Here is a 57,671-nt window from a genome sequence, read left to right as displayed (position 1 = left end):
CACCACTACCTGGGCTTTAATTTCTTTACTCATTATGAGACCTCGTTGTAAGTCTTTTATCCCTAACAGGTACGTGCAAGTTTTTGTTTCAGTTAAGCACTGATTTTACAGGGCTGTTAAAAAACTGAAAACTAAAATGCCATAGCCTGTGAGCTGCGCAACAATTCCATGCCTGCTGTTGCAGGCATGGCAATTACGCAATGAAACCTTAAAGCACTAAACGGCGGATGTCAGATAGACAGCCGTTTAGGTAAGTGATGAAACGTGCACCTTCAGCACCATCGATCACACGGTGATCGTAAGATAGTGATAGAGGAAGCATTAGGCGAGGTTCGAAGTCCTTGCCGTTCCATACTGGTTTCATTTCAGACTTAGATACACCTAGGATACCTACTTCTGGCGCGTTCACGATAGGTGTGAATGCTGTACCACCTAGACCACCAAGGCTAGAGATAGTGAAACAACCACCTTGCATGTCAGCTGCAGTTAGCTTACCAGCACGTGCTTTCTTAGAAACAGCCATTAGCTCTTCAGAAAGCTCGTAGATGCCTTTCTTGTTCACGTCTTTGAATACAGGAACAACTAGACCGTTTGGTGTATCTACTGCGATACCGATGTTCACGTACTTCTTAAGAATTAGGCTTTCACCGTCATCAGATAGAGAAGAGTTGAACGCTGGGAACGCTTCTAGTGCTTTAGCAGCCGCTTTCATGATGAACACTAGTGGAGTGATCTTCATGCCAGAGTCTTTCTTCGCTTCAATCGCGTTTTGCTCTTTACGGAATGCTTCTAGCGCAGTGATATCTGCGTTGTCCCACTGTGTAACGTGCGGGATCATTACCCAGTTACGGTGTAGGTTTGCACCAGAGATCTTCTTAATGCGAGATAGAGGCTTAGTCTCAGTCTCACCGAACTTGCTGAAGTCAACTTTTGGCCATGGTAGTAGACCAAGTGCTGCGCCGTCACCTTTGCCAGATGCTGCTGCACCAGACTCAAGACGCTTAAGTGCATCTTTAACGAAGTTCTGAACGTCTTCTTTCAGGATACGGTTCTTACGACCAGTACCTTTAACCTTAGATAGGTTAACGCCGAATTCGCGAGCTAGACGACGAACAACTGGAGACGCGTGAGCGTACTCGTTGTTTTCTTGGAAGTCGCCAGTTGAAGCCGGTGCTGCTGCCGCTGGAGCTGCAGGCGCAGCTGCCGGAGCAGGTGCTGCCGCTGCTGGAGCCGCTTGTGCTACTGGAGCTGCTGCAGGTGCTGCGCCAGCTACTTCGAATACCATGATTAGCGAGCCAGTAGACACTTTGTCGCCTGCTGCAATCTTGATTTCTTTAACGGTACCCGCGAATGGTGCAGGAACTTCCATCGAAGCTTTGTCACCTTCAACAGTGATTAGAGATTGCTCTTCTTCCACTGTGTCGCCAACAGCAACCATGATTTCAGTAACTTCTACTTCATCACCGCCGATGTCTGGAACGTTAACTTCTTTTGCTGCCGCCGCTGCAGGAGCCGCCGCTGGCACTTCTACTGCTGGAGCTGCTGCCGCAGGTGCTGAACCTGCAGTTTCGAAGATCATGATTAGAGAGCCAGTAGATACTTTATCGCCAGCTGCTACTTTGATCTCTTTTAGCGTACCTGCGAATGGTGCTGGTACTTCCATTGATGCTTTGTCGCCTTCAACAGTTAGAAGAGACTGCTCTTCTTCGATGCTGTCGCCAACTGCAACCATGATTTCAGTAACTTCTACTTCGTCACCACCGATATCTGGTACGTGAACTTCTTTAAGCTCAGCCGCTGCTGCTGGAGCTGGAGCAGCTGGTGCTGCTTCTGCCGCAGGAGCAGGTGCAGCTTGCGCTGCACCCTCAGCTTCGAAAATCATGATTAGAGAACCAGTAGAAACAGAGTCGCCTTCAGCTACTTTGATTTCTTTAACGATACCCGCCTGAGAAGCTGGTACTTCCATAGAAGCTTTATCGCCTTCTACAGTGATTAGAGATTGCTCTTCTTCAACCTTGTCGCCAACGCTAACAAGAATCTCAGTAACTTCAACCTCATCCGCACCGATGTCAGGTACATTAATTTCGATTGCCATGTTTAATTTGCCTCTTACGCGTATAGCGGGTTGATCTTGTCAGCGTCGATGTCGAATTTAGCAATTGCTTGAGCAACTACAGACTTCTCGATATCGCCACGGTTAGCCAGTTCAGTTAGAGCAGCAACAACTACGTAGCCTGCGTTAACTTCGAAGTGACGACGTAGGTTTGCACGGCTGTCAGAACGACCGAAGCCATCAGTACCAAGAACTTTGAAAGACTCAGACGGCATGAATGCACGTACTTGCTCAGCGTAGTTCTTCATGTAATCCGTCGCAGCGATTGCAGGTTCAGTACCCATCACTTGCGTGATGTAAGGAACTTTCTGCTCAGCTTCTGGGTGTAGCATGTTGTAACGCTCAACGTCTTGACCATCGCGAGTCAGTTCGTTGAAAGAAGTTACAGAGTAAACGTCAGATGCTACGCCGTATTCTTCGCTTAGGATTTGAGCCGCTTTACGTACTTCATTCATGATAGTACCAGAGCTCATAAGCTGAACTTTCTTCTCACCAGCGTGAGATTCTAGCTTGTAGATACCCTTACGAATGCCTTCTTCAGCGCCTTCTGGCATTGCTGGCATTGCGTAGTTTTCGTTCATTACTGTTAGGTAGTAGAACACGTTCTCTTGGTTCTCACCGTACATGCGACGGATACCGTCTTGCATGATTACAGCAACTTCGTAAGCGAACGTTGGGTCGTAAGAGATACAGTTAGGGATAGTGTTCGCTTGGATGTGCGAGTGACCATCTTCGTGCTGTAGACCTTCACCATTCAGTGTTGTACGACCAGCAGTAGCACCCAATAGGAAACCACGTGCTTGTTGGTCACCTGCTAGCCATGCCATGTCACCAATACGTTGGAAACCGAACATTGAGTAGTAGATGTAGAATGGGATCATTGGTAGATCGTTGGTGCTGTAAGATGTTGCAGCAGCAACCCAAGAAGCCATTGAGCCTAGCTCATTGATACCTTCTTGTAGAACCTGACCAGAAGTCGCTTCTTTGTAGTAAGACACTACGCCGCGGTCTTCAGGGGTGTATTCTTGACCGTGTGGGTTGTAGATACCAACCTGACGGAATAGACCTTCCATACCGAATGTACGCGCTTCATCACAGATGATAGGAACGATGTTTTTACCGATACCTTTATCTTTCAGAAGAATGTTTAGCGTACGTACGTAAGCCATAGTGGTTGAGATATCACGCTTTTGCTCACCTAGTAGAGGGGCAAATGCATCTAGCTCAGGCACTTTAAATTCTTGCGTGAACTTAGGAAGACGTGCAGGCGTGTAACCGTGAAGTGCGTTACGGCGAGCGTGCATGTATTCGTACTCAGGGGTACCCTCTTCCAGTTTCAGGTAAGGCAGTTCGCTTACTTTCTCATCTGAAAGGATGTCTTCTAGGCCTAGACGATCGCGTAGGTGAAGAACATGAGTCATGTCCATTTTCTTCACGCCGTGAGCGATGTTCTTACCTTCAGCTGCTTCACCCATGCCGTAACCTTTAACAGTTTTAGCTAGGATAACAGTTGGCTTGCCGCTTGTTTCTTTCGCGTTGTTGAACGCAGCGAACAGTTTAGAAGACTCGTGACCACCACGCTTAAGTGCGAAGATTTCGTCATCAGTCATGTCTGCAACTAGTGCAGCTGTTTCTGGGTACTTACCGAAGAAGTGCTCACGAACGTAAGCGCCGTCTTTCGATTTGAACGTTTGGTAATCACCATCGATAGTCTCGTTCATAAGCTGTAGAAGCTTACCAGTCGTATCTTTAGCTAGTAGTGAATCCCAGTTGTTACCCCAGATAACTTTAACCACGTTCCAGCCAGCACCTTTGAATAGGCCTTCTAGCTCTTGGATGATCTTGCCGTTACCCATAACTGGGCCGTCAAGACGCTGTAGGTTACAGTTGATTAGGAAACATAGGTTGTCCAGTTTTTCACGAGCAGCGAAAGAGATCGCACCGCGTGATTCTGGCTCATCCATCTCACCATCGCCTAGGAACGCGTATACGCGCTGTGCAGAGGTATCTTTAAGACCACGGCCTTCTAGGTACTTCAGGAAGCGAGCTTGGTAGATAGCTGAGATAGGGCCTAGACCCATAGATACAGTTGGGAACTGCCAGAATTCAGGCATTAGTTTAGGGTGCGGGTATGAAGGGATACCTTTACCATCAACTTCTTGACGGAAGTTGTCTAGCTGCTCTTCAGTTAGGCGGCCTTCAACAAATGCGCGAGAATAGATACCTGGAGAGATGTGACCCTGGTAGTAAACTAAATCGCCACCATCAACTTCGTTTGGTGCACGGAAGAAGTGGTTGAAACATACTTCGTAGAATGCAGACGCAGACTGGTAAGAAGCCATGTGGCCACCTAGGTCTAAGTCTTTCTTAGAAGCACGTAGAACGATCATGATTGCATTCCAACGGATAATGGAACGAATACGACGCTCAAGCGTTGTGTCACCAGGGTAAGCAGGCTCTTGTGCTGCTGGGATCGTATTGATGTAGTTAGTAGTTACGCCGGTAGCCATATCTACGCCATCTAAACGTGCTTTATCTAGTACTTGCTCTAGTAGGTACTGTGCACGTTCTACACCTTCTTCACGAACGACTGATTCAAGAGCTTCAAGCCACTCTTGAGTTTCCAGAGCGTCCACGTCATTTTTCATGACTTCAGACATGCGATCTATCCTTTCGTTGATAATCTACAAAACTTAACACCAACCGCCATAACTATCTGAATGTTGCCAAACCGATAGTTATGACGACTGGCATAGTGTCGCGACTGTTCACTACCCTACGTATTATATTGTTGAAGGTACTAATCCAGCCCGTCCTTGCGTTGTTGAATCCGACGAAGAGAGCGTTCACGTCTGCTATCTTCACGCGTTAAATCCAACAAAGTTTCCTCGATGTAAGCCAAATGTGCATGCGATGCTTCACGAGCTTTTAACGGCTCACCAGAAACTATCGCTTGCACAATATCGGCTCGGTGTTTGCTCACCTTATCAACCACCTCTTGGCGGCGATTTAGGAGTTCAAAGTTTTGTAATACGTTTTGCTCCAGCATAGGGGCAAGGCTACGGATGATATGAAGCAACACCACATTGTGCGCAGATTCGGTCACTGCGATCAGGTATTGCATTACCGCTGCCGCTTCAGCGTGTAAATCGCCTTGCTGCTGGGCTTCTTGAATTCGTGAATGGCAGTCACGGATCCGAGTAAAATCTTGGTCATTGCCACGTAACGCGGCGTAATACGCTGCTAAACCCTCAAGAGCGTGGCGGGCTTCCAATAAATCTAGTTGGGTTTCAGGGTGCGCGGCTAACAAATCCAATAACGGCTCAGAAAAGCTCTGCCATAGCTTCTCTGTGACAAAGGTACCGCCACCTTGGCGACGAGTGAGGAGGTGTTTAGCTTCTAAGCGCTGGATGGCTTCGCGGACGGAGGGGCGTGAAACATCAAACTGCTTCGCCAGCTCACGCTCAGGCGGCAATTGTTGTCCCGGAGAGAGAATACCCTCCAAGATCAATCGCTCGATTTCCTGCTCAATAGCGTCGGAGAGCTTTGGTTGACGAATGCGTTTGTAAGTCATTTTTTCTTTATCGTTCGTATGCTTAGGCGCGTTTCAGGCCAGCCCGTCATGCGGGCAATTGGTATTACCAATTAATCAATCGGTGGAAAGTTTACAGGAATATTTGAGGATGTCCACTGACAACTTGATTGAAATCATAGAACACGGGTCGATTTAACAAAAATTTCAACTTATGAAAACTTATTAAAACAATTGCAATTCATACACTCAACATCATAATTCTGAATAAGAATAGAATGTTGGAAAATGGTCAGACCAATCGTGTTCTATAAAACCATCAATCAATTAGCGTGAAGCTTTTGCTACCGCAGTTTTAAACGCTCGCCAATCAAAGGCTAAACCGGGATCGGTTTTTCGCCCTGGCGCAATAAACTCATGGCCAGTGATCCGCGAAACATCTATTTGTGGGTAGTTTTCCATAATCACCCGGGTCAACTCAGTGAGCACTTGGTACTGAGCTTGGGTATAAGGGAGGGTATCCGTGCCTTCCAATTCGATACCAATCGAAAAGTCATTACACTTATCACGACCAGCGAAATGGGATACGCCAGCATGCCAAGCACGACAATTAAGTGGTACAAACTGAATGATATCGCCATTTCGCCTAATTAAACAGTGAGCTGACACACGAAATTTTGAAATTAACTCAAAATAGGGATGCTCGTCAGGGTTTAATTTACCAGTAAATAACTGCTCAATGTACGGACCACCAAATTGCCCCGGTGGCAAACTGATATTATGTACCACCAGCAAAGAAACCCGCTCCCCTTCAGGGCGCTGATCAAAAAACGGTGAAGGCACCTGCTTCACCCCTATCAGCCAATGATTATTATCAATTGTTAATGGATTCATCATTACTACTCGTTATCTACATCTTCACGAACAGGCGAGCCATTCGTAATCACTTGTCTCACGCTATATCTTAAACCGAACCTAGCGCATTCTGACAACCTCGGCTGTCTTCTTCATTCATCCTGGCATCACCACTTTCCAATACAACCACCGCAACACAATCACAGCGAAAGAGCTGCAACTCTTAATCAGTCACGGTATGATCGCCTTTCAATCACGACTCTCCTCTCCAGAGCAGCAAACGGATACTGGATGTTAAAGATGGAAAAAAAACACGATAGCCAAGCGCGTTTAGCTTACCTAGAACAGCAACTACCTCAAGAAATCAGCCGAGCAGTCGCCGATACCTTACGCGAAGACTTAGGTGGCAGCATAGATCCTAGCCTTGATATTACAGCAAGCCTGATCCCAGCCGAGAGCAAAAGCATTGCCACCATTATTACGCGTGAACACGGGGTGTTTTGTGGCCAACTATGGGCTGAGGAAGTGTTCCTGCAACTTGGTGGGGAAGTCAGTATTGAATGGCACGTTAAAGATGGTGATACCGTCAAGCCAAACCAAACCTTATGTACTCTGACAGGTCCATCTCGCATTTTGCTTACTGGCGAGCGTAATGCGATGAACTTCATCCAAACCTTGTCTGGCTGCGCCACTATCGTGGCTGAATACGCAAAACAATTAGAAGGTACCAACACCCGCCTACTTGATACTCGTAAAACCATTCCGGGACTACGTAGCGCCTTGAAATATGCGGTGACCTGTGGCGGCGGTTACAACCACCGTATCGGGGTATTTGATGCCTACTTGATCAAAGAAAACCACATTATCGCCTGTGGTGGCATTCAACAAGCCATTACAACGGCCAAGCAACTTAACCCAGGTAAACCAGTAGAAGTAGAAACAGAAAGCTTAGCTGAACTCCAGCAGGCCATCGAAGCTGGGGCTGACATCATCATGCTCGATAACTTCACCACCGACATGATGCGTGAAGCAGTAAAGATCAATGCAGGCCGCGCTGCATTAGAGAACTCGGGTAACGTTACCCTAGAGACCATTCGCGAATACGCAAGTACAGGTGTAGATTACATTTCAGTCGGCGCCCTAACCAAACACCTAAAAGCAATGGATCTGTCGATGCGATTCCAAGATGCGGTGTAAAGACGTGCTTTAACGCTGAACTTAGTCAGGTGGTTATAAATCGGCTAAAGATGCCAAGTTGATCGCAAACATAACCGCACGCAAGCCTATAACCAACTGAATGTGTTAGCGGTATTCATAAAAGGAGAACTTAGGTTCTCCTTTGTTTTTATCAATCATTGATATTGTCAATATTCAGGTACAACCAATCCTTTCAAACCAGCTCGAAACACGCATTGCAACAAATGTAACCTGACCACAATTTATTCAAACTGACCCGAGCAAAAAAACCCTTTTGATTCCTACGCTTGCCACTTGCTTTTAATCTGCATTTACCCATTTAAAGCCCTCGGGCATTCCATTGTTACAAAGGTAAATACATGAAAAAAATGCAAAAAGGCTTCACGCTTATTGAATTGATGATTGTGGTGGCGATCATTGGTGTGTTATCAGCATTCGCAATTCCTGCTTATAAAGACTATGTTGCTAAATCTGCAGTATCTTCTGCCTCTGCAACTCTAAAATCTTTGCTAACCAATGCTGACTTGTACTCGCAAAATAATACAGGAACAACAACAGACCTAGGCAAAATTGGTGGTTCAGCGACCATGAATACACTAGGTACAATCGCAGCTTCACTTCAAGGTGCAGGCGCAGCATCAAAAGCAGAGTCTACTTTAACTTTTACATTTAAAGCAGATAAAGCTGCAGCTGGTAATATTAAATATGCTAGAACGCCATCTACTCCATGGTCTTGTACAAATAATACTAGCCCTAAAGTCGAAGTTGAAGGCTGTAATTAATAGTGCTAACTACTCTGCCCTCTGTACTGCATCAGGTTGAAATACTTAACCAAATGCAGCAACAAGAAGTCAGTAGTTACGCCCAAGCTGAGGGGATCTCTATCCCTTCGGCTTTGGTCGCTCTCAATTTACTGACTAGCCAAAACCTCGCTCGCCAACTGGAATCGATTTTCAGCATTCCTGTTATCGACATTCACCATTACGACTACCAAGCTTGTTGTGAAAGCTTACAGCAAAGAGATTTAATCCAACGTCACCGCGCGATACCACTTACAGTCACCGATAGCACCCTGCTACTCGGTATGAGTGACCCCACCAACATTGCCGCCCAAGACGAGTTTCGCTTTGCAACAGGCAAACAAGTTGAACCGCTGCTACTGGATAATAAACAACTAGAAAGCGCCATTCGCCGTCTATACGGCAGCGATGTCGGGGAAGCCAAGAACCAACGCAGCATCAATGAAGATGAATTAGAACAACTGGTTGATTTATCTGATGATGAACTAGTTGAAGAAAACGATCTCAGCCAAGATACCGCCCCAGTCACCCGCTACATCAACCAAGTGCTGCTTGATGCAGTGCGTAAGAAAGCCTCAGACATTCACTTTGAGCCTTACGAAAAATACTATCGTATTCGATTTCGCTGCGATGGCTTATTGCACCAATATTCGTCTCCTGCAGCGCACCTGTCACGCCGTTTATCGACTCGCTTAAAGGTAATGTCCAAGCTCAATATTGCCGAACGTCGCCAACCGCAAGATGGACGAATAAAACTCAAATTAAGCCCAAGCGTGACCGTTGATTTACGGGTCTCTACCCTACCGACACTGTGGGGTGAAAAAGTGGTACTGCGAATATTAGACAGCAGTAGCGCCAATCTAAATATTGATATTCTCGGTTATAACAAACAACAAAAAGCCGACTACCTTGCTGCACTGCAACAGCCGCAAGGCATGATCTTAATGACAGGACCAACTGGCAGCGGCAAAACAGTATCTCTGTATACCGGACTTAAGATCCTTAATACCGATGAACGTAATATTTCAACAGCAGAAGACCCTGTAGAGATTAACTTACCCGGTATCAACCAAGTTCACATAAACAATCAAGCAGGGTTAGGGTTTGCTGACGCGCTGCGCTCTTTCTTGCGCCAAGATCCCGATGTGGTCATGGTGGGGGAAATTCGCGATATAGAAACAGCAGCCATTGCAGTAAAAGCGGCCCAGACTGGTCACTTGGTGTTATCAACCCTCCATACCAACTCTGCGGCTGAAACTTTAACGCGCCTGACAAACATGGGGGTGGAAGATTTTAACCTTGCTTCATCGCTAAGCTTGATCATCGCCCAACGTTTAGGACGACGATTGTGCAAGCATTGTAAACAACCCCATGAGTTATCACAGTTACATCGCGAGAAACTCAACATCCCAGCCAGTGCCGAAATTTACCAATCCAACGAGCATGGCTGCGATGACTGTAACAAAGGCTATAGCGGCCGAGTCGGCATTTACGAGGTAATGACCTTTAGCCGCGAACTCGCTGAAGCACTAATGAGCAAAGCCACGACCCTTGAGCTAGAAGACATAGCACGTAAACAAGGAATGCAAACCCTACAAGATTCTGGTATCGAAAAGCTCTGCCAAGGCATTACTAGCCTTAGTGAACTACAGCGGGTTTTACACTTCTAGCGAACTTCTAACTTATCTAAAGTCAGCCTTAACCATAACTCGCTTAAACACCACACACTGACAAGGAAGCATAATGAAACCAAGCAATACATTACGTTATTACCACTGGCGAGGGGTAAACCAAGCAGGTCGTAAACTTTCAGGGGTCATTGTCGGTTATCAAGAACAAGAAGCGCGGGAAAAACTGCTCGAACAAAAAATACAAATCAAAAAAATCAAACGCCGCGCTCCGTCAGCTTTTACCAAAGCCAAAAACCAGATGAAAAGCGCTGACGTCACGGCAGTCACCCGTCAGTTAGCGACCATGATTCAATCTGGGGTTCCTGTGGTGCAGTCGATAAAACTCATCTCCGACAGTCACCAAAAAAGTGAAGTCCGCGCCATTCTCAGTCAGGTCAATAAACAGGTAGAAGCAGGAGCGTCGCTATCTAAGGCCTTGCGAACCAGTTCACCACTATTTGATAACTTCTACTGTGACTTAGTAGCAACGGGGGAAGAAACAGGTCACCTTGGTCAAGTTTTTGAGCGTCTCGCGAGCTACCGTGAAAAACACGAGGCAATGCGCAAAAAAGTTATCAAGGCGATGATCTATCCAGCAATGGTTACTCTCACCGCTATTGGGGTAACCGTACTCATGCTGGTATTCGTTATCCCTCAATTTGCCAATATTTTCAGCAGCTTTGGCGCACAACTTCCTTGGTTTACTCGACAAGTGATCAAACTTTCAAATTTGCTAATCAACAATGGTTTAATGGTGACACTGGCACTACTTAGTCTCATCGTTATCCATATTGCAACCTATCGCAAATCCCCCCGCTACCGACTTGCGCTCAGTCGGTACAGCTTAAAAATGCCTATCCTAGGTTCGGTATTTTTAAAAGCGACCATCGCTCGCTTTTCTCGCACCCTGGCAACCACCTTTACTGCTGGTATACCGCTACTAACCGGGCTGCAATCAGCAGGCAGAACCGCGGGGAACTTACATATCCAACAAGCAATCGAGCAAGCCCATATTGCCGCTGCAGCAGGGATGCCACTCTATTTATCACTTCGGCAATGCAATGAGTTCCCCGAGCTAATGCTACAAATGGTGATGATAGGCGAAGAGTCCGGTTCGCTCGATGATATGCTCAATAAAATCGCAAACCTATATGAAAACGATGTTGATAATACCGTCGATAACTTAGGGAAAATAATTGAGCCTCTGATCATCGTTTTCTTAGGGTTAGTGATCGGCGGTTTATTGGTCGCCATGTACATGCCAATCTTCACCTTGATGAGTGTTATGGGCTAATAGCGCTAAAAAATATCTGGGTGTGTTCAACAGAAGCGAACACACTCTAGATTTTGGGAACACTCACTATCATTTTCCGCTAACACCTTGAACATAAACTAGGAATAACCGCAGGAACACTCGCCTCTCTTGGTTGCATCCCTTACAATGGCACTAACGATTATTTAGAGACTTCATCATGGAATTGCTGACTCACTACCCTTGGCTCTACCCTACTTTGGCTGCTGTATTTGGTTTGCTTATTGGCAGCTTTTTAAATGTAGTGATCCATCGTCTTCCGATCATGATGGAACGAGAGTGGAAACGCGATTGCATCGATTGTTTCCCCGAGTTTAAAGTCAACGACCAAGCTAAAGAGCAATCTAGCGAGCAAAATGAAACCTTCAACTTAAGTGTGCCTCGCTCGCGTTGCCCGAAATGCAATCAGCTTATTTCCGCCAAAGATAATATTCCGGTGATCAGCTGGCTGTTACTCAAAGGTCGATGCCGACATTGCCAACACCCGATCAGTGCGCGCTACCCATTAGTTGAGCTACTAACCGCAGCCCTCACTGCAACAGCAGCCTATATGCTGCCTTTGTCAGAGTGGTCACTCGCGGTAATCGGCTTTACCTTTGCACTCGTCGCTCTGACTTTTATCGATATCGATAAAATGTTACTGCCAGATCAAATCACTCTGCCATTAATGTGGGCTGGCTTGTTTCTCGCTTTAGTTGGAATTAGCCCAGTATCGATCGAAGATGCCTTAATCGGTGCTATGTTTGGTTACCTTTCACTATGGAGCTTGTACTGGGTATTTAAGCTACTAACCAAAAAGGAAGGGATGGGGTATGGCGATTTCAAACTGCTTGCCGCATTAGGTGCCTGGCTTGGTTGGCAAGAATTACCCTTTGTGATCTTACTTTCCTCATTGATCGGTGCAATCTGTGGCATTATCCTGATGAAAGTACAACAATCAGATTCACAGACCCCATTTTCATTTGGTCCTTACCTCGCTTTTGCTGGCTGGATCAGCCTGCTATGGGGCAACCAAATCATTGATTGGTATCTCACCAGCTATTTAGGATTGTAATTATGACCATGGTTGTCGGATTAACAGGAGGCATCGGCAGTGGCAAAACCACCGTCGCTAACCTTTTTGCCGATTACGGCATCGACGTCATCGACGCCGATATCATTGCCCGTGAAGTTGTCGCGCCGGGCAGCGAAGGGCTAAATGCCATTGAACTAAAACTCGGTCATGACATCCTACTGACAGACGGACAGTTAAACCGTAGTAAATTGAGAGAGTTGATATTTTCTCAGCCAGAGCTAAAAAGCTGGTTGGATAGTTTGCTCCATCCACTGATCCGCCAACAGATGCAGCAGCAAATTGAACAAGCCCAATCGGCCTACTGCTTACTGGTGATCCCTTTAATGGTGGAAAACAATCTTCAAGCGATGACGGATCGCCTACTGGTTGTGGACGTTGAACAACAAGTACAAATTGCTCGCACCTTACAACGTGATCAAGTGAGCGAGCAGCAAGTAAAAAACATTTTGGCCGCACAAGCATCGCGTGAAACACGTAATGCCGCAGCCGATGACATAATTACCAACAACGGTGATAGCGACGAACTGCCTCAGAAAGTGGCAGCGCTACACCAGCAATACACCGAACTCAGCCAAGGCTACCACAGGGAGTCACGGTAGCTAGCCATAGAGTGATGCCCATGCAAATAACCAACTTTGAACATCCGCTAAATGAAAAAGTACGCATTTACCTGCGATTAGAATACCTGATCCGCCAAATGCAGTCGGCTTGCCAGAAGACGGATCAATGGCAGCACCAAATTTTCTTTCGCGCGTTATTCGACTTGCTTGAGATCCTCGAACAAATTCAGCTTAAAGCTGAACTTGCTAAAGATCTGACTCATCAAGCCAGCCAACTAAAACGCTGGCTCAACGTGCAAGGTGTGGATCAACAAGCCTTGCTCGATTTGCTAGACAAATTAGAGCTCAATCAACGTCAGTTAATGACAGCTTCCCGTTTAGGGCAGGAGCTTCGCAATGATCGCTTTCTAAATGGGATCAAACAGCGCTTCTCGATCCCCGGTGGTAGTTGTTGCTTCGATTTACCCGCTCTACACCACTGGCTGCATTTACCTTTAGCCCATAAGCAAAGTGATATGCTGAACTGGTTAGGAGAGCTCAACGAAGTCTCTACCGCCTTGCTGATGTGGCTACGCTTAACGCGAGAACAAGGACAATTCCTACCACAAGTAGCTCGTGGCGGATTTTTCCAGCATGAAGCCGAAGATGCCTGCTTATTACGCATTCAAATTTGCCCAAGCTATGGGGTCTACCCTATGATATCAGGGCATAGAGGTCGCTTTTCGATCCGTTTTATTCCCTTTGAGGAAGGCGCATCGATTGCCGAGACCATCGAATTTAAACTAGCCGTTTGCTGAGGTTTGCCGTGTCACAATCAAGTGCACCTACTATCGTAAAATGCCCAACCTGCCAAACCGAGGTTGTATGGAATGAAACCAGCGCTTTTCGCCCTTTTTGCTCTAAGCGCTGCCAGCTTATTGATTTAGGTGAATGGGCTGAAGAAGAGAAAGCGATCCCAGGCGCACCAGATATGTCGGACTCTGATGGCTGGTCTGAGGATATGGGTTACTAAGCCCAATCGCTTTGATCAAAATACAAATAATAACAAAGGCGCTCAATGCGCCTTTTCTTTTGCTTTGGATACGCTAATCGCTTCTTAGCGTAGTTTCAGTTTATCCAACACCACCGCATTCGCCTCAGGGAAGTCCGCATGCTCTAGCGCCGCAATATCCACCCACTTGCCCGGCTGACCTTCTTTACCAAAAGCTTCACCTTCGAAGTTAGTCACCAAGAAGAAATCAAACTTCAGTGATTTCTCTGGGTAGTCATGGGACAGTGACATAAAGTGCTCAAGCCCCGTCACATCAATCCCGACTTCTTCGTGAAGTTCACGAACGACCGCTTGCTCAGCGGTTTCATTGCGCTCGACTTTACCACCAGCAAATTCCCAAAAACCGCCTTTATGGGCTTTTGCCGCACGCTGCGTAATAAACACCTGATTTTGCTGAGCGTTCAAAATGATCCCTGCAGAGATCCAAAGTTGCTTCTTATCCATCTGACTTTTCTAACTTTAACTTGAGATTTTAGTTATAAAAAAGGCCGCGACTGCGACCTTTTATTTTTGATGTTACACAATAAGTCGATTAGTTAATCTTACCGTGACACTGTTTGTATTTCTTGCCAGAACCACAAGGACAAGGCTCATTACGACCAACCTTACGCTCTTCGCGCTGGAAGGTACCAGAAGCATGCTCTTCCTCTTCACCGTCGGCAAGTTGGTTTTCCGCATTTTGGTGCTGGTATTGCTGACGACGAGCTAGCGCTTCTGCTTGCTGGCGACGCTCTTCTTCAATGCGATCCACTTCTTCTTGCTGTTGAACACGTACACGGCTCAATACGGCAATCACATCTGATTTCAAGTTCTCAAGCATCTCTTCGAATAGCTCGAACGATTCACGCTTGTACTCTTGTTTCGGGTTCTTCTGTGCATAGCCACGTAGGTGGATACCTTGACGAAGGTGATCCATTGCCGCCAAGTGCTCTTTCCAAAGCATATCAAGGTTTTGCAACATAACCGTCTTCTCGAAGTTACGTAGCACTGGCGCGCCAACCACTTCTTCTTTCTGATGGTAAATGGCAACACCTTGCTCAATGATACGCTCAAGCAGTGCTTCTTCGTATAGCTTCTCTTCGCTGTCTAACCACTCTTGAATTGGTAGATCAAGATCGAAGTCTGCTTTTAAGCGCTCTTCAAGACCTTGAATATCCCACATCTCTTCCAGTGATTGAGGCGGCACGTATTGCTCGAATACTGCAGACAACACGTCACGGTGGTTTTGACCAATCATGTCACTGATGTCTTCAGCGTTCATTAGCTCATCACGAAGCTCGTAAACGACTTTACGTTGATCGTTCGCCACGTCATCGAATTCAAGTAGCTGCTTACGGATATCGAAGTTGCGGCCTTCCACTTTACGCTGAGCATTTTCAATCGCCTTGGTAACCCATGGATGCTCAATCGCTTCGCCTTCTTCCATACCCAGTTTCTTCATCATGTTAGAAACACGATCAGATGCAAAGATACGCATCAAACCATCTTCCATAGAGAGGTAGAAACGAGATGAACCAGCATCACCTTGACGACCAGAACGACCACGTAGCTGGTTATCGATACGGCGAGATTCGTGACGTTCTGTACCGATGATGTGTAGACCGCCCGCAGCTAGCACGGCGTCATGGCGCTCTTGCCATTTCGCTTTCAGATCAGCCAATTGTGCATCAGTTGGCTCTTCTAATTGAGCGGCTTCCATTTGCCAGTTACCACCCAGTACGATATCGGTACCACGACCAGCCATGTTAGTGGCGATAGTTACCGCACCAGCAAGACCCGCATTGGCAACGATATCTGCTTCTTTTTCGTGGAACTTCGCATTCAGAACTTGGTGTTTAATACCGTCTTTTTTCAGGGCTTTTGATAGTAGCTCTGATTTTTCAATCGATACGGTACCTACTAGTACTGGCTGACCTTTTTCAACACGTTCTTTGATGTCTTCAGCAATCGCATCAAACTTCTCACGCTCGGTCATGTAAACCAAGTCACCCATGTCATCACGTAACATTGGTTTGTTGGTTGGGATCACGACAGTTTCAAGGTTATAGATAGATTGGAATTCGAATGCTTCAGTATCTGCAGTACCTGTCATACCAGACAGTTTTTCATACAGACGGAAGTAGTTCTGGAAGGTAATCGATGCCAGCGTTTGGTTCTCATTCTGGATCTTCACACCTTCTTTCGCTTCAACCGCTTGGTGCAGACCTTCAGACCAACGACGACCAGGCATAGTACGACCTGTATGTTCGTCGACAATCACCACTTCATCGTCTTTCACGATGTAGTCTACGTTACGCTCAAACAGTACGTGAGCACGTAGAGCGGCATTCACATGGTGCAGCAAGCTGATGTTCGCAGGTGAATACAGGGTATCGCCTTCTTCCATCAAGCCATTTTGTTGTAGTAACTCTTCAACAAACTCTTGACCCGTTTCAGTCAGGTGCGCTTGCTTAGATTTTTCATCAACTGTGTAGTGGCCGTCACCACGGTACTCTTCACTGTCTTCTTGATCTTGTTTAACCAAGTTCGGGATCAGAGTGTTGATCTTAGTGTAAAGCTCTGAGCTGTCTTCAGCTGGGCCTGAAATAATAAGCGGAGTACGCGCTTCATCGATTAGGATGGAATCCACCTCATCGACTACAGCAAAGAAACGTTCACGTTGAACACGGTCTTCAGCACGGAATGCCATGTTGTCACGTAGGTAATCGAAACCAAATTCGTTGTTAGTTCCGTACAGTACGTCTGCTTGGTACGCTTCTTTCTTTGCTTGTGGCGGCATGTTTGGCACGTTTACGCCAACAGTCATACCTAGGAATTCAAATAGTGGACGGTTAGTTTCGGCATCACGCGACGCTAGGTAATCGTTCACTGTTACAATGTGAACACCTTTGCCTGATAGGGCATTAAGGTAAGCAGGAAGGGTCGCTGTTAGTGTTTTACCTTCACCTGTACGCATTTCCGCGATTTGGCAGTTGTTTAGAACCATACCACCAATCAACTGTACGTCGAAGTGACGCATGCCGTACACACGCTTAGACGCTTCACGCACGGTTGCGAATGCTTCTGGTAACAGTTGATCCAGTGTTTCACCTTGTTCTAAGCGCTCACGGAACTCGACCGTCTTCGCCTTTAGTTCTTCGTCCTGTAGGCTTTCAAATTGCGGTTCTAGTTTATTGATTTGGTCAACGATTTTGCGCAAACGACGCAGAGTGCGGTCGTTACGGCTACCGATAATTTTAGTCAGTAGTTTTGATAACATGGTGATGCCGTTTCTCTAAGTTAGATAGATCCAGTCGCCAAGCTGCTGAATCAATGAATCTGGGTTGCCACGGGGATATCCTATCCCAACTCAACACAGCCCGAGCACACAAACGTGCAAGCTAAATTAGGCAAAAATGATAATGCTTAATTAATGATATTGAGGCGCTTTTGTCAGTTTCAAGGGCTGCCCTGCAACAAAGTCATTCTATAGGTTAAACACCGAAGTCGGTATCCCTATCAAAAGAAAAATACACCGTTGTTTATGGTATATGAAGGGCAGATGATTCTACTCCCGAGAACCCGATAGGATGGTATCATAAGCGATATTACAGCGGTCGCCTATGGTTAAAGCTGGAGACTTGGTTTTCATATGCGAAAATTAGAGACATGACCACAATAATGATGCGTTTAAGCGCCAAAATGGGCGACACGAAAAGCAAAGCACAGGTAGTTAGACTATGAGAGATCATCGCCCACAAACCCCAGCTAGCTTGTTGGATGATTCAACGCTCGGCAATATTCAGCAACGTGCTATTGCCCTCGCCAAGCTCAATGATGCTGTTAAGCAGCACCTCAACTGTGCAGCCCACTGTCGCGTCAGTAACTACCGCCAGCAAACGCTGATCATCGAAGTTTCGTCGGCCAGTTGGTCAATGCGCTTAAACTTTGAAAGAAACAGCCTGATCATCAAGCTTAGGGAACAACTCCTACCTAAACTGCAAAATATCGAAGTGAAAGTGAATCCTGCATTAGCGGCGGATTTTGAGCGTCAACAGCATAAAGCCCCAGACATTGTTCGTAAGCCAATATCAAACCAAGCAGCAGGGTATCTTTTACACACAGCGCAACAAGCTCCAGATAAGATAAAAGCCCGTCTTGAGCGCATTGCGGCTCTTGCCGACAAACGCAAAAACGATTGAGCATAGCAGCAATATATTCTTATTTCTGTTTATCACAGATACAAAAACGCCAGGCTTAGCCTGGCGTTTTTTAATTCTGAGTATGAGATGGCTTTACGCCAACACCATGCCTGGCTGCGCCAGTGTCACTGGTGAATCTTTCTCATCTTGGTAAGTCGTCCACTCGAAAGCTTCTTGGTCAGCAAGTACTGCACGAAGCAGTTTATTATTCAGTGCATGGCCTGACTTATACGCCGCCATTTCACCGATAATATTGTGACCACACATGTATAGGTCACCGATGGCATCCAATACTTTGTGAGTCACTAACTCGTTATCAAAACGAAGACCATCTTCGTTTAGAATGCGGTACTCATCAAGCACAATAGCATTATCGAAACTACCGCCCAAACATAGGTTTTGAGACTGTAGGTATTCGATATCACGCATGAAACCGAAAGTACGCGCACGACTAATGTCTTTCACGAACGACTGGCTTGAGAAATCAAGCAATAAACGCTGGTGATCCGATTCAATCGCAGGGTGATTAAATTCGATAGCAAAATCTAAGCGGAAACCGTTATATGGACGCAGTTCCGCCCACTTATCGCCATCTTCGACGCGAACAGTTTTCTTAAGACGCAGAAAACGCTTAGGCGCATTCAGTGTCTCGATACCTGCAGATTGCAGCAAGTAAATAAATGGGCTTGCGCTACCATCCATAATTGGGATTTCAGGTGCGTCAACTTCGATAATCACGTTATCGATACCCATACCTGCTAGTGCCGCGTTTAAGTGCTCAACCGTTGAGATACGTACGCCTTCGTCATTCACAAGGGCAGTACATAGCATAGTATCGCGCACTGAATCTGCGTTAGCAGGGAAATCCACTGGTGGATTTAAGTCAGTACGACGGTAGATCACACCCGTATTCGCCGCTGCAGGGCGTAGAATAAGCGTGACTTTACGACCAGAGTGAAGACCCACACCAGTAGTTTGGACAATGCTTTTCAATGTACGTTGTCTGATCATCTATATTCTCTCAACTTTGAAAGCCTAAAAAACACCCATTACCCTGTCACATCATAGGCAATGGGGGCTCATCTTACCACTCATCTGGTTATATCCCAAACAATTTACGTCGACTAATCTGCTTGCTGACGTAAAAATGCTGGAATATCAAGATAATCGTGTTCAGTTTGCGATGACTGTTTTGGCGCAGTCGCAGCAGAAGAAGACGATGAAGCAGGCGACTCTACTGCACCACCTTGCGTAAGTGGTGCTGCTTTTGGCTGCTCTTCAATCGCAGAAACTGCTGGTTTCTCTTGCGCTGGAGTTACCGCAGCAGGCGCTGGTTTAGTCGAGCTAGTTACCAAAGTGATATCTGGCTTGCTTTCTTTACCAATACCTGTAGCAACAACTGTTACGCGTAGTTCGTCAGTCATTTCAGGGTCTAGCGACGTACCGATAACAACCGTAGCGTTATCAGATGCAAATGCTTTCACTGTGTTACCCACAGTTTCAAACTCGTCTAGACGCATGTCCATGCCTGCGGTGATGTTAACAAGTACACCACGTGCGCCAGCAAGGTCGATATCTTCTAGAAGTGGGCTTGAAATAGCCATTTCTGCCGCTTCTTCCGCACGATCATCACCGATAGCCACACCGCTACCCATCATTGCGTGACCCATTTCAGACATTACGGTACGTACGTCCGCGAAGTCGACGTTGATCATGCCAGGGCGAGTGATTAGCTCGGCAATACCTTGAACTGCGTTCTTAAGTACGTCATTTGCTTTTGCAAATGCGTCTAGCAGTGTGATACCACGGCCAAGTACTTTCAGCAGTTTTTCGTTTGGAATTGTGATTAGGGAGTCAACGTGCTTAGACAGCTCTTCGATACCCTGCTCAGCAAATGCCATACGCTTCTTACCTTCGAAGCTAAATGGTTTAGTCACCACAGCTACCGTAAGAATACCTAGTTCTTTTGCCACTTCCGCAATGATTGGAGCAGCACCGGTACCAGTACCGCCGCCCATACCCGCAGCGATAAAGATCATGTCAGAGCCTTGAAGCTCTGCTTTGATTGACTCACGATCTTCTAGGGCTGAATCACGACCTACTTGTGGGTTTGCACCCGCACCTAGACCTTTAGTGATATCGCCACCAATTTGAATCACAGTGCTCACACTCGATTTACGTAGTGCTTGAGCATCTGTATTAACGGTGATGAACTCAACACCTTCAATTGACTCACGAACCATGTGATCGACAGCATTACCGCCGCCGCCGCCAACGCCAATGACCTTAATTACCGCTTCGTCAGAGATTTCCATCATCGGTTCAAACATTTGTTCTCTCCGTTATTCCTGTTCGCATCAGGTTTTAAAATTCTTTTTTAAACCAACCGCTAACTTTAGATAATAGACCCGAAACTGAACGTTTTGGTTCTACATCGTTATCGTCAAACGATTGATTATCCTTACCGTAGTGCAGCAAACCCACTGCTGTCGCATAATGCGGTGCTTGCACATAATCTGTTAATCCACTCAGCTCCAGCGGCTGACCAATGCGGACTTGATTTTGGAACACACGTTCAGCGCATTCGTTCAAGCCTTCAATTTGAGCCGCGCCACCAGTTAAAACAATGCCTGCTGCTAAGTGGTGTTTTACGCCCGCATTACGCAATTGTTCTTGGATTTCGATTAGCCTTTGGTTCACCAAGCCCAGCAATTCGCTGTAACGAGGTTCAATGACTTCGGCTAATGTCTGGCTCTGCAAGCTGCGAGGTGGACGCCCACCCACGCTTGGAACATCAACTTTAGCGTCTTTGCTCACAAGCTCGCTCAATGCACAGCCATATTTAACTTTAATTTCTTCCGCATCACCCGGAGGGGTGCCGAAGGCGTAAGCAATGTCGCTGGTAACCACATTGCCCGCATAAGGGATCACTTCAGCATGGCGCAGCGCGCCACCAGTCCAGAAAGCGATATCCATGGTACCACCACCAATATCCACTACGCAGACACCCAATTCACGCTCATCGGCTGTAAGCACCGCGTGACTAGCTGCTAGACCAGAGAAAATAAGCTGATCCACTTTTAGACCACAACGTTCAACCGCCTTAACAATGTTACGCGCCATGTCGTTGTGACAAGTGATGAGATGAACACTTGCTTCCATGCGTACCCCTGATAAACCAACAGGGTTTTTAATTCCCTCCTGATAATCAATAGCAAATTCCTGAGGAATTACATGTAAAGTTCGGTGTTCGTCACTAATTTTTACAGATTTCGCCGTGTGAATAACACTATCGACGTCATCTTGCGTTACCTCTTTATCAGAAATTGGCACCATGCCTTTTTCTGTTTGGCAACGAATGTGCTTGCCTGATAGCGACAGGTAGACAGAATCAATCTCGCAATCTGCCATTAATGCCGCTTTATCGACAGCGCGCTGAACAGACTTCACCACGGACTCAAGATCATTGACTCCGCCTTTATCCATTCCGCGAGACGGGCTGCTCCCCACACCAATAACGTTAACGTTACTGTCAGGCAGCACTTCCCCAACCAAAGCACACACTTTGGAAGTACCGATATCAAGGCCAACTATGAGTTTTTTATCTGTCGCCTTCGTCATTCGCGCACGCTCTTATTCTTCAGGAACCGTTTTCCAGCCCACTGCTACACCGATATCGTACCGCAAATCGATGTATGCGATGGCTTTACCCTGAGCTTCTAACTCTGGGAATAAGTTGATGAATCGCTCTAAGCGCTCCATCCGCATCTTTCGTCCAATCTCTAATCGAATCCCGTTGGTCAATTCGACTCGCCAAGCTCGACGTTCGTTTAAAATCAACGTATCAATTTCAAATCCCGCAAGCTGTAACCTCGGTTGCATTTCATTCAATGCAGCGAATACACGAGGACTGCTACCTTCCGGACCCACCAGCTTCACTAGTGGCAAATCGGCTACTTGGCTCGCATCGGCATAAAACACATCGCCATGCTCGTTCACCAAATGGCTTTGATTCCAAATCGCCGCCGGCTGATGCTCAAGCAAGTAAACCTTTACTGTTTCAGGCCACTGCTTACGCACCGATGCGTGTGCCACCCAAGGTAACGACTCCAACGCACCTTGCAGCTCACCAATGTCTTGAGTCATAAAGGTACCCAAGTGGTCCAGCTGCAAAATCGCTTGTCTGACATCGTCGGTCGTTAAATGTTTTAACTCCCCTTGGATCACCAACTGGGATAACGGCATCCGATTGGTATCTGTCATCCAGCTTAAGGCGGCATTAAGCAACCATGCGATAAAAACAATAACGGCAATAAAAAAAGCGATGCCACCAAAATGCTTAGTCGGTGACGGCGTTATGAAAAGATCGCTTTTTTTGACTACATCCGTCATTTCGCCTCGAAACCTGATCTCATAGTGTATTGACCGATTAAAGCCACACTAATTCAACTTTAAAATACGATTTTTGAGCAAAGTTGACCGATTATACCGACCAACCCTTAACTCTCCAACATTTGTTGGTTAATTTCATGCTGTCTCTGAGTTCATATCTATTTCAGCAATGCAATTGCTGTAATCATAAACCCGCTAACGTTAGATTTTTACTAAGAAAAATCAGGCTTCACCCATAACAGCAATATTTAACTCCATTTCGGCGAGTTGACGGGCAACTTTACCAACATCCCCCGCTCCTTGCGTCAACACTAGGTCATCTTCGCCAATAATGTTCGCTAAAGCTGCAGGAAGAGCATCAATGGTTGGAACAAAAATTGGGTCGATCTTACCGCGACCACGGATCGTACGACATAGCGAACGACCATCCGCACCAACAATTGGAGTTTCACCCGCTGAGTACACGTCGAGCATCACTAACACGTCGACTTGTTCCAACACATTTGCAAAATCTTCATATAAGTCACGGGTACGACTGTAACGATGCGGCTGGAAGATCATCACTAGACGCTTATCTGGCCAACCAGCACGAGCCGCTTGAATAGTTACATCGACTTCGCTTGGGTGATGACCGTAATCGTCCACTAACATGACTTTACCGTTACCGCTCTCGAACTCACCTAGGTGATCGAAGCGACGCCCCGTGCCTTGGAACTCCGCTAAACCACGGATGATGGCTTCGTCTGCAATGCCTTCTTCGGTTGCGACGGCTGCCGCGGCAGTGGCATTCAATGCGTTGTGCTTACCCGGTACGTTAAGCGTAATTTCAAGATCCGGCTTGCCTTCACGCGCAATCACAAACTGACCTTGCGAGCCTTGCTGACGGTAGTTCAGTAGACGAACATCCGCATCTTCAGAGAAGCCGTACGTCGTCACTTGACGACCAATACGTGGTAATAATTCACGTACTACAGGATCATCAATACATACCACAGCTAAACCGTAGAATGGTAGGTTGTGCAAAAAGTCGATGAAGGTTTGCTTCAACACTTCAAAATCACCACCGTAAGTTTCCATGTGATCCGCTTCGATATTGGTCACAACACTCACCATCGGCTGAAGGTGCAAGAAGGACGCATCACTTTCATCCGCTTCGGCAATCAGATAACGGCTGCAGCCTAAACGCGCATTGGTGCCCGCACTTTTCACCAAACCGCCATTAACGAATGTGGGATCAAGACCTGCCTCAGAATAAATTTGAGTCACCAGCGCCGTTGTAGTGGTTTTACCGTGGGTACCCGCAATCGCGATACCATGGCGGTAGCGCATTAGCTCTGCCAGCATTTCAGCACGGCGAACAACAGGAATACGCAATTCACGCGCGGCAACAAGCTCAGGGTTCTGCTGTGAAATCGCGGTTGAGACAACCACCACGCTCGCACCTTCAACGTTTTCTTGTTGATGACCGAAAAAGATTTCAGCCCCTTTGCTTTGCAGGCTATTGGTCACGGCATTCGGTGCAATATCAGAGCCGCTGATACGGTAACCTTCGTTAACCAGCACTTCCGCGATACCACTCATGCCTGCACCACCGATGCCAACAAAGTGAATGCGTTCTACACGGCGCATTTCTGGCACCATAGTTCGAATTTTTGCTAGTTGCGGGTTGTCCAATTTGTTCATCACTTATTTCTCGTTCTTGTCTTTTGCCAGTGATTTAATGATGTCTGCGACTCTTACATCGGCATCAAGAATAGCGGCATCGCGTGCTGCTTGTGCCATCGACAGCAACGCAGGACGGTCAAGCTTTTGTAATTGTTGTGCCAGTTTAACGGCGGTCAGTTCTGGCTGTTCTATCATTAAAGCCGCTTGCGCTTGCACTAAATGATCAGCATTGAGGGCTTGTTGGCGATCTTTATGCATAAATGGAACGAAGATCGCAGCCAAACCAGCGGCTGACAGCTCAGAAACAGTTAATGCCCCCGAGCGACAAACCACCACATCAGCCCATGCATAGGCTGCGGCGACATCGTCGATAAACTCGGTCACTTTAAAATCAGGGTTCGCTTCGCTTTGTGCTGCATAGCGTTGCTCGGTATCTGCTTGTGCGCCTTTACCTGCTTGATGCCATACGGTGATGTTGTTACCCAATAAGGCCGCCACTTCTGGCATAGTGTGGTTCAAAATGCGTGCCCCTTGGCTACCGCCCATCACTAACACACGAATTGGACCATCACGCTCAGCCATACGCTCATCAGGCGCAGGCAATGCCGTCACATCTTGACGAACGGGGTTACCGACAACCTCTTGATTAGCAAAAGCCCCAGGAAAAGCTTGCAATACACGGCGCGCAATTTTCGACAACCACTGATTCGTCAGACCAGCAATGGCATTTTGCTCGTGTAACACCACAGGGATGCCGCTTAGCCAAGCCGCCACACCACCAGGACCACTCACATAACCGCCCATGCCTAATACCACATCCGGTTGCCATGCTTTGATATGCTGACGCGCTTGCTTTATAGCGCCTAAAATTTGGAAGGGAGCAGCCAACAGACGTTTCACGCCCTGACCGCGTAAGCCTTTCACTTTAATAAAATCGATCTCAATGCCATGCTGTGGCACCAAATCCGCTTCCATTCGATCCGCAGTACCTAACCAGCGGATCTCCCATCCCTGTTGTTGCAATTGCTTTGCTACCGCCAAGCCTGGGAACACGTGTCCACCAGTACCACCAGCCATAACAAGTAAACGCTTACTTTTCGTCATTATTTGTTTCTGTACTATTTTCAGATTCTTCTTGCTCGACCGGATGATATTTCACATGCAGTCGTTGCTCGTGATCAATCCTGATCAAGATGGCCACCGCCGTCGCCATAATAAATAAACTTGAGCCACCGTAACTGATCAGTGGCAAGGTTAAACCTTTGGTCGGCACGATCCCCGCCGCTGCCCCAACATTGACTAGGGTTTGGAAAGCAAACCAAATGCCAATACCAAACGCTAAAAAACCACCAAACAGTAATTCGCTTTGCAGTGATTTACGGCCAATATCGAGTGCTTTAAATACCAGGGCAAAAATCAACAGCAAGACAATGGCAACGCCCACAAGTCCCAGCTCTTCTGCCAGCACGGCAAACACAAAGTCGGTGTGGGCTTCTGGTAAGTATTCCAGCTTTTGGATCGAGTTACCCAAACCTTGACCAAACCAATCGCCTCGGCCAAAAGCCATTAGGGATTGTGTTAACTGGTAGCCGCTACCAAATGGGTCTTCCCACGGGTCAAGGAAGGAGGTTACTCGTCGCATCCGATAAGGCTCGAACACAATAAGAATAACAATGCCGAATACCGCCAAGGCGATCATAGCAAGGAACTGCCATAGCTGGGCACCCGCGATGAATAACATCCCTACCGTGGTCACAAACATTACCACGAAAGTCCCCAAATCAGGTTGCTGAAGCAGCAATGCCGCCAACAACACCAGCACGGCAAGTGGTTTCGCAAAGCCTAAAAAACTGGCTCGAACTTGCGAATACTGACGCACCAAATAACCCGATAGGAAGATAAACAATGACAGTTTTGCCACTTCCGCTGGCTGGAGGTTAAAAATACCTAATGGGATCCAACGAGACGCACCGTTAACCGAGCGACCTACGCCCAATACCACGAGCAGCAGCACAATGGAAAGTAACAGCATGGGTACACTGAATTGCTGCCACCGCGCCAGTGGCACTTGTACCACGACGCCAATGATCACCAACGAGCACACCAAGAAAAAGGCATGACGGGCTGCAAAATAGAAAGGCATCTCGGTAAGGCGAGTTGCAATCGGCATCGAAGCTGACGTTACGATCACCAAGCCGATCACCATCAATGCGAAGGCAATCCACACCAGCTGACGATCGTACAGGCAAGGTGTTGCAGGTTTAGTGAACCACTCCGATAGCGAAAACATCCCGTCCTTAGTTTGCCTTAGCATTCAGTCGCTCCTGCGACCTGATGTTGTAACGCTTGCGCCAAGGTGACAAAGGCATCACCTCGCGCCATAAAATTAGGGAACTGATCAAAACTGGCACAGGCTGGCGATAGCATGATCATATCACCCGCTTGCGCGGTACTTGCCGCTTGGCTCATCGCCTCGCTCATAGTCTCAACGCAGATAGGTTCGGCGACCAAAGGGGCAAAAAGATGACCATCACGACCATAACAGTACAGTTGAACATTCAAGTTTGCCAACACAGGAGCAAGCTCTGAGAAATCAGCACCTTTACCATCACCACCCACCAACAGGTGAAGTTTACCTTCAAGATCGAGCCCTTTGAGCGCAGCTAAGGTACTGGCGACATTGGTTGCCTTTGAATCATTCACCCACTTCACACCGTGTTGTTGCACCACCAATTGGCAGCGATGCACTAGACCTGTGTAACGGCGAAGCGCACGACAAGCGGCTACGTGTTCAATACCAACCGCATCCGCCAAAGCCAGCGCCGCCAAGCTATTGGCGACATTATGGCGACCAACCAACGCAATCTCATTGGCAGGCATAAGTGGCACTTGATTCACCGCTAGGAACTCTTGCCCCGCTTGCTCAACCAAACCATAGGCTTGATCATCAAAGCCAAAGCTGGTCATTGGCGATTGAGTTTCAGGTCGGGTAGCAAGATCATCACGGTTATAAACCGCTAATTCCGCATGGTGGAAAATACGCATTTTAGCTGCACTGTAATCTTCCAAACCTTGGTAGCGGTCCATGTGATCTTCAGACAAGTTAAGGTACACCGCCGCTTTTAGCTTCAGCGAGGAGGTGGTTTCAAGCTGAAAACTCGACAGCTCTAGCACATACAAATCGTGATCATTAGCCAGCATGTCTAAAGCAGCAAAGCCAATATTGCCGCCGACACCGACATTAATATTGGCTTCTTTCGCCATTTCACCAACAAGGCTAGTGACGGTGCTTTTACCGTTCGAGCCAGTAATGGCAATAACGGGTTTAGTTACCGCACGGGCAAATAGCTCGATATCACCGATGATTTCAATCCCAGCTTGAGCGGCTTGTTGAAGCTCAGGGGTTGCCAGCGCAATGCCTGGGCTAGCAACAATCAAGTCAGCCTCAAGCAACCAACTCATATTCCACTCACCGCTGCACAAGCTAACTTGTGGCGGAAGCTCTTCCTGACCCGGTGGTGAAACTCGGGTATCAATCACTTTAATATCTAGCGGTTGCGGCTGACGCAGCAAATGGCGCACCACAGACAACCCTGTCATGCCCAAACCAATAACGACGATACGGTTCACACCACCTAAGCCATTCATTTAGCGTACCTTCAACGTTGCTAAAGCAATAAGAACCAACATCAGGGTAATGATCCAGAAGCGCACGATCACGCGAGGTTCTGGCCAACCTTTCAATTCGTAGTGGTGATGGATAGGCGCCATGCGGAAAATACGTTGACCACGTAGCTTGTATGAGCCGACCTGAAGGATCACAGATACGGTTTCCATTACGAATACACCGCCCATGATCACCAATAGCAATTCTTGGCGAACCAATACTGCGATAGTACCCAGTGCGCCACCAAGAGCTAATGAGCCTACATCGCCCATGAATACTTGCGCTGGGTAGGTGTTAAACCACAAAAAGCCCAGACCAGCACCGACAATAGCAGTACAGACCACCACCAATTCGCTGGCGTTGCTAAGGTAAGGAATATGCAGGTAGTTCGCAAAGTTAACGTTACCCGTTGCCCATGCGATAAACGCCATACCCGATGCCACCATCACAGTTGGCATGATTGCCAAGCCATCAAGGCCATCGGTTAAGTTAACCGCGTTACTGGTACCTACAATCACAAAGTAAGTGAACACGATGTAGAACAGCCCTAACTGCGGCATTACGTCTTTAAAGAACGGCACCACAAGCTGAGTCGCTACGGTATCTTGACCATGAGCATACAGCGCAAACGCCACTCCAAGCGCAATCACAGACTGCCAGAAGTATTTCCAGCGGGCGATCAAGCCATCGGTATTTTTGCGTACCACTTTACGGTAATCATCCACAAAGCCCACCGCGCCGTAGCCAAGCATGACTACAAGTACAGCCCATACATAAGGATTCGAGAGATCCGCCCATAACAATACCGTGATCGTAATGGCCGCCAAAATCATGATGCCGCCCATCGTTGGGGTGCCACGTTTACTAAAGTGCGACTCAGGGCCTTCGTTACGAATAACCTGACCAATTTGAAGCATTTGCAGGCGGGCAATCAAACGCGGTCCCATCCACAGTGAAATCACTAACGCCGTCAGTACACTGATGATGGCGCGAAACGTCAAATATTCAAAAAGACGAAAAAATGGGAACGTAGACTGAAGTACGTCTGCTAACCAGTAAATCATTATTTATTTTCCTGAAGTGCTGCAATCACGTCTTCCATGCGGGAGCTACGCGCGCCTTTTGCTAACACTGTTACCTCTTGGTGTTGTTTAAGTACTTGCGCTACTTGAGCATTAATTGCCGCAAGTAACCCAGATTTTTCCGCAAAGTGTTGACCTTGATTGAGCTCACTCACTACGGCACTTGCTTTGCCGAAGGTGAAAACTGCATCAAACCCTTTATCCATAGCATATTCAGCCACTTCACGGTGTAATTGTTCGCTTTCTTCCCCAAGTTCAGCCATATCACCCAGCACGAACCAACGTAAGCCAGTAAACGATGCCAATAGGTCGATCGCCGCTTTTACCGATGCCACGCTGGCATTGTAGGTATCGTCGATCAAGCGCAAGCCTGGGTAAGGTTGAGTGATATCAACGCGACCTTTCACATTACTCACTTGACCAAGCCCTTGTGCTACATCGGCTAAACTTGCGCCCATCGCAAAGCTTAATGCCGCTGCCGCCAGTGCATTGGCGACATTGTGGCTACCAGCTAAGGTCAATTGGACAGGGATATCGCCCTTAGGGGTGCGCATTGTAAAACATGCGCGACCGTCTGAGTTAATATTTATATCACTTGCAGAGAAATCAGCTTCTGATTGCGGAGCAGAAAACGTCACCACTTGCTGCTCGGTCAATTGTGCTGACCAGCGCGATAAATCATGAGAGTCAAGATTCACCACCGCCATACCACCCGCTGGCAAACCTTCAAAAATTTCCCCTTTCGCTTTAGCAACCCCTTCTAGAGAGCCAAAACCTTCAAGGTGAGCCGCTGCTAAATTGTTGATCAGCGCCGCTTGCGGTTTAACAAGATTGGTGGTGTAAGCGATTTCGTTTTGGTGATTAGCACCAAGCTCGATCACCGCAAAATCATGCTCTGCCGTTAGGCGCAATAACGTCAGTGGGACACCGATGTCGTTATTAAAATTACCAGCAGTCGCCAGTACCTTGCCGCGCGCCTCTAGGATCGCAGCCACCATTTCTTTCACTGTCGTTTTGCCACAGCTACCAGTTAGCGCTACGGTTTTTAAGCCATGCGTCTCAGTGAGCGTTTTTGCCACCCAAGCGCCAATTTGGCCTAACGCGATACGGGTATCTGCCACCACCAACTGGGGTACAGCAAGGGGGAGTTGGCGACTAACGAGCAGTGCACGAGCGCCATTCTCTAACGCTTGGTCGCAAAAATCGTGGGCATCAAAACGTTCGCCTTTTAAGGCAATAAACAGCCCATCGTGTTCAATATGACGAGTGTCTGTTGATACGGTGCGGATGGTTACATCATCACCCACCAGAGTGGCATCGAGCACATCCGCAAGGTGAGACAATTGCACGTCGATCATGCTTGTGTCTCCAATAAGGTTTGAACCGTTTCACGATCCGAATAATGAATAGTTTGATCCGCTAGCACTTGGTAATCTTCGTGGCCTTTACCTGCAACCAGTACAATGTCTTGCGGGCCTGCATGGTCAAACGCGTACTGACATGCCGTAAAACGATCGTGTTGCACCGTTGCCAGTTCAGGCTGCTTTAACCCAGCAAGCATATCTTTGATGATCGCAGCTGGCGATTCGCTGCGAGGATTATCATCGGTCAAAATAATGCAATCGGCGTGTTGTTCGGCGATTTCAGCCATCATTGGGCGTTTACCCGCATCGCGATCGCCACCACAACCGAAAATACACCACAGCTTACCTTCACAATGTACGCGCAGGGCTTGCAAGGCTTTTTCTAGCGCATCTGGTGTATGAGCATAGTCGACCACCATCATAGGTTTGTCAGCCTTTTGAAAAACTTCCATCCGGCCAATCACCGCGTTTAGCTGCGGTGCAGTTGCAATCAATTGCTCACGGTCATGCCCTGTCGCCAGCAAGGTTGCCAGCGCCAGTAAAATATTCATCACATTGAAAGAACCAACCAACGGTGCAGTGAAATGACCCGCGCCCCAAGTCGAATCAAAACCAATGGTGACGCCTTGAGTACTATAGGCGACCTCAGTGAGCCACAACGCAGGCCCTTGATGGTTTGCCAACTTAGCAGACTCCGTGGTCACAGCAACCGCTTGAGGTAAGGTCATCAGCCACTTTTCGCCCACGGCATCATCGATGTTAATGACAGCCATGCCCGCGTGATGCTCAGTGAACAAGCTTTGTTTCGCAGCAGCGTAACTCACCATATCACCGTGGTAATCCAAATGGTCACGGCTCAAGTTGGTAAAAATGCTGGCTACAAAATGGAGCGCTTTTACGCGCCCTTGCACCAGACCATGCGATGACACTTCCATCGCGGCAAAAGTTGCACCTTGATGATGAAGATCCGCTAACACATGCTGGATTTCAATCGCACTTCCCGTGGTGTTAGCCGCTGGTTGTAGAGCTTCCAACAAGCCATTGCCCGTGGTGCCCATCACACCAGCACGATAACCCACTAACTCAGCCCACTGCGCTAACAGTTGGCTAATGGTGGTTTTACCATTGGTGCCTGTGACCGCCACCAGCTTAAGTTGCTCATCAGGCTTGGCGTAGAAGGCTTTAGCCATCGCGGATAAATGTAAGTTCAAATCCGCGATGTAAATGATCGGCACACCTTGCTGCATTGCAACGTCACCGTGACTGGCGATACCTTGTGCTTCCGCAACCACTGCAATCGCGCCTTGAGCGATCGCGTTATCAATAAAGCGACGCCCATCCACCACATGACCTTTCACGGCAGCAAACAAACAGCCAGCGGTCACGTCACGGCTATCAAGAGTAAATGAACTTGGCGTCAGCGTCGCTAACAACGCGTGATGCGTTGATGTTGAAGGCAGCCACGGCTGAAAGAGTTGTGCCAAAGTTTGAGTCTGATTAGGTATCGGCATTCGATGTGCCTCTATTTAAAACAACATTAAGCTTATCGCCGGAGCCAGCATCAGGCGGCACATTCAAAATGTGCAGCGCACTGCTCATGACATCGGAAAAAATTGGAGCGGCAATTGCACCACCGTAATACTGATCACCTTGGGGTTCGTTGACCACCACCACCATAGCTACACGCGGATTACTAATAGGGGCAAGGCCGGCGGTCATCGCAATATATTCATCGCTGTAGCCACCCGCAGCCGCTTTCTTCGCTGTACCTGTTTTGGCACCAACACGGTAGCCCGCAACAGCAGCGCGTTTCGCACTGCCTTCTTTATTCGTTACCAACTCAAGCATATTCAGTAGCTTGCGGGCATTTTCAACCGAGACAACTTGGCGCCCGGGCATAATTTCATCCGTTTTCAGGATCGAGAGTGGACGGTTCACCCCCATTGCTCCCAAAGTGGCATAAGCACGTACTAATTGGATAGGTGTCACCGAAATACCGTAACCAAACGATAGGGTAGCGCGCTCAAAGTCAGACCAACGACGACGATCAGGGAAGAAGCCTTGCGATTCACCGATCAGGTTAATGCCGGACGGATCACCCATGCCGACGCTGCTGTACATGCCTAACAGCGCTTCCACCGGCATTGCGAGCGAGAGCTTACTGACCCCGATGTTACTGGATTTTTGAAGGATACGAGCCAAGTTCGCCTTGCCCACTTTCGAGACATCACGAACTCGGCTACCGCCCACCTGCATAATACCGTTACCGGTATCAATAATGGTGTTTTCATCAGCGATGCCATTTTCGAGCGCACTCAACACCACAAATGGCTTGATGGTTGAGCCCGGCTCCATTGCATCGGTGATCACGCGGTTACGCATCCGAAAACTTTGTAAATTATCACGGTTGTTCGGGTTGTAAGAGGGCGCGTTGACCATCGCGAGAATTTCCCCGGTGCGCACATCGACCATCACAATACTGGCTGACGTCGCACGGTAGTCAACAACCGCTTGTTTCACTGCACGGTAAGCCACCGCTTGCAAACGCTGATCAATACTCAATTGCAGCGGTTTACCGGGCTCACGTTTTTTCAGCGAGATATTTTCAACCACACGACCATAGCGGTCTTTACGCACGGTTTTACGCCCCGGCTCGCCGGTTAACCAACCGTCGTAAGTGCGCTCAACCCCTTCCAAACCGTGGCTATCGATCCCTGTCATCCCCACTAAATGGGCACTGACTTCACCGGTTGGGTAAAAGCGACGGGACTCATCTTTAAGCCCGACACCAGGAAGTTTCAATTTCCCCACGTAAGCGGCCATCGCAGGGCTAACCTGACGTGCTAAATAAATAAAACGACGTGATTTGTTTTTTTCGATCCGCGCAACTAACTTGCTACGGTCCAAGCCCAATACGTCAGCCAACGCATGCCAACGGTCACGCTCAATCATGCCGCCATTTTTGTAGATTTGTACCGGATCCGCCCACACCGCCTGCACAGGTACACTGACCGCCAGCTGTTCGCCATTACGATCAGAAATAATACCGCGAGCAGAAGGCAATGCTTTGACCCTTAGCGAGCGCATATCACCTTCTTGGATCAATTTACCCGGCTCCAACACTTGGATATATGCTGCCCGACCAATGAGCAGCACCAGCGCTAAGGCAACAAAGAAGCAAATAACACGAAAACGCCACGGGATGAATGCCGGTGGCGCTTTAACACGTCGTTGATTGGATGGCTTGGTGCGTTTGAAGAGCTTCATCATCATGGGACAACCACTTCACTGGCGGAAGTCGGACGCTTCATATCAAGCTGGGTCTCGGCTAAACGCTCGACTCGGCTGTGCTCAGCCAACGAGCTTTCTTCCAAAATCTGATTTCGCCATTCGATATCGAGCTGATCACGCTCGATCAATAGCTGTTCTTGCTGAACAATCAATTGCCGCGTCTGGTGGGTGATATACACCACAGCCAAGGCTGATGCCAAAATCAGCACCAGCAATAACAACGGCAATCGCCCGATCGTAAGGAGATCCTTACCGATCAGGCGAAACAGGTTCATTGAAGGTTCAGCACTTGGCTTCATAATTTCTCAGCTAAACGCAGTACCGAGCTACGAGCGCGGGTGTTATAGCCAAGTTCATCTTTCGATGGCTTGATCGCTTTACTCGCCAGTTTCAAATCAGCACTACCTAGCGCTTTAATTTGTTCTTCGGTCAATGGTAGACCCGCTGGCACTTCTGGGCCTTTACTGTGTTTACGCATAAAACGTTTTACCATGCGATCTTCCAGCGAGTGGAAACTGATCACAGACAAACGACCTTGCGGTGCTAGCACTTTTAGTGCGCCGTTTAGCGCCGTCTCGATCTCATCAAGCTCACTGTTGATGTAAATGCGGATCGCCTGGAAGCTACGCGTTGCTGGATGCTTGTGCTTGTCACGGAACGGAGACACTTCCGCAATCAAGTTAGCGAGTTGCACTGTGCGTGTTAGTGGTTCTTTGTCTGGGTTTTCGCGATGCTCAACGATGCCACGAGCAATACGTTTTGCAAAACGTTCTTCACCAAACTCTTTCAGTACCCATGCAATATCATCTGCTTCCGCTTCGGCTAACCATTCTGCTGCCGATTGACCCGACGTCGGGTCCATACGCATATCTAATGGGCCGTCACGCATGAAGCTAAAGCCACGCTCAGCATCATCTAGCTGAGGTGAAGACACCCCAAGATCGAGCAACACACCATCAACTTGGCCTAGTAGCTCACGGGTTTCCATGTAATTAGCCATGCCAGAGAATGGGCCATGAATAATCGTAAAGCGTGGATCGTCAATCGTCTGAGCTTCAGCAATCGCTTGTGGATCACGGTCGATGCTGTACAAGCGACCATTTTCACCTAATTTAGATAAGATCAAACGGCTATGGCCACCGCGACCGAATGTGCCGTCGATATAAATACCATCGGGTTTAATATCGAGACCGTCTACTGACTCGTGCAGTAAAACGGAAACATGCTCAAATTGTTCTGACATAACGTAATTGTTTCAACTAAAGTGAAAGCTCACTAAGGCGTGTCGACAGGGTTGCCGACGCCTCAGCCTGAAATTGTGTATCTTGCAAGATCTGCTGCTGCCATTGAGGCTCGTGCCACAGCTCAAATTTATTGTATTGACCCACTAGCATCACTTTGCCATCAAGTCCGGCGTATTGCCGTAAGCTTGGCGCAATCAATAAACGGCCATGACCGTCCATTTCACATTCACTTGCATGCCCCAATAGCAAACGCTGAAGGCGTCGCTCTTCGGGATGAAAACTCGATAAACGGGAGAGTTTAATTTCGATGCGTTCCCATTCATGGAGTGGGTATAGTAACAGGCAGGGGTATTGATGATCGATAGTACAGACAAATTGCCCCTCGCAGCATTGCTGCAGTGGCATTCGATATCGCTTAGGAATAGCTAATCGCCCTTTCCCGTCCATTGCGACAGCTGTGACACCTCGAAGCATAATATGTGCTCTGCAATATCCCTATTACCAATCAAACACTTAACGAAAGCACTTATTGTTAATAGTCATTATTGGGCAACATTACCCACTTTTTCCCACAAAAAACCACTTTGAAGTGTACGTATGAGTGAAAAAAGAAGTCAAGAAAGCCGCCAATAATTAGCAGAAAAATCACAGTTCACCCATATATTGCCAATATTAAGGCCCTAAAACGACAAAAGGTGATGCCATATTCGTAAGAACACAGCATCACCTTTTATACATAAATGGGTGAGTTGGCCGATAAGCCGGGTTTTGTCCCGCTTGCGCGGTGGTAACCATTCCTCTAGACCTGCAATCGCTCACAGGTTCCAGCAACCTACCCGTCCCCAACGCGGACCACGCCAATGGGGACCTATTTGGTCTTGCTCCGGGTGGAGTTTACCGTGCCACGAACTATTACTAGCCGCGCGGTGCGCTCTTACCGCACCCTTTCACCCTTACCTGTTCTCGCAAGCGAGTCATCGGCGGTTTGCTCTCTGCTGCACTGGTCGTAGGCTCGCGCCCCCCAGACGTTATCTGGCACCCTGTCCTGTGGAGCCCGGACTTTCCTCCCCTCCGTCAGTCTCCCAAGGGACATCAACGAAGCAGCGGTTACCTGGCCAACTCAGGCGGCGAATTGTATAAGACTCCAGCGTCAGTTACCAGTGAAATCACACAATTCCAACCAAGCTGAATAAAAATAAACCAATCTTGCTATTGAGCGACAGTCAATTAACAACTGACGCGCAAACGCACGATTAATCCAAGTTATCCAAGCCCCACTTATACAGGGCATTTTTCTTCGCACCATGAATTTCAGCCGCCAGTGCTGCCGCCTTTTTCAGCGGTAACTCTTTGGCAAGTAATGCCACGGTACGACACGCTTCCGGTGGTAATTCATTTTTCTCTGCGCGATGACCGGCCACCAGCACCACCATTTCGCCACGAATGCGGTTACTGTCTTCGTTAAGCCATTCAATCAACTCACCCAGCGGTGCCCCGTGAATGGTCTCGTACGTTTTGGTTAACTCACGCGCTAACACCACCTGGCGCTCAGGACCTAGCACGGCAAGCATATCTGCCAGTGAATCTAAGATACGGTGCGGTGATTCGTAGAAAATCAGGGTGCGTGCGTCATTTTCTAGCGTAGTGAAGGTATCACGACGTCCTTTGCTTTTCGGTGGCAAGAAGCCTTCAAAGCTGAAACGGTCTGACGGTAACCCGGCACCACTTAGTGCGGTGATCACGGCACATGGCCCTGGAAGAGGAACAACTTTAACACCCGCCTGACGACAACGGTTCACCAAATGGTATCCTGGATCGCTGATCAGCGGAGTACCGGCATCGGAAACCAATGCGATGCTAGTGCCAGCCTGTAGTTTCTCGATCAAAAAGTCCGCTTTTTGCTGTTCATTATGATCGTGAAGCGCAAAGGTGCGGGTTGAGATAGAAAAATGGGACAGCAAACGGGATGTGTGACGGGTATCTTCGGCCGCAATCAGGTCGACATTCGCCAAAACATCCAATGCGCGCTGTGTAATGTCTGCTAAATTACCGATTGGTGTTGGGACGATGTACAAAGTTGCGACATCTACCGCGCATGAATTGGTCTCACTCATTTGTCTAAGATCTCATCTGCAATTAATATAGAGAGTAATTTGCCACAGTTGAAAGAATTCAATGCTTAATTTTACCCAGAAGCGTAAAAGTGTATCACGACTCCTCGCGCCTGTAGCCCTTGCTGTGATTTTGGCGGGTTGTGGCTCTACACCACAACAAAGTGCCAGCATCGCAGATATCACGTCTGCAGCTCAACAAAGCTCTGCTTCCTACTTGGTGAAAGCGGAATCGTCAGCGGGTGCAGAAAGCATCAACTGGCACATTCTGGCACTGAAAGCCCTGATCAAAGAAGGCAGCTGGCCACAGGCAGAAAAGCAGGCGATGCGTTTATCTCGCATGTCGCTATCCCCTGTGCAGTTAGCAGAATGGCAACTGGCAAAAGCCACGCTTAGCTACCAACAAGCACAGCCACAACAAGCGTTAGAAACACTAAATTTCCAGCCGTGGTGGCAATTGTCGCCAAATCAGTACCGTCGCTACCACTTGTTACGCGCCGAACTGTTTACTCAAACCAAGCAAACATTCAAAGCGGCTCAAGCTCGTACGGCATTAGATCAATACCTAGCCCCGACCGCGAAAGCGGAAAACTGGCAAGCGTTGTGGACAGATTTATCGCATTACAGCAATAACCAATTGCAAAGCGTGACGTTTAGCGATGATGACAGTGTCCTACGTGGCTGGGTACAACTGGCGATCTTAAAAAATACCTACCTTGCTCGCCCAAGTCAGCTAAAAGGCGCGGTGGAAGAGTGGTTGGCAGCAAACCCTTATCACCCAGCGCACCAATATCTGCCAAGCGATCTTCAAGCCATCATGGACCTAGAAATTGCCCAGCTTGATAAAGTTGCGCTACTACTTCCGATGAGCGGACGCTTTGAAGCGCAAGGTAAAGCGGTGCGCGATGGTTTTATCAATGCCATGCTAGACGACGGTAACCGCGATGGCAGCACCGAACTGTCGATCTTCGATACCGAATCGGAAGCGATGAACAACATTCTTGGTAAGCTCAACCAAGACGGCGTTCAATTCGTGATTGGTCCACTGCGTAAAAACAAAGTGACCGAATTCCAGCAGCTCAACAGCGGTAAAATCACGCAACTGGCGTTAAACGAGCCAGCGCAATTGGATCTTCGTCAAGCCAACACTTGCTACTTCTCACTGTCACCAGAACAAGAGGCAGAGCAGGCAGCGCAGCACTTGTTTGCCAAAGGCCACCAGTTCCCTATGGTACTGGCGCCAAACAATAAGTTTGGTCAGCGTGTAAGCGCCGCTTTTGCTGAGCAATGGCAACAACTTACAGGTAAAGCACCACAACTAGAAACGTTCGGCTCGCGTAAGCAAATCCAGCAGCAAATTGCAGCTATTTTTGGCTTAACCGAAAGTCAGAATCGTATTAGCCAAATGCAAAAAGTGGTTGGTCGTTCGCTTGAGTCGCAACAACGTAGTCGCCGTGACACCGATGCGGTATACCTGATTGCCAATAAGGCTGAGCTCACCTTGCTTAAACCTTTCATTGATGTCGCTATCAACCCGGATCAAAAACCGCCGAAACTGTATGCAAGTTCTCGTGGAAACCCAGAGAAGAACGGTGATACCAGTGAGTTACGTGGCATCGAATTCAGTGATATCCCACTGTTGGTTGAACCTAATCAAAACTTCATGGCACGCTTTGACAACTTGTGGCCAAACAAAAACAATACCGCCGTGCGCTTACACGCCTTTGGTATGGATGCCTACAAGATGATCAACGAACTACCGCAAATGCAGGTGGTTGAGCACTACAGTACACCAGGAAAAACAGGTATCCTGAGTACAGATGAAAACTGTGTTGTGCAACGCCAGATCAGCTGGGCTGTGTTTACTAACAATGGCATTCAAGCCGCTCAATAAGCGTAAACTCGGTCAACAATACGAAGCCCTTGCCGAGCGCTACCTTCGCGCCCAAGGGCTTTTGCCGGTTACCCGAAACTTCCAGTGCCGCTCAGGCGAAATCGATCTCATCATGCGCGATGGCGAATTCTGGGTCTTCGTTGAAGTAAAATATCGTCATCAACACCAATACGGCACAGCTGTGGAAGCCGTCACCTGGCGTAAACAACAAAAATTAAAACGAGCCGCCCTCTTTTGGCTCAACAAACAAGGGTTATCAGCCGAGCAGTGTGCTATTCGGTTTGATATCGTCGCAATCCAAGGTTCTGAACACCATATTGAATGGTTAACGAATACCCTAGTGGAAGGTTAATCCATGCTAGAAAGCATCAAAGAAAGTTTTACTGAAAGTATCCAAACCCAAATTGCTGCCGCAGAGGCTCTGCCTGATGCGATCTCGCAAGCAGCACAAGTCATGGTACAAAGCCTGCTCAATGGCAATAAAATCCTATGTTGTGGTAACGGTGGCTCGGCAGCCAATGCCCAGCACTTTGCTTCTTGTATGATCAACCGCTTTGAGACTGAGCGCCCTAGCCTCCCAGCCCTAGCGCTAACTGCTGATACCACCACGCTAACTGCAGTGGCTAACGACTATCACCACGATGAAGTATTTTCCAAGCAAGTGCGCGCCCTAGGTCAAAAAGGCGATATCTTGTTCGTGCTATCGACCAGTGGTAACAGCAAGAACATCATCAAAGCGATGGAAGCCGCCCTCACTCGTGACATGACAATCATTGCGCTTACCGGTAAAGACGGCGGTGAAATGGCGGGACTACTTGGGATTCAAGATGTGGAAATTCGTATCCCATCCATGCGTACTTGCCGTATTCAGGAAGGTCACCTTTTAACGGTACACTGCCTCTGTGATTTGATTGACCAAGTACTGTTCCCACAACACGAGGGCTAATGGAATGAAAGCATGGCGATTATGCCTGATGGCTACCTGCCTATGGCTGATCCAAGGATGCGCGGGGATCACCGATGCTGATCCGCGCGGCGCTAAGCAACAGTGGTTTGATAAAGAAATCGAGATGGAAGTCGCAGGGCTCAGCAATAAACCGCCTTTCCGTCAGCAAGCTCGGATCAATGCCGCCTCTTACGAAGGCAATGTGCTGTTAATTGGGCAAGCAACTAGCCAAGACATCGCAAACAAATTGGCATACCAAGTGAAACAACTTAAGAATGTGAAGGCGATTTACAACCAAGTTCGCATCCGCTCACTACCCACTCTGGGCGATGTCAGTAAAGATAGCTGGATCACCACTAAAGTGAAATCCATGATGGTAGGCAGTAAGAAACTAAAAGACACCTCAATCAAGGTGATCACCGAAAACCAAGAGGTCTTCTTGCTTGGCTATGTGACCCAAGAGCAGGCGGATATTGCTACCGACATTGCCCGCAATGTTGATGGCGTGAAACAAGTGATCAAGGTGTTTGAATACCCTGAACAATAACCACTTGAAGCCTAATAGCGGTTACAGCGATAACATTCGCGCATAAAAAAACGCAGCCCAAAAGCTGCGTTTTTTATTTCATTGTATTGCTTACTTCACAACACGAAGACTTGGGCGACCACGAGGACGTGGCGGCTCATCATCTGGGTTGTCATCGTCAGAAGGGGTTGTTTCTGCCACACTCATTAATGGTGATGACTTCGTTTCTTCTTCCGGCGCTTCAACAATGCCTTCAATATCAGCATCGTCTTGCTCAAGACCAAAGTTTTCGAATGCTTCGCCATCGTGAACTTCGTAAGCGGGTTCTGGTTCAAACATAGTACCAGCGCCATTTTCACGACCGTAAATCGCAACAGCGGCATACAAAGGCACGATCACTGTGTGTGGTCGACCACCAAAGCGAGCATTGAAACTAACCGCTTCATTACCTAGCTCTAGGTTACCAACCGCACGTGGTGCAATATTCAATACAATCTGACCGTCGGTGACGAAATCCATTGGCACCTTTACACCAGGTAAAGTTGCATCCACCACAAGATGTGGCGTGAGCTCGTTATCCACCAACCAATCATAAAACGCGCGCAGCAAATAAGGGCGACGCGGCGTCATATTTTCGATATCCATTACTGGCCAGCCAAACGCATTTCGCGTTCTGCTTCAGTCAGAGATGCTAAGAATGAATCACGCTCGAATACGCGAGTCATGTAAGCTTTCACTTCTTTTGCACCAGCGCCACTTAGCTCGATACCCATTTCAGGTAGACGCCATAGTAGCGGAGCTAGGTAACAATCAACTAGGCTGAACTCATCACTCATGAAGTAAGAGAACTCAGCGAATACTGGCGCTAATGCCAATAGTTCTTCACGTAGTTGTTTACGCGCTTTGTCAGCTTCGTCTGCTGTGCTTTTCGCGATTTTTTCTGCTAGTGAGTACCAGTTACGTTCGATACGGTACATCATTAGACGACTATTACCACGCGCAACAGGGTAAACAGGCATTAGAGGTGGGTGAGGGAAACGCTCATCCAAGTACTCCATAATGATACCTGCTTGGTACAATGCCAACTCACGATCAACCAAGGTTGGTACAGAGTTGTACGGGTTCAGTTCTAGCAAATCTTCTGGCAGGTTGTTAGGATCAACCAGCTCGATCTCAACACTCACACCCTTTTCAGCTAGTACGATACGCACCTGATGGCTGTAGATATCCGAAGCATCAGAATACAGAGTCATCACAGAGCGTTTATTGGCAGCAACAGCCATCAACCCCTCCAGTATAATCAAGACATAAAAAACAATGGAGGCTCAATGCCCCCATTGCGGATTCTTAACCCATTAGATTACCCGATCAGTGGACATCACGCCAATATTCTTTCTTCAATAGTAGCGTTAGTACAAAGAATATAACGATAAAGCCCATCACCCACAGACCAAGATTCTGGCGCTCAAGTTTCATTGGCTCACCGGAGTATTCTAAGAAATTGACCAAATCACGGACCGCTTCGTCGTACTCTTCATCGTTAAGTTCACCGGTACCGTCCGATTGAATACCCACGTATTCTTGAACTTCTTCACCGTCAACTAAACGCGTTTCGTACGTCTTGCTTGGCACACCTTGCAACTCTTCTAGCACATGCGGCATCCCCACACTTGGGAATACCACGTTATTCACCCCAAATGGGCGACTAGGGTCTGCATAGAAAGAGCGTAAGTAGGTGTAAATCCAATCGGTACCACGAACACGTGCCACCAAAGTCAGATCCGGTGCTGGCGCACCAAACGAGTTCGCCGCATATTCGGTCGAAATCGCATTGGTCATCAGATCGCCGATCTTCGCATCACGATCAAAAATCATATTTTCGCGCATCAGATCAACCGGTATATCGAGGTCGTTTGCCACACGCTCATAGCGCTGATACTGAGTCGCATGACAGCCAAAACAGTAGTTCATGTACAGTTTGGCACCGCGCTGCAAAGACGCTTTATCTGATAAGTCATTGTTCGCCGCATCCAACGGCACCTTAGCACCTGCTGCCATAACCAGAGACGGCAGCAAAGCAAACAGCATTACCATCAATTTTTTCATTTGAATGTCACCCTCTCTGGTAGCGGTTTCGTTGCTTCGTTCTTACTGTAGAAGAACAGTAAAATGAAGAACATAAAGTAACCAAGACTAAAGATCTGCGCCATTAAGGTATAGGTTGGTGTCGCAGGCAATGCCCCCAAAATACCTAGCGCAATAAAGCTAATGGTGAACTGAATAATATTGATTAAGTGCAATTTGCTACGGTAGCGGTACGAACGTACTTTACAACGGTCGAACCACGGTAGTAGGAACAAGAACACAATCGATGCGCCCATCGCCACGACGCCCAGAAGCTTATCTGGAACCGCACGCAAGATGGCGTAAAACGGTGTGAAGTACCATACTGGCGCGATATGTTCAGGTGTTTTCAGTGGGTTTGCCGCTTCGAAGTTAGGTGGCTCAAGGAAGTAGCCGCCCATTTCTGGGTTAAAGAAAATCACGTAACTAAAGAAGAACGCAAACACCGCCACACCGACTAAGTCTTTCACCGTCCCGTAAGGATGGAATGGGATAGAGTCGATAATGTCGTATTTGCCACTGTATTGCTTATGGAATGGGAATTGTGTTTTGTACCCTTCTCCCTTGCTGCCTTTCGGTAACTTGGTGTCGATACCATCAGGGTTGTTCGAGCCGACTTCGTGCAGCGCAAGTACATGCAACACGACTAGCAATAGCAGCACTATCGGCAGCGCAATCACGTGCAGTGCGAAGAAACGGTTAAGGGTTGCCCCTGAGATCACATAGTCACCACGGATCCACAAGGTAAGATCATCACCAATCACTGGAATAGCACCAAACAGTGAGATGATCACTTGTGCGCCCCAGTAAGACATTTGGCCCCAAGGCAGTAGGTAGCCCATAAAGGCTTCAGCCATCAGTACCAAGAAAATCAGCATACCGAACAGCCACAGCAACTCGCGTGGTTTCTGGTATGAACCGTAAATCAAGCCCCGGAACATATGCAGATAAATCACCACGAAAAACGCCGAAGCGCCTGTCGAGTGCATATAACGTAATAGCCAACCGTATTCGACATCACGCATGATGTATTCGATCGACGCGAACGCACCATCACCCGATGGTACGTAATTCATGGTTAACCAAATACCTGTCACGATTTGGTTAACTAACACCAACATTGCCAGTGAGCCAAAGATGTACCAAAAGTTGAAGTTCTTTGGCATTGGGTATTCAGAGAGATGCTTTTTATAGGCATCCATCACTGGTAGGCGTTTTTCAATCCAACCGAGCAAACCATTCATTAGGCAACCTCCCCATCAACACCGACAATAATTGTGTTATCGTCCAAGAACTGGTGTGGTGGCACCACAAGGTTCAACGGTGCAGGTACCCCAGCAAATACGCGACCAGCCATATCGAACTTAGAGCCGTGACACGGACAGAAGAAACCGGCCGAAATACCACTGACTTGTTCGCTAAAGGTGTCAGGTAAATAAGTAGGGGAACAGCCAAGGTGGGTACAAATACCTACGGCAATAAAGATCTCAGGTTTAACTGAACGATAGCTATTTTGCGCATACTCTGGCTGCTGCGGCTCTTCCGACGAAGGGTCACGTAACTGGCCATCATGCCCATTTAATTGATCTAATACAGCTTTACTACGGCGCACGACCCAAACGGGTTTACCACGCCACTCGACGCGAACCATTTGGCCATCTTCTAACTTACTGATATCAACTTCAACAGGTGCCCCTGCCGCTTTGGCGCGTGCACTTGGATTCCAAGATTTGATAAAAGGCACGGCGACAGCGACTGCACCCAAGCCTCCAACAACCGAAGTCGTCGCAGTTAGGAAGCGGCGGCGGCCGTTACTTACTGGCGCATTGCTCATCCAACATTCTCCCATGTACTCCCGCTCTGGATTCTTATTATTTCCTTATGCGTCCCTGGAGCTACGGCTAACTTTAACGGAACGACACAACAACCGTTCAGGTTTAATAAATTTTAGTTGTTGTTATCTCGTAAAATGATAAAGAAAACCCTACTTTTTGACAAGATAAAGCTACTTTTTTGCAACAAATGTGAGAGGTATGTTCTTTTTGTATTAAATTGCAAGAAACATTATGCAGCTTGGTAAGGAAAATGAGGGCTAAGTGCCGATGAATAGCGGAAAAACACGGAAATGACCGGAGTTAGCCTTTGAACGAAAACGAATGTAAAGACGTGCTACTTAATGCTATTACGGTCACATTAAGTCGGGTAAATGTGACATAAACGTTATGACACTGACTATGGCGGACAAAGAAGGGAAAATACGTGCTAGGTGAGTAATAGATCAAAAAAAAGCCCAACCCGAAGGTTGAGCTTTTTCGTACACAGTAACCAGAATAAATTCTGGCGCGTAATATTAACGCTTAGAGAACTGTGGACGACGACGTGCTTTACGTAGACCAACTTTCTTACGTTCAACACAACGTGCATCACGAGTAACGTAACCCGCAGCGCGTAGAGTTGGACGTAGAGTCTCATCGTACTCCATAAGAGCGCGAGTGATACCGTGACGGATAGCACCAGATTGACCAGTGATACCACCACCTTTAACAGTGATGTATAGGTCAAGCTTCTCAGTCATTTCAACTAGCTCTAGAGGTTGACGAACAACCATACGAGCAGTTTCACGACCGAAGTATTCTTCGATGCTACGCTTGTTGATTACGATGTTGCCAGTACCCGGTTTGATGAAAACGCGAGCAGCTGAGCTTTTGCGACGGCCAGTGCCGTAGTATTGTTTCTCTGCCATTGTCATAATCCCCAATTAGATGTCTAGTACTTTAGGCTGCTGTGCAGCGTGGTTGTGCTCAGTACCTGCGTAAACTTTAAGCTTACGGTACATTGCACGGCCTAGAGGACCCTTAGGAAGCATGCCTTTAACAGCAGTTTCGATAACCATTTCTGGTTTCTTATCGATAAGCTTTTCAAAGCTGATAGACTTAAGACCACCAATGAAGCCAGTGTGGCGGTGGTACATTTTGTCAGTCTTCTTAGCGCCAGTTACAGCAACTTTTTCTGCGTTGATAACTACGATGTAGTCACCAGTGTCAACGTGCGGAGTGTACTCCGGCTTGTGCTTACCACGTAGACGAGATGCGATTTCAGTTGCTAGACGACCAAGAGTTTTACCTTCAGCGTCAACAACATACCAGTCACGTTTTACAGTTTCTGGTTTAGCAACGAAAGTTTTCATGCTAATTATTACCCGATTTAAATTGATTCACTTTCTAAGGAGCATTAATGCTCCCATCTGTACAGAGCCCCAGTCATCACCCCTTCGAGTGGTTGGCACTCCCGGCTTTTGCCGTTACAGGTACGGTGGGTCGCAAGATTATAGGGAAGGGTGGAGAAAAAATCACCTTTTTTTCAAAAAAAAATGAGATTTTTTGTTCCAAATGAAATTAAAAGCAAAAAAGGCCAAATCTGCTGTCTTTTAGCACTGCGTTTTGACCTTTTTTAACCAAGTTAACTGTACCGCTGTCACGCACTAAACCTAAGCTACAAGCCTGTTGCGATCAGTAAAGCTATCGCCAGCCAATACCTTTGGCATAAATTTCCACCAAAGGCAGGCTTTATGCAGCTAGCATAACCCATGCCGCCCTAAGGTAAATGTGGCTTCGCCAAATAATCATGGCTTTGCATTTCGATTAACCGCGAGCAGCAGCGTTTAAATTCAAAGGCTAAACGCTCGCCTTGGTATAAGTCCTCTAACGCCACTTCCGCAGACATAATCAACTTAACGTTGCGCTCATAAAACTCATCGACCATGGCGATAAAACGTCGTGCCGCATCGCTTTGCTCCTCCCCCATTACGGTCACTTCAGACAGTAAAACACTGTGGTAAAGCTGAGCGATTTCCATGTAGTCGCTTTGGCTACGCGCACTTTGACATAAGGTATCAAAGCTAAAGTGCACGACGCCTTCGGCTTCATGACGGGTCGGCAAATCACGGTTATTAATGGTGATCGTGATATCACGCTGGCGAGGCTCAACAGACAACTGCTGAAAATAGCGGTCGATATTACGCTCGGCAATATCATCGAGCGGAAAATGGTAAATCTCAGCCTGCTCTAACGTTCGAAGGCGGTAATCAACCCCTGAGTCCACATTCACCACTTGGCAGTGCTGCTTAATCAACTCAATCGCAGGTAAAAAACGGGCGCGCTGAAGACCGTTACGGTACAAGTCATCTGGTGGAATGTTTGAGGTTGCGACTAAAGTGATCCCCCGCGCAAATAAAGCTTCAAACAAGGTACCTAAGATCATGGCATCGGTAATGTCAGACACAAAAAACTCATCAAAACAAATAATGTCGGCTTCTTGCTTAAACGTGTCCGCCACGATTTCCAGCGGATCGCTCTGCTCCGCTAGCTGGTTCAATTCATGATGAACACGATGCATGAAGCGATGAAAATGCATCCGCATTTTACGTTCAATCGGTAAACACTCGTAGAAAGTATCGACCAAATAGGTCTTGCCTCGCCCTACTCCGCCCCAAAAGTACAGCCCCTGTTCAGGTTGATTGCTTAGGGTGTGATCACGTTTAAATAAACGTTCGAAGAAAGAGTGTTTCACTTCGGGTTTAGGTGCCAACATGCGATGGTACAAGCCATCAAGGTGGGCAACTGCATTCGCCTGTGCCTCATCGGCAAAGAAGTCTTCACGCTGTAAGTCTTGGTGATATTGTTCGAGTGGTGTCATCCTTTTTGATACCTAACGCATCCCATCTTTAGCAACGAATAGTACCATGGCCGATAGAGTGCATGTATAGTTAATACACAGGCATTAACCTCGTTTTTAATTCAGTCAAAAGGAGTTTTTCATGGCTTGGATTTATGCGCTACTCATTTTTGCTGCGGGTGCACTGATTGGCATTTTCGCAGCTCGCTTAGGCAATAAAAGCCTTAAGCAGCAGAAAGAACTACAAAAAGATCTTGATAAATCAAAGTACGAACTAGAGCAATACCGTCAAGAATTGGTAGATCATTTTGCTCGCAGTGCTGAGCTGCTAGATAACATTGCGAAAGACTACAGCAAGCTTTACGAGCACATGGCGAAAACATCAACCGAGTTGATGCCAAACCTACCTGCGCAAGATAACCCATTCGCGCATCGCATCAGCACCCTAGAGCCGGTAAAAGACACACCTGAAGTGGCTGATCAACCGCGTGACTACGCGAACGGTGCGACCGGTTTATTAAAAGATAAGCCTGAAGAAATTGTTGAAGCGCCAAAGGCAAGCTAAGCCTTTCCAGCCAATACTTTAATGAAAATCACAGCAAAATATCGCATAGACTATTTTGCGTAAAATGCGATTTTTTTGAACTTCACTCCGGTTTACGAGTCATACAAACACTTGTAATACCGGAGTATTTCATGATGAAAAAACCTTTGCTTGTTTTAAGTGCGTTAGCATTAGGTATCAGTTCTATACTTACCCCAGTTACCGCCACAGCAGCCCTGCCCCTAACAGTCAATAATCAACAAATGCCAAGCCTAGCGCCGATGCTAGAGCAAGTGACGCCGGCTGTTGTCAGCATTGCAATCGAAGGCAAGCACGTTTCTCGTCAACGTGTGCCAGAATCTTTCCGCTTTTTCTTTGGTCCTGACTTCCCTACCGAGCAAGTTCGCGAACAGCCTTTCCGCGGCTTAGGTTCAGGCGTGGTTGTCGATGCCAAGAAAGGGTATGTCGTCACTAACCACCATGTCATCGAGGGTGCTGACACCATCTTGGTTCAGTTATCCGATGGACGTGAAGTCAATGCCGAGTTAATTGGCAGCGATAAGATGTCAGATATCGCGCTCCTCAAACTCGAAGATGCCGATAACCTTACCGAAATCAAAATTGCCGACTCCGATAGCCTACGCGTTGGGGACTTTGCCGTTGCCATTGGTAACCCATTTGGCCTAGGTCAGACGGTTACCTCGGGGATTATTTCAGCCCTTGGTCGCAGTGGTCTTAATATCGAGAACTTTGAAAACTTTATTCAAACTGATGCCGCGATTAACAGCGGTAACTCGGGCGGTGCCTTGGTGAACCTAAACGGTGAGCTGATTGGTATCAATACCGCGATTCTTGGTCCTAATGGCGGCAACGTAGGGATTGGCTTTGCGATCCCAGCCAACATGGTGAAAAGCTTGAGCGAGCAAATCCTTGAGTTTGGCGAAGTCAAACGTGGTGTGCTTGGGGTACAAGGTGGCGAACTCACCGCAGAGCTCGCCGAAACCTTTGGCTATGAAACCAACCACGGCGCCTTTGTTAGCCAAGTACTGCCGGATTCAGCAGCATCAGAAGCTGGTTTAAAAGCTGGTGATATCATCACCTCGATTAACGGCAAACAAATCCAAACCTTTGGTGAGCTACGAGCGAAAATTGCGACGTTAGGTGCGGGAAAAACAGTGACCCTCGGCGTGGTACGTGATGGCAAAGAGAAAACCTTCAAAGTTACCTTGCGTGAATCAAGCCAAGCAAAAGTGAAAGCCGACAGCCTTCACAAAGGTCTGGCTGGTGCTGAATTTGCAAATACGACTAGCAGCGATGGCGTAAAAGGTGTCAAGGTAACTAACCTTGATGAGCGTTCGATGGCTGCACGTTATGGCCTTCAAAAAGATGACATCATCATTGGTCTTAACCGTCAGCCAATTCGCAACCTCGGTGAGCTACGTAAAGCGCTCGACAAGCAACCGAATGTATTAGCACTAGAAGTGCAACGAGATAACACAGTGCTATACCTAGTGATCCGTTAATACCGATCGCGATAAATTAATGAATCATCACCGCTGGGCAACCGGCGGTGATTTTTTATATCACTCTCTTTCAAATACAGCCATATTCATCTGCGCCAAGCATTTATTCAAAGACTTCGTCAGTGAGTATTCACACAAATTGAACAATACTTGTTGCTGAAGGCGACACAATGATATCCTCACGCCATTAGGATCAAGATGTTAAGTTAGGAGCATTAATGCTGGCATTTATTCTTCGCTCGATTGTACTCGGTGTGATCACAGCTGCTGCCTTACTTATAGCCATCCCCGACTTACGTACCAAAATGACCACCCCAGAAGTCAGCATCGCGGACAATAAACCGCTCAATGCTGCTCAGCTGTCATTTAATTATGCGGTACGCCGTGCCTCTCCAGCCGTGGTCAATATCTACAACCGCCGTTACAACGCGGAAGCCCAACTCAAGCTCAGTACCCAAGGACTTGGCTCTGGGGTGATCATGAGTGATAAAGGCTATATCGTCACCAACTACCATGTTGTTGCCGAAGCCGATCAGGTCATTGTTGCACTCCAAGATGGTCGCCTGTTCACCGCGCAACTAATAGGTAAAGACCGCCGTACCGATATCGCGGTACTGAAAGTCCAAGCAGAAAACTTACCCGTGATCCCAACCAATGCTAAATACACCCCAGCGGTTGGTGATGTGGTATTGGCCATAGGTAACCCCTACAACCTAGGGCAAACCACAACCTATGGCATTATTTCCGCCACTGGTCGTGCTGGGATGAGTTTTTACGGTCGCCAAGATTTCTTACAAACCGATGCCGCCATTAACAATGGTAACTCTGGTGGCGCATTGGTAAATACCCGAGGTGAACTGGTTGGTATTAACACCGCCTCATTCCAGCAAGCAACCGATATTGAAACTTACGGGATCTCGTTTGCGATTCCTTATGAGTTGACCCATAAAATCATGAACAAACTGATTGCCGATGGACGCGTGATCCGCGGTTATATCGGCATTGACGGCCGTGAAATCAACCCTGTGATGGCACGCTTATACGATGCCGAGCAAATCAATGGGGTAATTGTGATGGGGATGGATCCTAACGGTCCAGCCAAACGCGCAGGCTTCCAAATTCAAGACATTATTCTTGAAATTAACGGGAAACCAGTGACGGGTAAACGTAACGTCCAAGATATCGTGACTGATTTGCGCCCTGGCACTCGAGCTAAAATCAAAGCATTACGTAAAGGTGAGCCGATCTTCATCGATGTGTTAATTGGTGACGACCCAACAGAAGAGCTGCCGTAGTCATTACCTTCTGTTACAAAAGCCTCCAGATACAAAAACGCCTCGCAATTGCGAGACGTTTTTAAATCTAGCGTGACCGAGCTTTGACTCGTTAGCCCAAAAGATTAACCGTCGATGCGCTCAATCTTCATGCCCAAGCCACTGAACTTTTCTTCAATGTGCTCGTAACCACGATCGATATGGTAGATACGATCAACAATGGTTTCACCTTCAGCGATGCTACCCGCAATAACTAAGCTTGCAGAAGCACGCAAATCGGTCGCCATCACTTGTGCACCGCTCAAACCATCAGTATCACCACAAATAACAGTGTTACCTTCGATTTCAGCGTGAGCGCCCATACGGATAAGCTCTGGGATATGCATGAAACGGTTTTCAAAAATCGTTTCGGTAATGATACCAGTCCCTTTTGCGATCAAGTTCAATAGTGAGAACTGCGCTTGCATATCGGTAGGGAAACCTGGGTGTGGTGCTGTGCGGATGTTTACCGCTTTCAGCTCACGATCAGTCATATCAAGGCTGATCCAGTCTTCACCAGTTTCAATCGCCGCACCCGCTTCTTCTAGCTTAGCTAGCGCCGCTTCTAGCAGCGATGGACGCGTGTTACGACAAAGGATCTTACCGCCAGATACCGCAGCAGCCACCAAGAAAGTGCCTGTTTCGATACGATCCGGAACCACGCGGTGATAACCACCACCAAGACGCTCAACACCTTCGATAGTAATGGTGTCAGTACCCGCACCAGAAATCTTGGCACCCAATGCATTTAAGAAATCAGCGGTATCAACGATTTCAGGTTCACGCGCTGCGTTCTCAATCACAGTCGTGCCTTCCGCAAGGGTTGCCGCAGACATGATAGTCACTGTCGCACCAACGCTCACTTTATCCATTACGATATGAGCAGCTTGCAGACGACCGTCTACCGTCGCTTTCACATAACCTTCTTCCAAGGTAATGCTCGCGCCCAGTTGCTCTAGACCGCTAATGTGCAAATCCACAGGACGAGCACCAATCGCACAACCACCCGGTAGCGATACTTGACCTTGACCGAAGCGAGCCACTAATGGACCCAAAGCCCAAATAGATGCACGCATGGTTTTCACTAAGTCATACGGAGCACAAAACTCGTTAACGCCACTCGCATCAACGTGCACCGAACCATTACGCGAAACTTTAGCACCTAAGCGGCCCAATAATTCCATAGTGGTATCAATGTCACGTAGCTTAGGTACGTTCGCTACTTCAACTGGCTCTTCAGCCAATAGCGCAGCAAACAAGATCGGCAATGCTGCATTCTTAGCACCAGAAATGGAGACTTCGCCGCTCAGTGGGCCACCGCCCTGGATTCGAAATTTCTGCATCATAACCTCTTATAGTGACATCAATTTTTTGTCACGAGCCCATTCTTCAGGCGTGTAAGTTTTAATGCTTAGCGCATGGATTTCATTCGATGAAATCTGTGCCATTAACGGGGCATAAATCGCTTGCTGTTTTTTCACACGGCTCATGCCTTCAAACATAGTACCAACAGCAATCACTTCGTAATGACTACCTTCACCTTTCACAATGACTTCATCAAGTTCTAAGGCGTTTTCAAGAAGTTGTTTAATTTCAGAGATTTCCACAATCTTTCCTCTTTGCTGCTCAGGTGATGTTGGCAGCGAATAATGAATCCACATGGCTAAGGCGAAGCAAGGTATTGAGTTGCTCTGGCACATGGTGCAACGTTAAGTGTCCACCAGAGTGAGCAACGGCTTGGCAAAGATGCAATAGCATTACCATGCCCGCTGAATCAACGCGTTCAACCGCAGACAAATCGAGCGTCACTTGGCTTTCTGTCGGCAGCCAAGCGGCACGTTGTCGCCAAAATGCGGAGACTGTGTCACGTTCTAAGCGACCTGACAAGCAATAATCACCGTCAGCTCGCTTTTGCCATTTGACCTCAGTTAGCGTGGTTGGCGTCGCCATTACTTTTTCGCCTCACGACGAATTGGTTTAGCGGCTAATGTTTTCAAGGTATTAGTTACAGCATCAACCCCTTCAGTGCGAAGCTGACCACTCCATTCACTCTGTTTAGTGGAGATCATGCTCACCCCTTCCGCCACCATATCGTAGCCTTGCCATTCGTTAGTCTTTTTGTTCTTACGCAGTTTGAAGTCCAAACGAATCGGTGGACGCTGCTTATCGATAATATCAACCCGCACTGACACTATACTGCGATCTGCAGGTACAGCCTTGGCAGGTTCAATGTTAATTTCTTGGTCCGTGTACTGGGTCAGCACTTGCGCATACGATGCAACAAGGTAGTCAGTAAAAGCCGCCACAAACGCATTGCGCTGCTCTTTGGTCGTTTTCTTTAATTGTGGACCTAATACTTTATAAGCGGCATAACGGCTGTTTACATAAGGAAGTAACTCTTGCTGTACCACAACACGCAAGTGCTCTGGATTCTGGCTGATCTGTGCCTGCTCAGCTTTCAAACGGGCGAACATGGTAGTCGACACCACGTCCATCATTTTATAAGGATCGGTTTTATCAACGGTTGCCGCCACTGCGCTTGTCACGCTCAGCAACAGACCTAATGCGCTAATCAGTAATGCTCGAATCATGGTGTCACTCCTTTCAATGCGCTATTTATCATCGCCGCCAATGCTATACAGCACCTGACCGATCATATCTTCTAATACTAATGCGGATTTGGTGTCTTCAATCAAATCGCCATTGCCCAGCATTTCAATATCGTCATCGACAAAGCCTGGGCTGATCCCTATGTATTGCTCACCCAGTAACCCCGAGGTCAAAATTGCCGCCGAGCTCGTTTCAGGGAAATAACCGTATTGCTTGTCGATAGCCATAACAACAACTGGGGTATAGCTTTCGCTATCTAGGGTAATACTGTTTACCTGCCCAACGGTCACACCACCCACTTTGATCGGAGAACGGACTTTTAAGCCACCAATATTGTCAAAATGGGCAGTCAGGTTATAACTGTCACGGTTACCTAAGCTCTTCACATCAGCGACCTGAAAGATCAAAACCAGCAAGGCAACAATGCCTGCCAATACAAAAGCGCCAACCCAAAGTTCTGTTTTTTTTGTTTGCATCTATTAATTCCCAAACATTAGCGCGGTCAGTACAAAGTCTAGCCCCAATACTGCCAGTGATGAGTTCACCACGGTACGCGTGGTAGCCTGACTGATCCCTTCCGAGGTTGGTACAGCATCGTAACCATTAAAGACCGCAATCCAAGTTACTGTAATCGCAAAGACTAACGCTTTGATTAAACTGTTGCCGATGTCATAACCCAGTTCGACAGACGACTGCATCACCGACCAGAAACTGCCGTAATCAATTCCTTTCCAATCAACACCAACCAGCTGTCCGCCCCAGATACCAACGGCAATGAAAATCATCGCCAGTAGTGGCATCGAGATCACTCCCGCCCAAAAGCGCGGCGCAATCACACGGCGCAGCGGATCAACCGCCATCATTTCCATACTAGATAGTTGCTCTGTTGCTTTCATCAAGCCAATTTCTGCCGTAAGTGCAGAGCCTGCACGCCCTGCAAACAGCAATGCTGTTACCACAGGACCTAATTCGCGCAACAGCGACAAAGCCACCATCTGACCTAGGCTGGTTTCCGCGCCGAAATCCACCAGCACAATAAAGCCTTGGAGACTCAACACCATGCCGATAAATAAGCCTGAAACCAAAATGATTGCCACTGAACGAACACCTACGGAGTACAGTTGCGTCAGAAGCAAAGGCCACATTTTGGCTGGTTGCGGACGACACCAAAGTGCGCCCCACAACATTAAGGTTGCGCGACCAATCGCCTCACAACGTTCTAAGGTGATACGACCTAGACGGCGAATCCAATCAATCATTCATGACCGCCTTTAAATTATGAAGAAAACAGCGATTCAGCCAATGGCTGCGCTGGGTATTGAAAACGAACAGGTCCATCGGCATTCCCATCCAGAAACTGTCGTATTTGCGGGTCTTGGTTGGCACGTAATTCATCCGGGCTACCGCCACCAATAATTTTACCGTCAAAGAGTAAATACACTTGATCGGCAATGCTCATTACTTCTGGGACATCGTGCGAGACAATCACAGATGTAACCCCCAAAGCTTGGTTCATATCGCGGATCAGTTTCACCAGCACACCCATGGTGATGGGGTCTTGGCCGACAAAAGGTTCGTCGTACATAATGAGCTCTGGGTCTAGCGCAATTGAACGTGCGAGCGCAGCACGACGCGCCATCCCCCCCGATAACTCATTAGGCATAAGTTCAGCCGCACCCCGCAGCCCTACGGCTTCCAATTTCAGCAACACCAAGGTGCGCAATAAGTCCTCGGGTAAATCAGTGTGTTCACGAAGGGGAAAAGCAATATTGTCGAACACCGTCATGTCGGTGAACAAGGCGCCAGATTGAAACAACATACTCATGCGTTTACGCACTTGGTACAGCTGTTTACGGCTCAAGGCTGGAATATTGTGACCGTCGAACAACACCTCACCGTGATCAGGCTGAAGCTGACCTCCAATCAAGCGTAATAATGTGGTTTTACCGATCCCGGACGGCCCCATAATGGCTGTCACTTTACCTTTGGGTACTTCAATGCTGACGTTATCAAAAATACGCCTTTCACCACGCATAAAAGTCAGGTTTTTGATCGATACAAGCGAATCGGTTGGCGTCATAACATTCCTGTTAGCAAGGGCATCCTGAAACTCTCATTTTACTTAGCTACCTGCATAGCAAAAAAGATAAGCGACAGATAATAATAAAGATAATACATGCAACTCAAGAAAATAACTGTCAGTTTCCAGTTATTTCCTCGTAAATTGCTGGTCAATTAGCGAAATCAACAACACTGTAAGAAACTGAATCGCGAAGCGGTCATCGTGCTCGATTGACGCTCTATTAAAGGGTTATCACTTCATATTCACAAAATATGAGAAACAATCATAAGAATTTCACCGTGTTTATCCTTCCCTTTTGACCAGCTAAACGTCAAAATTGCTCTCTTAACACATTTAATTTAATTAAATTCAAAAAGGGATATCAATGCTTGAAGCCATTGTCTTACTTTGTATCGGTTTAGCGTTACTGGTGTGGAGTGCAGATCGTCTAGTGTTTGGTGCCGCGGCACTGGCAAAAAACCTTGGCGTTGCACCGTTAATCATCGGTATGACCATTCTCGCAATGGGCTCTTCTGCACCTGAAATGATGGTGTCAGCAACGGCTGCACTTGCAGGAAAAACGGATACTGCAGTCGGTAACGTGCTGGGTTCAAACATTGCGAATATCGCCCTTATTTTGGGTTTAACCGCGCTTATCAAACCTCTTGCTGTTAGCTCTGACATTATCCGTCGTGAGCTACCGCTGATGATGGTCGTCACCCTTATCGCAGGTGCTCTGCTATGGGACAGCCACCTTGGCTTTATGGAAGGCATCTTGCTGGTCATTTTATTTGTGGCCTTCTTGCTCGCCATGCTTCATATCAGCCGTAAAGCCAAAGCCAGCGGTGATCCCCTTGCAGAGGAGCAAGAGTCCGAAATCCCTGATGGTGTTAGCAATACCGCTGCAACTATCTGGGTGATTGTTGGTCTTGTTCTGTTACCTTACGCCGCGAGCATGCTAGTTGATTCCGCTGTCGTGATTGCTAAACACTTCGGCATGAGTGACTTGGTGATCGGTCTGACGATTATCGCTATCGGTACTAGCCTGCCAGAGCTTGCTGCCTCTATCGCCAGCATCTTCAAAGGCGAAGACGACATGGCCGTCGGCAACATCATCGGCTCGAACGTTTTTAACATCCTAGCGGTAATGGGTATCCCTGGAATCTTAAACCCATCGGTACTCAGTCCACTCGCCATGGGACGTGACTTCTACGTCATGTTGGCAGTATCGGTACTGTTGGTACTCATGGCTCTTGGAAAGCGTCGTCAAATCAACCGTATAGAAGGTGGTATCCTTGTGTGCTGCTTTATCGCCTATCAGGCTTATCTGTTTTATAATGTAGCCGCTTAACGGAGATTCTATGATGTCGCACATGTTTGATTTTTGCGCTCACGGGCGCAAAGTAATGGAAATTGAAGTCGATGCGCTGCACAACATTCAGCAGTACATCAATAGTGAGTTTGCTGCAGCCTGTGAGCTAATTTACCAATGTAAAGGTAAAGTGATCGTCATGGGTATGGGTAAGTCAGGTCATATCGGTAACAAGATTGCCGCGACCCTGGCAAGTACAGGTACACCTGCGTTTTTCGTTCACCCTGGTGAAGCCAGCCATGGCGATCTCGGGATGATCACCGAAGACGATGTGGTACTAGCAATTTCCAACTCAGGTGAGGCATCTGAGATCATGGCACTCTTGCCTGTGATCAAACGCTTGGGGATCCCGCTGATCAGCATGACGGGCAAGCCAGAATCAAGCATGGCGAAGTTTGCCCAAATTCATCTTCAAATTACGGTCGAGAAAGAAGCCTGCCCACTAAACTTAGCGCCAACGTCAAGCACCACAGCGACTTTGGTTATGGGTGATGCCCTGGCAATTGCGGTGATGGAAGCGCGCGGTTTTACTGCTGACGATTTTGCCCTCTCGCACCCAGGTGGCGCACTCGGACGCAAACTACTCATGCGTATTAGTGACGTGATGCACAAAGGCGATCTACTGCCAATCGTTAGCGAGCAAGCAACCATCAAAGACGCGCTGCTTGAGGTCTCGAAGAAAGGTCTTGGCATGACGGCGGTAGTTGATGACAACAACTTCCTAACGGGTATCTTCACCGATGGTGATCTACGCCGTTTACTCGATAATCGCGTTGATATTCATAACACCTCCATTGGTGAGGTAATGACACGCAACCCATCAACCATTTCGCCAAACATCTTAGCGGCGGAAGGATTAAAAGTGATGGAAGATAAGAAAATTAATGGCCTGCTGGTAACGGAAAACAACCAGCTGGTTGG

General features: G+C 47.7%; 56 protein-coding genes and 1 other RNA gene (2 of these 57 cut by a window edge). 18 read left to right on the top strand and 39 right to left on the bottom strand.

What is annotated here, in order from left to right:
• From lpdA to ampD, 5 genes are all read right to left on the bottom strand, one after another.
• Positions 1-33: the start of a dihydrolipoyl dehydrogenase gene (lpdA, locus tag A3K86_RS10525; protein ID WP_068330851.1), read on the bottom strand. Its footprint begins 1,395 nt before the window's first position; the window shows 33 of its 1,428 coding nt (coding positions 1-33); it begins with the start codon at positions 31-33; the stop codon falls past the left edge of the window.
• A gap of 175 nt (positions 34-208) precedes the next feature.
• Positions 209-2,095: a pyruvate dehydrogenase complex dihydrolipoyllysine-residue acetyltransferase gene (gene aceF / locus A3K86_RS10520; RefSeq protein ID WP_068330850.1), complete on the bottom strand. Its 1,887-nt coding sequence runs from the start codon at positions 2,093-2,095 to the stop codon at positions 209-211.
• A gap of 14 nt (positions 2,096-2,109) precedes the next feature.
• Positions 2,110-4,773 (bottom strand): pyruvate dehydrogenase (acetyl-transferring), homodimeric type, encoded by a 2,664-nt coding sequence (gene aceE / locus A3K86_RS10515; protein WP_068330849.1) that lies wholly within the window; start codon positions 4,771-4,773, stop codon positions 2,110-2,112.
• Between the two features lie 140 nt (positions 4,774-4,913).
• Entirely contained in the window at positions 4,914-5,687 is a 774-nt protein-coding gene (gene pdhR, locus A3K86_RS10510; protein ID WP_068330848.1) for a pyruvate dehydrogenase complex transcriptional repressor PdhR, read from the bottom strand.
• 285 nt (positions 5,688-5,972) lie between these two features.
• On the bottom strand, positions 5,973-6,542 hold the full coding sequence (gene ampD / locus A3K86_RS10505; protein ID WP_232321959.1) for a 1,6-anhydro-N-acetylmuramyl-L-alanine amidase AmpD: 570 nt from the start codon (positions 6,540-6,542) through the stop codon (positions 5,973-5,975).
• Between the two features lie 258 nt (positions 6,543-6,800).
• Between ampD and nadC the strand changes: the two genes are divergently transcribed.
• From nadC to yacG, 8 genes are all read left to right on the top strand, one after another.
• Positions 6,801-7,697 (top strand): carboxylating nicotinate-nucleotide diphosphorylase, encoded by an 897-nt coding sequence (gene nadC, locus A3K86_RS10500; RefSeq protein WP_068330891.1) that lies wholly within the window; start codon positions 6,801-6,803, stop codon positions 7,695-7,697.
• A 359-nt stretch (positions 7,698-8,056) separates the two neighbouring features.
• Complete coding sequence (locus A3K86_RS10495; protein ID WP_068330847.1) at positions 8,057-8,479, top strand: pilin; 423 nt, start codon at positions 8,057-8,059, stop codon at positions 8,477-8,479.
• Between the two features lie 2 nt (positions 8,480-8,481).
• Positions 8,482-10,167: a type IV-A pilus assembly ATPase PilB gene (gene pilB / locus A3K86_RS10490; RefSeq protein WP_068330846.1), complete on the top strand. Its 1,686-nt coding sequence runs from the start codon at positions 8,482-8,484 to the stop codon at positions 10,165-10,167.
• Positions 10,168-10,240: 73 nt separating this feature from the next.
• Positions 10,241-11,461 carry a type II secretion system F family protein gene (locus A3K86_RS10485; RefSeq protein ID WP_068330845.1) on the top strand — a complete coding sequence of 407 codons (1,221 nt, stop codon included), beginning with the start codon at positions 10,241-10,243 and terminating at the stop codon, positions 11,459-11,461.
• A 178-nt stretch (positions 11,462-11,639) separates the two neighbouring features.
• Complete coding sequence (locus tag A3K86_RS10480) at positions 11,640-12,533, top strand: prepilin peptidase (protein ID WP_068330844.1); 894 nt, start codon at positions 11,640-11,642, stop codon at positions 12,531-12,533.
• 2 nt (positions 12,534-12,535) lie between these two features.
• Complete coding sequence (gene coaE / locus A3K86_RS10475) at positions 12,536-13,153, top strand: dephospho-CoA kinase (protein ID WP_068330843.1); 618 nt, start codon at positions 12,536-12,538, stop codon at positions 13,151-13,153.
• 20 nt (positions 13,154-13,173) lie between these two features.
• The gene (gene zapD / locus A3K86_RS10470) at positions 13,174-13,911 is read left to right on the top strand and encodes a cell division protein ZapD (protein WP_068330842.1); all 738 of its coding nucleotides are present in this window, start codon (positions 13,174-13,176) and stop codon (positions 13,909-13,911) included.
• A gap of 8 nt (positions 13,912-13,919) precedes the next feature.
• Complete coding sequence (gene yacG, locus A3K86_RS10465; protein ID WP_068330841.1) at positions 13,920-14,126, top strand: DNA gyrase inhibitor YacG; 207 nt, start codon at positions 13,920-13,922, stop codon at positions 14,124-14,126.
• Between the two features lie 84 nt (positions 14,127-14,210).
• Here yacG and mutT read toward each other — a convergent pair whose 3' ends face one another.
• Positions 14,211-14,609 (bottom strand): 8-oxo-dGTP diphosphatase MutT, encoded by a 399-nt coding sequence (gene mutT, locus A3K86_RS10460; RefSeq protein WP_068330840.1) that lies wholly within the window; start codon positions 14,607-14,609, stop codon positions 14,211-14,213.
• 88 nt (positions 14,610-14,697) lie between these two features.
• Positions 14,698-17,424: a preprotein translocase subunit SecA gene (gene secA, locus A3K86_RS10455; RefSeq protein WP_068330839.1), complete on the bottom strand. Its 2,727-nt coding sequence runs from the start codon at positions 17,422-17,424 to the stop codon at positions 14,698-14,700.
• 460 nt (positions 17,425-17,884) lie between these two features.
• Here secA and A3K86_RS10450 point away from each other — a divergent pair, with 460 nt between their 5' ends.
• Positions 17,885-18,346, top strand: a complete 462-nt coding sequence (locus A3K86_RS10450; protein ID WP_068330838.1) for a DUF721 domain-containing protein — start codon at positions 17,885-17,887, stop codon at positions 18,344-18,346.
• Between the two features lie 93 nt (positions 18,347-18,439).
• Here A3K86_RS10450 and lpxC read toward each other — a convergent pair whose 3' ends face one another.
• From lpxC to rsmI, 17 genes are all read right to left on the bottom strand, one after another.
• The gene (gene lpxC, locus A3K86_RS10445; protein WP_068330837.1) at positions 18,440-19,357 is read right to left on the bottom strand and encodes a UDP-3-O-acyl-N-acetylglucosamine deacetylase; all 918 of its coding nucleotides are present in this window, start codon (positions 19,355-19,357) and stop codon (positions 18,440-18,442) included.
• 113 nt (positions 19,358-19,470) lie between these two features.
• Entirely contained in the window at positions 19,471-20,676 is a 1,206-nt protein-coding gene (gene ftsZ, locus A3K86_RS10440) for a cell division protein FtsZ (RefSeq protein WP_068330836.1), read from the bottom strand.
• Positions 20,677-20,710: 34 nt separating this feature from the next.
• On the bottom strand, positions 20,711-21,967 hold the full coding sequence (gene ftsA / locus A3K86_RS10435) for a cell division protein FtsA (RefSeq protein WP_068330835.1): 1,257 nt from the start codon (positions 21,965-21,967) through the stop codon (positions 20,711-20,713).
• A 12-nt stretch (positions 21,968-21,979) separates the two neighbouring features.
• Positions 21,980-22,738 (bottom strand): cell division protein FtsQ/DivIB, encoded by a 759-nt coding sequence (locus A3K86_RS10430; protein WP_068330834.1) that lies wholly within the window; start codon positions 22,736-22,738, stop codon positions 21,980-21,982.
• Positions 22,739-22,960: 222 nt separating this feature from the next.
• Positions 22,961-24,421 (bottom strand): UDP-N-acetylmuramate--L-alanine ligase, encoded by a 1,461-nt coding sequence (gene murC / locus A3K86_RS10425; protein ID WP_068330890.1) that lies wholly within the window; start codon positions 24,419-24,421, stop codon positions 22,961-22,963.
• A gap of 3 nt (positions 24,422-24,424) precedes the next feature.
• Complete coding sequence (gene murG / locus A3K86_RS10420; RefSeq protein ID WP_068330833.1) at positions 24,425-25,507, bottom strand: undecaprenyldiphospho-muramoylpentapeptide beta-N-acetylglucosaminyltransferase; 1,083 nt, start codon at positions 25,505-25,507, stop codon at positions 24,425-24,427.
• Positions 25,494-26,717 carry a cell division protein FtsW gene (ftsW, locus tag A3K86_RS10415; protein WP_068330832.1) on the bottom strand — a complete coding sequence of 408 codons (1,224 nt, stop codon included), beginning with the start codon at positions 26,715-26,717 and terminating at the stop codon, positions 25,494-25,496. Before ftsW ends, murG begins: the two co-directional genes overlap by 14 nt.
• Positions 26,711-28,051 (bottom strand): UDP-N-acetylmuramoyl-L-alanine--D-glutamate ligase, encoded by a 1,341-nt coding sequence (murD, locus tag A3K86_RS10410; protein ID WP_068330831.1) that lies wholly within the window; start codon positions 28,049-28,051, stop codon positions 26,711-26,713. Before murD ends, ftsW begins: the two co-directional genes overlap by 7 nt.
• A complete protein-coding gene (gene mraY, locus A3K86_RS10405; protein ID WP_068330830.1) occupies positions 28,052-29,134 on the bottom strand; it encodes a phospho-N-acetylmuramoyl-pentapeptide-transferase in 1,083 nt (360 codons plus the stop codon).
• Positions 29,134-30,510: a UDP-N-acetylmuramoyl-tripeptide--D-alanyl-D-alanine ligase gene (gene murF / locus A3K86_RS10400; RefSeq protein WP_068330829.1), complete on the bottom strand. Its 1,377-nt coding sequence runs from the start codon at positions 30,508-30,510 to the stop codon at positions 29,134-29,136. Before murF ends, mraY begins: the two co-directional genes overlap by 1 nt.
• Entirely contained in the window at positions 30,507-32,027 is a 1,521-nt protein-coding gene (murE, locus tag A3K86_RS10395) for a UDP-N-acetylmuramoyl-L-alanyl-D-glutamate--2,6-diaminopimelate ligase (RefSeq protein WP_084406564.1), read from the bottom strand. Before murE ends, murF begins: the two co-directional genes overlap by 4 nt.
• Positions 32,014-33,783: a penicillin-binding transpeptidase domain-containing protein gene (locus A3K86_RS10390; protein WP_068330888.1), complete on the bottom strand. Its 1,770-nt coding sequence runs from the start codon at positions 33,781-33,783 to the stop codon at positions 32,014-32,016. Before A3K86_RS10390 ends, murE begins: the two co-directional genes overlap by 14 nt.
• A 2-nt stretch (positions 33,784-33,785) precedes the next feature.
• Positions 33,786-34,106 (bottom strand): cell division protein FtsL, encoded by a 321-nt coding sequence (gene ftsL, locus A3K86_RS10385; protein ID WP_068330828.1) that lies wholly within the window; start codon positions 34,104-34,106, stop codon positions 33,786-33,788.
• Positions 34,103-35,050, bottom strand: coding sequence for a 16S rRNA (cytosine(1402)-N(4))-methyltransferase RsmH (gene rsmH, locus A3K86_RS10380; RefSeq protein WP_068330827.1), 948 nt, complete (start codon positions 35,048-35,050; stop codon positions 34,103-34,105). The genes ftsL and rsmH overlap by 4 nt, the downstream gene beginning before the upstream one ends.
• Before the next feature lie 16 nt (positions 35,051-35,066).
• Positions 35,067-35,525 carry a division/cell wall cluster transcriptional repressor MraZ gene (mraZ, locus tag A3K86_RS10375; protein ID WP_068330826.1) on the bottom strand — a complete coding sequence of 153 codons (459 nt, stop codon included), beginning with the start codon at positions 35,523-35,525 and terminating at the stop codon, positions 35,067-35,069.
• A 267-nt stretch (positions 35,526-35,792) separates the two neighbouring features.
• Positions 35,793-36,174, bottom strand: an RNA gene (gene rnpB / locus A3K86_RS10370) — RNase P RNA component class A.
• A 130-nt stretch (positions 36,175-36,304) separates the two neighbouring features.
• Positions 36,305-37,165, bottom strand: coding sequence for a 16S rRNA (cytidine(1402)-2'-O)-methyltransferase (gene rsmI / locus A3K86_RS10365; RefSeq protein WP_068330825.1), 861 nt, complete (start codon positions 37,163-37,165; stop codon positions 36,305-36,307).
• A gap of 61 nt (positions 37,166-37,226) precedes the next feature.
• On the opposite strand from rsmI, the gene A3K86_RS10360 reads away from it, so the two are divergent.
• From A3K86_RS10360 to A3K86_RS10345, 4 genes are read left to right on the top strand one after another with little or no spacing between them, the layout of a single operon-like run.
• Positions 37,227-39,056, top strand: a complete 1,830-nt coding sequence (locus A3K86_RS10360) for a penicillin-binding protein activator (RefSeq protein ID WP_068330824.1) — start codon at positions 37,227-37,229, stop codon at positions 39,054-39,056.
• Positions 39,034-39,408: a YraN family protein gene (locus tag A3K86_RS10355; RefSeq protein ID WP_068330823.1), complete on the top strand. Its 375-nt coding sequence runs from the start codon at positions 39,034-39,036 to the stop codon at positions 39,406-39,408. Before A3K86_RS10360 ends, A3K86_RS10355 begins: the two co-directional genes overlap by 23 nt.
• 3 nt (positions 39,409-39,411) lie before the next feature.
• Positions 39,412-40,002: a phosphoheptose isomerase gene (locus A3K86_RS10350; protein WP_068330822.1), complete on the top strand. Its 591-nt coding sequence runs from the start codon at positions 39,412-39,414 to the stop codon at positions 40,000-40,002.
• Positions 40,003-40,006: 4 nt separating this feature from the next.
• A complete protein-coding gene (locus A3K86_RS10345) occupies positions 40,007-40,549 on the top strand; it encodes a BON domain-containing protein (protein ID WP_068330821.1) in 543 nt (180 codons plus the stop codon).
• Positions 40,550-40,639: 90 nt separating this feature from the next.
• Here A3K86_RS10345 and sspB read toward each other — a convergent pair whose 3' ends face one another.
• The 8 genes from sspB to zapE form a co-directional block, all read right to left on the bottom strand.
• Positions 40,640-41,173, bottom strand: coding sequence for a ClpXP protease specificity-enhancing factor (gene sspB / locus A3K86_RS10340; RefSeq protein WP_068330820.1), 534 nt, complete (start codon positions 41,171-41,173; stop codon positions 40,640-40,642).
• Complete coding sequence (sspA, locus tag A3K86_RS10335; protein ID WP_068330819.1) at positions 41,173-41,811, bottom strand: stringent starvation protein SspA; 639 nt, start codon at positions 41,809-41,811, stop codon at positions 41,173-41,175. The genes sspB and sspA overlap by 1 nt, the downstream gene beginning before the upstream one ends.
• Positions 41,812-41,896: 85 nt before the next feature.
• Complete coding sequence (locus A3K86_RS10330) at positions 41,897-42,634, bottom strand: cytochrome c1 (RefSeq protein ID WP_068330818.1); 738 nt, start codon at positions 42,632-42,634, stop codon at positions 41,897-41,899.
• Positions 42,631-43,896 (bottom strand): cytochrome b, encoded by a 1,266-nt coding sequence (locus A3K86_RS10325; protein ID WP_068330817.1) that lies wholly within the window; start codon positions 43,894-43,896, stop codon positions 42,631-42,633. Before A3K86_RS10325 ends, A3K86_RS10330 begins: the two co-directional genes overlap by 4 nt.
• A complete protein-coding gene (petA, locus tag A3K86_RS10320) occupies positions 43,896-44,486 on the bottom strand; it encodes a ubiquinol-cytochrome c reductase iron-sulfur subunit (protein ID WP_068330816.1) in 591 nt (196 codons plus the stop codon). Before petA ends, A3K86_RS10325 begins: the two co-directional genes overlap by 1 nt.
• Before the next feature lie 516 nt (positions 44,487-45,002).
• Positions 45,003-45,395, bottom strand: coding sequence for a 30S ribosomal protein S9 (rpsI, locus tag A3K86_RS10315; protein WP_068330815.1), 393 nt, complete (start codon positions 45,393-45,395; stop codon positions 45,003-45,005).
• Between the two features lie 15 nt (positions 45,396-45,410).
• Positions 45,411-45,839 carry a 50S ribosomal protein L13 gene (gene rplM / locus A3K86_RS10310; RefSeq protein ID WP_048899223.1) on the bottom strand — a complete coding sequence of 143 codons (429 nt, stop codon included), beginning with the start codon at positions 45,837-45,839 and terminating at the stop codon, positions 45,411-45,413.
• A 407-nt stretch (positions 45,840-46,246) separates the two neighbouring features.
• Positions 46,247-47,347, bottom strand: coding sequence for a cell division protein ZapE (zapE, locus tag A3K86_RS10305; protein WP_068330814.1), 1,101 nt, complete (start codon positions 47,345-47,347; stop codon positions 46,247-46,249).
• A gap of 121 nt (positions 47,348-47,468) precedes the next feature.
• Here zapE and zapG point away from each other — a divergent pair, with 121 nt between their 5' ends.
• From zapG to degS, 3 genes are all read left to right on the top strand, one after another.
• Complete coding sequence (zapG, locus tag A3K86_RS10300; RefSeq protein ID WP_068330813.1) at positions 47,469-47,891, top strand: Z-ring associated protein ZapG; 423 nt, start codon at positions 47,469-47,471, stop codon at positions 47,889-47,891.
• Between the two features lie 134 nt (positions 47,892-48,025).
• Positions 48,026-49,393, top strand: a complete 1,368-nt coding sequence (locus tag A3K86_RS10295) for a Do family serine endopeptidase (RefSeq protein ID WP_068330887.1) — start codon at positions 48,026-48,028, stop codon at positions 49,391-49,393.
• A gap of 218 nt (positions 49,394-49,611) precedes the next feature.
• Positions 49,612-50,688, top strand: coding sequence for an outer membrane-stress sensor serine endopeptidase DegS (degS, locus tag A3K86_RS10290; protein ID WP_068330812.1), 1,077 nt, complete (start codon positions 49,612-49,614; stop codon positions 50,686-50,688).
• A 104-nt stretch (positions 50,689-50,792) separates the two neighbouring features.
• On the opposite strand, the gene murA is transcribed toward degS, so the two are convergent.
• From murA to mlaF, 7 genes are read right to left on the bottom strand one after another with little or no spacing between them, the layout of a single operon-like run.
• On the bottom strand, positions 50,793-52,049 hold the full coding sequence (gene murA / locus A3K86_RS10285; protein WP_068330811.1) for a UDP-N-acetylglucosamine 1-carboxyvinyltransferase: 1,257 nt from the start codon (positions 52,047-52,049) through the stop codon (positions 50,793-50,795).
• A gap of 9 nt (positions 52,050-52,058) precedes the next feature.
• Positions 52,059-52,313: a BolA family iron metabolism protein IbaG gene (ibaG, locus tag A3K86_RS10280; protein ID WP_068330810.1), complete on the bottom strand. Its 255-nt coding sequence runs from the start codon at positions 52,311-52,313 to the stop codon at positions 52,059-52,061.
• Between the two features lie 19 nt (positions 52,314-52,332).
• The gene (locus A3K86_RS10275; RefSeq protein WP_068330809.1) at positions 52,333-52,656 is read right to left on the bottom strand and encodes an STAS domain-containing protein; all 324 of its coding nucleotides are present in this window, start codon (positions 52,654-52,656) and stop codon (positions 52,333-52,335) included.
• A complete protein-coding gene (gene mlaC, locus A3K86_RS10270; RefSeq protein WP_068330808.1) occupies positions 52,656-53,297 on the bottom strand; it encodes a phospholipid-binding protein MlaC in 642 nt (213 codons plus the stop codon). The genes A3K86_RS10275 and mlaC overlap by 1 nt, the downstream gene beginning before the upstream one ends.
• A gap of 21 nt (positions 53,298-53,318) precedes the next feature.
• Positions 53,319-53,792, bottom strand: coding sequence for an outer membrane lipid asymmetry maintenance protein MlaD (gene mlaD, locus A3K86_RS10265; RefSeq protein ID WP_068330807.1), 474 nt, complete (start codon positions 53,790-53,792; stop codon positions 53,319-53,321).
• Between the two features lie 3 nt (positions 53,793-53,795).
• Complete coding sequence (mlaE, locus tag A3K86_RS10260) at positions 53,796-54,575, bottom strand: lipid asymmetry maintenance ABC transporter permease subunit MlaE (RefSeq protein WP_068330806.1); 780 nt, start codon at positions 54,573-54,575, stop codon at positions 53,796-53,798.
• Between the two features lie 17 nt (positions 54,576-54,592).
• Positions 54,593-55,396 (bottom strand): phospholipid ABC transporter ATP-binding protein MlaF, encoded by an 804-nt coding sequence (mlaF, locus tag A3K86_RS10255; protein ID WP_068330805.1) that lies wholly within the window; start codon positions 55,394-55,396, stop codon positions 54,593-54,595.
• A gap of 367 nt (positions 55,397-55,763) precedes the next feature.
• Between mlaF and A3K86_RS10250 the strand changes: the two genes are divergently transcribed.
• Both A3K86_RS10250 and kdsD read left to right on the top strand, forming a co-directional pair.
• On the top strand, positions 55,764-56,729 hold the full coding sequence (locus tag A3K86_RS10250) for a calcium/sodium antiporter (protein WP_068330804.1): 966 nt from the start codon (positions 55,764-55,766) through the stop codon (positions 56,727-56,729).
• A gap of 13 nt (positions 56,730-56,742) precedes the next feature.
• On the top strand, positions 56,743-57,671 hold the 5' portion of the coding sequence (gene kdsD, locus A3K86_RS10245) for an arabinose-5-phosphate isomerase KdsD (protein ID WP_068330886.1). It continues 43 nt past the right edge of the window; the window shows 929 of its 972 coding nt (coding positions 1-929); it begins with the start codon at positions 56,743-56,745; the stop codon falls past the right edge of the window.

The sequence above is a fragment of the Photobacterium jeanii genome (genome assembly GCF_001650345.1).
In the GTDB taxonomy this organism is placed as follows: Bacteria; Pseudomonadota; Gammaproteobacteria; order Enterobacterales; family Vibrionaceae; genus Photobacterium; species Photobacterium jeanii.
Note: the sequence above shows the minus strand (reverse complement) of the source record. Positions and strands in the feature narration are given on the sequence as shown.

What these genes read in the sequence shown, in the direction of transcription:
- aceF (WP_068330850.1), bottom strand. Translation starts at nt 2,095, where the DNA reads ATGGCAATCGAAATTAATGTACCTGACATCGGTGCGGATGAGGTTGAA.
- aceE (WP_068330849.1), bottom strand. Translation starts at nt 4,773, where the DNA reads ATGTCTGAAGTCATGAAAAATGACGTGGACGCTCTGGAAACTCAAGAG.
- pdhR (WP_068330848.1), bottom strand. Translation starts at nt 5,687, where the DNA reads ATGACTTACAAACGCATTCGTCAACCAAAGCTCTCCGACGCTATTGAG.
- ampD (WP_232321959.1), bottom strand. Translation starts at nt 6,542, where the DNA reads ATGATGAATCCATTAACAATTGATAATAATCATTGGCTGATAGGGGTG.
- nadC (WP_068330891.1), top strand. Translation starts at nt 6,801, where the DNA reads ATGGAAAAAAAACACGATAGCCAAGCGCGTTTAGCTTACCTAGAACAG.
- A3K86_RS10495 (WP_068330847.1), top strand. Translation starts at nt 8,057, where the DNA reads ATGAAAAAAATGCAAAAAGGCTTCACGCTTATTGAATTGATGATTGTG.
- A3K86_RS10485 (WP_068330845.1), top strand. Translation starts at nt 10,241, where the DNA reads ATGAAACCAAGCAATACATTACGTTATTACCACTGGCGAGGGGTAAAC.
- A3K86_RS10480 (WP_068330844.1), top strand. Translation starts at nt 11,640, where the DNA reads ATGGAATTGCTGACTCACTACCCTTGGCTCTACCCTACTTTGGCTGCT.
- coaE (WP_068330843.1), top strand. Translation starts at nt 12,536, where the DNA reads ATGACCATGGTTGTCGGATTAACAGGAGGCATCGGCAGTGGCAAAACC.
- zapD (WP_068330842.1), top strand. Translation starts at nt 13,174, where the DNA reads ATGCAAATAACCAACTTTGAACATCCGCTAAATGAAAAAGTACGCATT.
- mutT (WP_068330840.1), bottom strand. Translation starts at nt 14,609, where the DNA reads ATGGATAAGAAGCAACTTTGGATCTCTGCAGGGATCATTTTGAACGCT.
- secA (WP_068330839.1), bottom strand. Translation starts at nt 17,424, where the DNA reads ATGTTATCAAAACTACTGACTAAAATTATCGGTAGCCGTAACGACCGC.
- A3K86_RS10450 (WP_068330838.1), top strand. Translation starts at nt 17,885, where the DNA reads ATGAGAGATCATCGCCCACAAACCCCAGCTAGCTTGTTGGATGATTCA.
- lpxC (WP_068330837.1), bottom strand. Translation starts at nt 19,357, where the DNA reads ATGATCAGACAACGTACATTGAAAAGCATTGTCCAAACTACTGGTGTG.
- ftsZ (WP_068330836.1), bottom strand. Translation starts at nt 20,676, where the DNA reads ATGTTTGAACCGATGATGGAAATCTCTGACGAAGCGGTAATTAAGGTC.
- ftsA (WP_068330835.1), bottom strand. Translation starts at nt 21,967, where the DNA reads ATGACGAAGGCGACAGATAAAAAACTCATAGTTGGCCTTGATATCGGT.
- A3K86_RS10430 (WP_068330834.1), bottom strand. Translation starts at nt 22,738, where the DNA reads ATGACGGATGTAGTCAAAAAAAGCGATCTTTTCATAACGCCGTCACCG.
- murC (WP_068330890.1), bottom strand. Translation starts at nt 24,421, where the DNA reads ATGAACAAATTGGACAACCCGCAACTAGCAAAAATTCGAACTATGGTG.
- murG (WP_068330833.1), bottom strand. Translation starts at nt 25,507, where the DNA reads ATGACGAAAAGTAAGCGTTTACTTGTTATGGCTGGTGGTACTGGTGGA.
- ftsW (WP_068330832.1), bottom strand. Translation starts at nt 26,717, where the DNA reads ATGCTAAGGCAAACTAAGGACGGGATGTTTTCGCTATCGGAGTGGTTC.
- murD (WP_068330831.1), bottom strand. Translation starts at nt 28,051, where the DNA reads ATGAATGGCTTAGGTGGTGTGAACCGTATCGTCGTTATTGGTTTGGGC.
- mraY (WP_068330830.1), bottom strand. Translation starts at nt 29,134, where the DNA reads ATGATTTACTGGTTAGCAGACGTACTTCAGTCTACGTTCCCATTTTTT.
- murF (WP_068330829.1), bottom strand. Translation starts at nt 30,510, where the DNA reads ATGATCGACGTGCAATTGTCTCACCTTGCGGATGTGCTCGATGCCACT.
- murE (WP_084406564.1), bottom strand. Translation starts at nt 32,027, where the DNA reads ATGCCGATACCTAATCAGACTCAAACTTTGGCACAACTCTTTCAGCCG.
- A3K86_RS10390 (WP_068330888.1), bottom strand. Translation starts at nt 33,783, where the DNA reads ATGAAGCTCTTCAAACGCACCAAGCCATCCAATCAACGACGTGTTAAA.
- ftsL (WP_068330828.1), bottom strand. Translation starts at nt 34,106, where the DNA reads ATGAAGCCAAGTGCTGAACCTTCAATGAACCTGTTTCGCCTGATCGGT.
- rsmH (WP_068330827.1), bottom strand. Translation starts at nt 35,050, where the DNA reads ATGTCAGAACAATTTGAGCATGTTTCCGTTTTACTGCACGAGTCAGTA.
- mraZ (WP_068330826.1), bottom strand. Translation starts at nt 35,525, where the DNA reads ATGCTTCGAGGTGTCACAGCTGTCGCAATGGACGGGAAAGGGCGATTA.
- rsmI (WP_068330825.1), bottom strand. Translation starts at nt 37,165, where the DNA reads ATGAGTGAGACCAATTCATGCGCGGTAGATGTCGCAACTTTGTACATC.
- A3K86_RS10360 (WP_068330824.1), top strand. Translation starts at nt 37,227, where the DNA reads ATGCTTAATTTTACCCAGAAGCGTAAAAGTGTATCACGACTCCTCGCG.
- A3K86_RS10355 (WP_068330823.1), top strand. Translation starts at nt 39,034, where the DNA reads ATGGCATTCAAGCCGCTCAATAAGCGTAAACTCGGTCAACAATACGAA.
- A3K86_RS10350 (WP_068330822.1), top strand. Translation starts at nt 39,412, where the DNA reads ATGCTAGAAAGCATCAAAGAAAGTTTTACTGAAAGTATCCAAACCCAA.
- A3K86_RS10345 (WP_068330821.1), top strand. Translation starts at nt 40,007, where the DNA reads ATGAAAGCATGGCGATTATGCCTGATGGCTACCTGCCTATGGCTGATC.
- sspB (WP_068330820.1), bottom strand. Translation starts at nt 41,173, where the DNA reads ATGGATATCGAAAATATGACGCCGCGTCGCCCTTATTTGCTGCGCGCG.
- sspA (WP_068330819.1), bottom strand. Translation starts at nt 41,811, where the DNA reads ATGGCTGTTGCTGCCAATAAACGCTCTGTGATGACTCTGTATTCTGAT.
- A3K86_RS10330 (WP_068330818.1), bottom strand. Translation starts at nt 42,634, where the DNA reads ATGAAAAAATTGATGGTAATGCTGTTTGCTTTGCTGCCGTCTCTGGTT.
- A3K86_RS10325 (WP_068330817.1), bottom strand. Translation starts at nt 43,896, where the DNA reads ATGAATGGTTTGCTCGGTTGGATTGAAAAACGCCTACCAGTGATGGAT.
- petA (WP_068330816.1), bottom strand. Translation starts at nt 44,486, where the DNA reads ATGAGCAATGCGCCAGTAAGTAACGGCCGCCGCCGCTTCCTAACTGCG.
- rpsI (WP_068330815.1), bottom strand. Translation starts at nt 45,395, where the DNA reads ATGGCAGAGAAACAATACTACGGCACTGGCCGTCGCAAAAGCTCAGCT.
- rplM (WP_048899223.1), bottom strand. Translation starts at nt 45,839, where the DNA reads ATGAAAACTTTCGTTGCTAAACCAGAAACTGTAAAACGTGACTGGTAT.
- zapE (WP_068330814.1), bottom strand. Translation starts at nt 47,347, where the DNA reads ATGACACCACTCGAACAATATCACCAAGACTTACAGCGTGAAGACTTC.
- zapG (WP_068330813.1), top strand. Translation starts at nt 47,469, where the DNA reads ATGGCTTGGATTTATGCGCTACTCATTTTTGCTGCGGGTGCACTGATT.
- A3K86_RS10295 (WP_068330887.1), top strand. Translation starts at nt 48,026, where the DNA reads ATGAAAAAACCTTTGCTTGTTTTAAGTGCGTTAGCATTAGGTATCAGT.
- degS (WP_068330812.1), top strand. Translation starts at nt 49,612, where the DNA reads ATGCTGGCATTTATTCTTCGCTCGATTGTACTCGGTGTGATCACAGCT.
- murA (WP_068330811.1), bottom strand. Translation starts at nt 52,049, where the DNA reads ATGCAGAAATTTCGAATCCAGGGCGGTGGCCCACTGAGCGGCGAAGTC.
- A3K86_RS10275 (WP_068330809.1), bottom strand. Translation starts at nt 52,656, where the DNA reads ATGGCGACGCCAACCACGCTAACTGAGGTCAAATGGCAAAAGCGAGCT.
- mlaC (WP_068330808.1), bottom strand. Translation starts at nt 53,297, where the DNA reads ATGATTCGAGCATTACTGATTAGCGCATTAGGTCTGTTGCTGAGCGTG.
- mlaD (WP_068330807.1), bottom strand. Translation starts at nt 53,792, where the DNA reads ATGCAAACAAAAAAAACAGAACTTTGGGTTGGCGCTTTTGTATTGGCA.
- mlaE (WP_068330806.1), bottom strand. Translation starts at nt 54,575, where the DNA reads ATGATTGATTGGATTCGCCGTCTAGGTCGTATCACCTTAGAACGTTGT.
- mlaF (WP_068330805.1), bottom strand. Translation starts at nt 55,396, where the DNA reads ATGACGCCAACCGATTCGCTTGTATCGATCAAAAACCTGACTTTTATG.
- A3K86_RS10250 (WP_068330804.1), top strand. Translation starts at nt 55,764, where the DNA reads ATGCTTGAAGCCATTGTCTTACTTTGTATCGGTTTAGCGTTACTGGTG.